The following is a 57,671-nucleotide window of genomic DNA, read 5'->3' on the forward strand; positions in this document are numbered from 1 at the left end:
GTTGATGTTTTACTAGCTACGGCGCTTGACGCGGGTTAATCCACAGCACTTTAAAAACTGGTTTACAAGCTGCTGCTACTGTACTTCATAAACCTGGAATCCGCTGTATAGCGGTGTGAGATGGGCTTTTTGTACTATACATTTTAACCGATAAAAAGGCTCTTGACGCCGATTATAAGTCAATACGGTTCAGTTAAGATCGATCCCCCCTAGCCAAGCCAAGGGCGGGCACGGGGAGTAGGGGTCGCACCGCCCCTACAAGGGGGGGACAAGAAGTTGCTCAAAGTCAACCCCTACTCCCCAACAATCAGGGGGATTTAGGGGGATCTCCGGGGAATTAACAGTGTTAACTGAACCGTATTGGATTATAAGTGGCTCCACCTAATTCAACCGAATTAGCGCAGTTGATAAGCTGTCGGGCATCTAACTTGTATTTTGGGGCGGGCAAGATACGCACAATAATTTCATCAAACGTGAGTATAAAATTTAGATGCGCCTTAGCTTACCAGTTTCAAAAAAATGCAATTATAGAAAATGTCCAAACCCGATAGTCATCAGTCATATAGAAATCCTTGCAGGAGTCGTAAATTTTTACCCCACCCCAACCCTCCCCGATGCCTTGGGGAGGGAGTAAGAAATTCACAAATGATTTAGGATTGCTAGAGCTAATGCTTGAATCTAAAATGTACTTCCAATTATCCAAATTTATGCAATAGTGATGTAAGAACTCGTTCCCCAAAGATTTATCCTGTTGGTGGCGCAAGGCGATTAAATTATTTTTAACGACTTAGGTGTTAAATCAATGCTTTTTGGGAATCTACTTTGAGGCAATTTTTGTTAAAGTCTCAGTGTCATTGTAGCATATTTTAGGGCGATGATATTAGTTTAATACCAATTTAATGTGAAGTTGCACATATCTCGATCCCCCTAAATCCCCCTGATTGTTGGGGAGTAGGGGTTGACTTTGATCGGAATCTTGTCCCCCCCTTAGTAGGGGCGGTGCCAAGAGTGCCCGCCCTCTTGGCTAGGGGGGATCGGATTCTACGAGGCCTCATAAAAAATTGGTATAAACTGATTAAAAATTAGGCTGCAAAAATCCGATGATCCACAAGAAGAACCGCAAAAAGTTACCCTTATTGGCAGCATTCTTAGTCTCGCCATTTATTTCTTGGTTCCTAAGTACGATCGCCCTATTTCTCAGTCTCTGGGTGATCGTACCAGCACCCACGATGTTCCTGTACCCTTTGGCGGTGGGAGCACCAGAAATCAGTCCTTGGTTGGTTGCTATCAATACGATCGCCCTTCTGCTGAACCTGCTCAGACGGCATCAAGGTAAAGTCTACATTATTTTACTGATTTGTAACCTGTTCGCCCTCATCCTGGGCCTGCTTCCCCTGATTCAGTTCCCAGCAGCCAATGCAGCCATAGCTACCCAAATGCAAGCTGTTTTAGGGGAAAACTATTTAGCAGCGATTCCTCAAGCCGATCGCGCGCAGCTACGCCCTCAAGCGTTTATCCTCGCAGATGCGTTCCGAGGAATTCCCATCAGAGAGGTTAGGATCGATCGGGCTATTGGATTTGCCAACCCTGACGGAGTTTCACTGCAACTAAACCTTTATCGGCCGATGCAAATTGGCAAATATCCGGCGATTATCACGCTCTACGGAGGAGCTTGGCAGAGAGGCAATCCCGATTCCAATGAGGAATTCAGCCGCTACATGGCCGCCCAAGGCTATTGTGTGGTTGCAATCGCTTACCGCCACGCTCCCAAGTATCGATTTCCTGCTCAGCTTGAGGACGTACAAGCCGCTCTTTCCTATATCAAAACTCATGCTGCTGATTGGGAAATCGATCTCGATCGAATTGCTCTGATGGGAAGGTCTGCAGGTGCCCATTTAGCAATGCTAACTGCTTATGATTCTAGTGTGCTTCCAGTTCGAGCAGTAGTGAACTATTACGGGCCAAATGACCTGATCCGGGGATACAATGACCCACCTTTTCCTGATGCCATAAATGTTCGAGCCGTCTTACGTGCCTTTTTGGGAGGAACGCCAGATGAACTCAATGAGCTTTACCGTCGGGCTTCTCCCATAAATTATATTAAACCCAATCTTCCCCCTTCTCTACTGGTTTATGCAGGTCGCGACCATATCGTTCAGCCCAAGTTTGGTCGATCGCTCTACCAACGATTGCGAGCCACGGGCGAGCGGGCTATTTTGCTCGAAATTCCTTGGGCTGAACACGCCTTTGATGCAGTTTTTAATGGGCCGAGCAATCAATTAGCTTTGTACTACACAGAACGCTTTTTGGCTCATACTCTGAAGTCTTCCGATTACCAACGAGTTAACTAAAAATTATCAACTTATTCATTTATGCTCAATAAACTGCGGCTATAACAGTTTAATAAGTTCCCAAATCTCGTAAAGATTTCTACGGCAAATTGTCGCACCAACTTTTAGAAGAGTTGCCAGACTTTATTTATTATATAGCGGTTCGATCGCGTGGTGAGGTATGCCCCATGCCCCATGCCCCATGCCCCATGCCCTATGCCCCATGCCCCATGCCCCATGCCCCATGCCCTGTTACACTGAAACCCTGGGGTTGTGTGCGATCGGTGCGATCGACCTTTCTAAAAAAAACATAAAATTCTGTAGCCTGCGATACATTTATTTTGTTAATGATTGTTTAAACTCTCCAAGTGTAGATTGTGTACTCTCCATAATTCTCCAAAACCCCTAAACGAGTGCGTTGTTTGCTGGACTGCGATTTATCGATCGTCGAACCGTTAAAAACCATAAGTAGTTTTGACCTGAATTCATCGGAATTGATTCGCACAAAATTTTTGAGCTGACCAGGGTGAATATTAGTTACTAAATTTGTGCAGTGCAGACATCTATAATGTTGACTCAAGTTTGTACAGGCTCTTGCCATCTATCTTCTTGCTAATAACCGAAATCCAACCGCATCTCACACAGGATTGTCACGCCCGGTGGACGGCGAAGTGATTGCGCCTCGCTCATCCAATCTTGTAGAGCCTGCCAAAAAAGGCATTCTCGCAAAAGTTAGCTTTGACAAAAAATGTTGGGTAAATCTCATATGTTGCACCATTCTCAATTAGCCTTTTATGAACAGGCTGGACGGGCTGTGAAGCGAGAAAATTGATCTCTTGTGGAACGGGCCGAAGAGCCCGTTCTTGAGAATGGTGCAAAATCTTGGGTAAATCCAACATATTCGTCAATCGTTAGACTTTTGCTAACATCTATTTTTTATCAACAACTCGTCCTGCAATCCCAATAAAAATAACCATGAGTGGAAACCAATCGCGCGTTCAAGCAATTTCTCAAATCGTCAACCGCAAACAGATGCCTGCCCAGCCTCCCAAGCGGCTAGAAGATTTGTGGGCAACAGACGTTTTTAGTCTGAGCAAAATGCAAGAAAGTCTGCCCAAAAGTATTTTCAAATCAGTAAAAAACACCGTTCAAACAGGCCAAAAACTCGATGATTCCGTAGCTGATGTAGTTGCAGCAGCAATGAAAGATTGGGCTATTTCCAAAGGAGCCCTCTACTACGCCCACGTATTTTACCCGCTAACCAACAGCACCGCCGAAAAGCACGATGCTTTCATCTCAGTGCAAGGCGATGGCTCCGTCATCTCAGAATTTGCAGGTAAAGTTCTAGTACAAGGCGAACCCGATGGCTCCTCATTCCCCAACGGCGGCATTCGCTCCACTGCCGCCGCTCGCGGATATACAGCCTGGGATGTCACCAGCCCTGCTTATGTCATGGAAACAGACAACGGCATGACATTGTGCATTCCCACTGTTTTCATCTCCTGGACAGGTGAAGCCTTAGACAAGAAAACGCCGCTTTTGCGTTCCATTGCCGCAATGAACAAAGCAGCAATCCGAGTGTTAAAGCTATTAGGAAATACCGAAGTTGCTCCCGTCAATTCCAGTTGCGGGCCCGAACAAGAATACTTCCTGGTAGATGCCAATTTCACCACCAGTCGCCCCGATTTACTGCTAGCAGGTCGCACCCTTTTTGGCAAACCTCCTGCGAAAGGTCAGCAATTTGACGACCACTATTTTGGAGCGATTCCAGAGCGCGTTCAAGTCTTCATGCAAGAAGTAGAAGAAAGAATGTACCGGCTGGGAATTCCTGCCAAAACCCGCCACAACGAAGTAGCTCCCGGTCAGTTTGAAATTGCACCAGTTTTTGAAGCTGCAAACGTCGCCAGCGACCATCAACAATTAACCATGACAATTCTCCGCAACACTGCGAAGAAACACGGTTTTATGTGTTTGCTGCACGAGAAGCCTTTCGCCGGCATTAACGGTTCTGGCAAACACGTCAACTGGTCGGTCGGCAATGCCACCCAAGGAAACTTATTAGACCCAGGCGATACACCGCACTCGAACATACAATTTCTAGTATTCTGCGGCGCTGTGATTCGCGGAGTTCACAAATACGGGCCGCTGTTGCGCGCCGTAGTTGCGACTGCCAGCAACGACCACCGATTGGGTGCAAATGAGGCTCCGCCAGCAATTATCTCTGTCTATTTGGGTTCGCAATTAGAAGATATCTTCGGGCAAATTAGCCGGGGAGAAATTAAGGACTCTCAATGTCGGGGAATTATGAACTTAGGTGTAGAAACACTGCCTACTTTCATGAAGGATGCTGGGGACAGAAACCGGACTTCGCCCTTTGCCTTTACTGGAAACCGATTTGAATTCCGTGCAGTAGGTTCCGGTCAGTCTGTTTCCGGGCCGCTGGTGGCGATGAATACAATCCTTGCAGATTCTTTGGACTGGATTGCTAACAAATTAGAAAGCGATTTGGCTAACGGAACTGAACTGAATGCTGCCATCCAAACTGTTTTGAAAGAAGTGATGGATGAGCACGGCGCGGTTATATTTGGCGGCAATGGCTATTCGGAAGAATGGCACAAAATGGCTGTTGAGGAACGGGGTTTAGCTAACTTGCGGACTACGGCAGATGCTTTGCCCGTATTGAAGGAAGGATACATTGAAGACTTGTTTGAAAAGACAGGTGTTCTGACTCCCGTTGAATTGGAAAGCCGTTACGATGTTTATGCAGAGCAGTATTTGCTGGCAATTGAAGTCGAAGCAAAACTGGTATCAAGCATGGCAAAAACCATTATTTACCCCGCAGCGGTGAGGTATTTAGCTGAACTTTCCGGCACGATTTCTAAATTGAAAGAGATTGGGATTGAGCTGGAAAAGGAAAGTGCCGAAAAAGTAGCGGTGCTGGTTAAGTCAATGATGGATACTGCGAGCAAGTTGAGTGATGCTTTGAGCAAGCACGATTTTGCTTCGACCGAAGACCATATGCAGTATGCTTCGCAAACAATTCGTCCTTTGATGGATGAGGTTCGCCAGTATGCGGATGCTCTGGAAGGTGAAGTGGCTGATGATTTGTGGCCTCTGCCTACTTATCAAGAAATGCTGTTTGTTAAGTAATCGCGAATTCGGTTAATTGCAGGTTAGATTTGTAAGGACACGGCAGTGCCGTGTCCTTACTTGTTTTTGAGGTTAAATGAGTGGTACGCTGAATCGGCCAGAGTCATTAAATGCCAGCTACAGTAAGAGTTGTGAAGATTGTTGAGGTACCATTCAACAAATTTATCGACCTAGAAAAAGTAATATTCCTGCGAAAAGCTATTATGCGAATTCAATCTCTTTTCAAACAAATGACTCTGGCGGCTCTAGCTCTATTTTTGGCGATCAGTTGCAGTCGATCGACTCCGAACGTAAACTCTTCCCCTGAAGCAACTACCTCTAGCAGCTTTAGAGTGGCAATGGTCACCAGAGGCTCCAAAGACAACAACAGTTGGGCTCAAGCTTCTTTTGAAGGATTGAATCTAATCAAAAATAAATTTAATGCTCAGGTAGACTTTACTGGTCTTGACGGTGAAGATAGTGAAGCTGCCATTAGCAAATATGCCCAGTCAGGCTATGACCTGGTAATTGTAGCCAATGGTGGCTATGCCAAAGCTGCCGAAAAGGTCGCTCAAGAATTTCCACGAACGAAATTTGCCCTGGTTACAACGCATCCAGGGAATAACAGAAATTTGGGGGCTGTTGCCTTTCGCTCGGGTGAGGTGGGGTACCTCACAGGCGCTTTGGCTGCCATGAAGACCAAAAGCAATAAAGTTGGCTATATTGTGGGTGCACCTTATCCGGTTTATAAAGAAGAAGAAGCCTTGTTTAGGCGGGGAGTGAAGGCAACGAATCCCTCTGTTCAAGCTTCGACTGCTTTTCTCAACACTTGGAGTGATACGGACAAAGCCACCAAAGTCGCAACGGATATGGTTGCCTCTGGAGTAGATGTTTTGACCTTCAACGCGGATGAGGCAGGATTAGCCGCCCTAAAAGCCGTTACGCAAAAGCCAGGAGTCTTTGTGATTGGTTGGGCAAAGGATCAGTACGAACTGGCTCCCGGCAAAGTCCTAACTAGCGTTCTGCAGGACATTCCCAATCTGGTGCTAAATGCGGCCGTGTTAACCCAGCAAGGTCGCTGGGAAGGAAAACTTTACAAGTTTGGGCTCAAGGAAAATATCTACGACTTTGCCCCTTTCCGTGGTAGTCTCACGTCTCAGGAAGAGGACACTTTCAAGACCATCCGAGAAGCTGTGACGACTGGCAAAATCGATGTTTCTCCTTAGTGCGCCGATTAATTGATTTACCAAAATTGATCCTAAGTCCGATGCAAAATCAACGCAACGATCGCGCTCTGCCGATCGCCAAAAGCTCTCCTTCTCATCCCTGGCCACGCTTCTTATCTATTGCACATCAGCTCCGGTATGGTTTGATATTTTTGGTTCTCCTGAGCTTACTGCCCACTGGTGGGTTGTTGATCTACCTCAGCTTTCAGGCGCAGATCCAGCAATCGCGATCGCTCCAACAAGCGCGTAGTCAGACAGCAGCAGGGCAGATTGATAATTATCTAGATGACTTGAAACGAAAACTGAGCTATTTAGCTAGGGTCAAAGGACTCACCAACTTTCAACCTCAAGCGCAGCAGAGCCTGTTGGAAGGGTTGACTCGTCATAATGATGCTTATGAAGCCGTTGCCATTTTGAACCGGAAGGGACAAGTTGTCGCGTCAGTTTCGCCCTACGAACCGCTCAATTTAGAAAATCCCGCCAATTCGCCACTGTTTATTCGTGCCTTTAAACAACAGGAAGATTATGTCAGTCCTGTAGAAATTAATCCTCAAACCCACGAACCAAAGACCATTCTGGCGGTTCCGATTCGGAATGAGCGAGATGAGGTGGATGGGGTGCTATTAGCAGAGATAAATCTCAACTTTCTCTGGTTTATTGTTTCCCAAACGGAGGTGGGCAAGACGGGTTATGTCTATGTAGTTGATGAGCGTAATTTTCTCATTGCTCAAAAGGGTAGTAAGCCAGAAACATTTCAACTTGAAGATATTTCTAAGCGTCCCTTTTTTCAATTCTTGAAAGCATCCCAAGATACTAAGCGCCTTAACGTTTATCAGGGTCTAAAGCAGGTAGAAGTATTGGGAGCCAGTGCCTTAGTTCGGAGCGTGAATTGGAATGTGGTTGTAGAACTGCCAACGGCTGAGGCGTATGCTCCCGTTTACCAAATGCTCTCAGTTATGGGAGGCTCATTGGCGCTGGTGACGATCGTCGCTGTTGGCATTGGCTTTGTATTTATTCGGCAAATTGTGGTGCCCCTCCAGCGCTTAACCACGGCAGCTACTGAACTCAGTGCGGGGCAATTAGAGACACGGCTCAACATCGACAGCCAAAACGAACTGGGGACATTGGCGATCGCCTTTAACAATATGGCAACCCAGTTAGAGGAACTGATTAAAGCTGTTGAAGTGGAACGCAATTTTGTTTCAGCTATTCTTGAAATTGCAGGTGCCCTGGTAGTTGTGCTCGACCCGCAGGGACAAATCGTTCGCTTTAACCGAGCTTGCGAACAAATGACTCATTACTCGTTTAGTGAAGTGAAAGGGCGCTACATTTGGGACTTGTTCCCCAACTCAGACTTAGCTAGACAAGCCAAAACTACTTTTGAGTCTTTACAATCTGGTAATTTTCCCCAGCAGTATGAAGGCAGTTGGATGACCAAAGATCAACAACTCAGACTGATTGCCTGGTCAGATACTGCTTTACTGGACGATCGGGGAGAAATTGAGTACATCATCAAAACAGGGATTGACATTACTCAACGGAAACAAGTAGAAGAAGAACTCAAAGCCTCGCAGCAGCGGCTATCTTTTCTATTCCGCCAAACTTCACTGGCCGTTTTGGAATGGGATTTAAACTTTAAAGTCACGGCCTGGAATCCAGCGGCAGAGAAGATTTTTGGTTACACGGCGAAAGAGGCGATCGGACACCATGCCGCAGAATTAATTGTGCCTGCGTCTGCCAGAAAGGTAGTCGATCAAGTTCTGAACGAGCTGTTGAGTGAGACCAGAGGACGCTACAACGTCAACGAAAATATTACGAAAGACGGCAAAACCATTATTTGCGAATGGTTCAATACGCCTTTAGTAGGGGAGGCTGGAAAGATTGTTGGAGTTGGCTCCTTCACACTCGATATTACTGAGCGCAAGCAAGCCGAAGCTGCGTTAAGGCAAGCAAAAGAGGAAGCTGAGGTTGCACTCAAAACCTTACAGCAAACTCAGGCACAGCTTATTCAGGCAGAGAAAATGTCAGGTTTGGGGCAACTGGTTGCTGGTGTTGCTCACGAAATTAATAATCCAGTCAACTTTATCTATGGCAACCTGAGCCATACTGCCGACTACACGCAAAATTTACTAAAGTTGATTCAGCTTTACCAGCAAACCTATCCAACTAATGCCCAAATTCAGGAAAAAATTGAAGAGTTCGAGCTGGACTACATTAGTGAAGATTTGCCCAAAATGCTGACTTCAATGAAGGTAGGAGCCGATCGCATTCGTCAAATTGTCCTGTCGCTACGAAACTTCTCGCGGCTGGATGAGGCAGAAATGAAGCCAGTTGATATCCACGAGGGAATTGACAGCACATTGATGATTTTGCAAAATCGGCTGAAGGCAAACCCGGCTCATCCTGCTATTGAAATTGTCAAAGAGTACGGTGACTTACCGCGAGTAGAGTGCTATGCCGGACAGTTGAACCAAGTCTTTATGAATATTCTGGCAAATGCGATCGATGCTTTAGAAAACTACGACAATCAGCGTTCTCGAAAAGACATCCAAACAAATCCCAGTCGCATCACTATTCGGACTAAGCTAGTCACAAACGAAACTCATTCTGGTTATTCAAAAAATGTAGTAATTCAAGTTCAAGACAATGGGCCTGGGATGCCGGAAACTGTTAGACAACAGGTATTCAATCCCTTCTTCACCACAAAACCAACGGGTAAAGGAACTGGATTAGGGCTATCCATCAGCTATCAAATTGTAGTTGATAAGCACGGTGGCTTCATCCAGTGCTTCTCTCAACCCCATCAAGGAGCAGAGTTCCGAATTGAAATTCCTGTTTTGCAAAGCGGTGCTGTAGCAATTGTTGGTAAATAACTGCTTGCACATTCCTCTATATAGCATTTATTAAGTAGGTTGGAAACTGTTATATCGTATCTAAATTATTTGTTTAAATAAAATAAAAGTCGTCAGCTCAAATTCAAGAAAAAAAGGGGATAGACAAGTAGTTAGTGCTAGTAGCGGGCGCTCTGACTCTCCACAGCAGGCTTTAAGAATTCGGGGATTTAACATACGATTAAATTGACCTACTCAAAACTACATAAATGACAGTACCGCGTCTCGAACAATTTAGAGGTTGTCTGATCGGTCAGTGTCTGGGCGACGCTATAGGCTGTAGAGTAGAAGGCTATCCTCCCGAAGTTTGCCAAAACTTTGTCAACTACGAAGTTAGACTCAAAAAAATCAAAGATCGCGATCGCTTCGGCTTGCCTTTTGGTCAATACACCGACGACTCCCAACTCGCCCGCGAACTCCTCCAAAGCTACGTCGCTTGTGGCGAATTCGACCCCAGCGACTACGCCACCCGTATTGCTGACATTTTCGCTCAACAGCGCATTGTCGGGCGGGGTCGATCGACAGAAGAAGCTGCAAACCGCCTGATTCGGGGCGTTGCTTGGCAAGAAGCTGGTACTCGTGCTCCCAATGCTGGTAATGGCAGTGCGATGAGGGCTGGATCGATCGGCTTAATATTCTACGATGACCCGTCCCAGCTTGTACAAGCTGCTTGCGATCAAGGGCGCATCACCCATCAAGATTCGCGGTGTTCTGCTGGGGCTGTGGCGATCGCCGGGGCTGTGGCGATCGCCCTTCAATCTGACATGATGATAGAAACTGAGCCATTTCTCGGTCAACTGAGCGAATGGGTAGGAGAAGTCGATCCTTCCTTTGCTGCTTTGCTCAAAGATTTGATTGATTGGGTGAAATTGCCCCCAGAAGAAGCCGTAGAGTTGATTTCTAGAGCTGGACTCCCGTTAAACTACGAGCACTCTTGGCAAGGAATTTCCCCTTTTGTAGTTGGTAGCGTCTTGTGGAGTTTATATGCGTTTTTGAGAACGCCTCAAGATTACTGGGAAACTCTCTGCACTAGCATCGCCGTCGGTGGCGATGTGGATACCACCGCAGCAATGGCTTGTGCCATCAGCGGGGCATTTCTGGGCGTAGAAGCCATCCCGAATCAACTAGCGGAACTTTTGAACGATCAAGGTACTTGGGGCCTGGGCGAACTGATTAAACTCGCTGACAATTGTTATCAGTTGAAAGTCAAGCTGTAGCCGCTTCTCACAACTTAGGACTTATGATTACGGCTAGATAAATTTGGGCGATCGATTGACCATAATATCCCGGCCGGGGCGGGTTTTTGAGATTGTCAATTATTGGCAAATATGGTTGGTGAACCCGCCCCTACGTGATTTCGGGTAATCGAGGGGACAGGATATTACGGGTAAGACAATTTGGACGATCGATTGACCATAATATCCCGGTCGGGGCGGGTTTTTGAGATTGTCAATTATTGGCAAATATGGTTGGTGAACCCGCCCCTACGTGATTTGGGGGAATCGAGGGGACATGATATTACGGGTAAGACAATTTGGACGATCGACCTTTGTGTCTAAATTAGTCGATCGCCCAGACTCAAATTCCCTCTATCATATCGTTTCCGGTTGGATGGGAATGATTAAACCGCAGAGTACGCAGAGAACGCAGAGTTCGAGAACAGAGAGATGAATAATTCCGATGAAGGGCGGATTTGATATCAAACGATTTTCTCGCTAGAAAGTTCCCCACTAGCAGGAGGCTCTACCGTATCACCAAAGGCAATCCGCAGAAAAGGCGGCGCTAAAAATGTCGTCAGAATCACCATGATAATAATCGAGACTTCTAACGGTTTATCCAAAACCCCACTCGCGGAACCGATGCCGGCAAACACTAACCCGACTTCGCCCCGAGGAATCATCCCCACTCCGATCGCCAATCGATTGATTCCAGGCTGACCAAACACCACCCAACCTGTTACGATCTTGCCCAAAATAGCAACCACAATCAAAAATACGGCAATCAAAAGTCCCGCCCGATTATCCGGCACTGTTGGGTTCAAAACCCCCAAATCCGCCCGTGCTCCCACCGTCACAAAGAAGATGGGCACAAATAAATCGGCGATGGGTTTCACCAGTTCATCCAACTCATTGCGCGCATCGCTTTCATCCAACACCAAGCCCGCAGCAAACGCACCCAAAATCGCTTCGAGATGAATTGCGTTGCCCAGAAAAGCCATGAAGTAGGCAAAAATAAATGCCGGGATGAGAATATTGCCGCGAGTTTTGAGTTGACCCACCACCGCCGAGAAGGTTTTGTCGAAGACACCACCCAACAGAATCGAACCTAGCAGAAAAACAGTTGCACTGACAATCAAATAGATGACATTAACAACATCAATCTCCCCGGTTTTGGCTAAACTGGCGACAACAGCCAGGACAATAATTCCCAACACATCATCAATCACCGCCGCACCGACAATAATTTGACCTTCTTTAGAGTTCAGTTGTCCTAAGTCAGACAACACTTTAGATGTAATTCCAATGCTGGTTGCCGTCAAAGCTGCCCCCGCAAAAATTGCTGGAATTGCCGCCGTGTGGAAAATTATCATCAAGCCCGCAGTACCGGCGGCAAAGGGAACTGCCACACCTACGCAGGCGACAACGGTAGCTTGAATTCCGACTTGCTTGAGTTGTTTGAGATCCGACTCTAAGCCAATTTCAAACAGCAGAATAATTACGCCCAATTCAGCTAGCACTGAAATGACTTCACTCTGCGATTCAAACACACTGGTGAAGGCGGCAGGAGACAGATGATTAATCGATTGCAGAACTGTCATAATCCCTGAGTCTGAGGCTGACAGCTCGCTTCCGGGAAAAACGATCAAGTGTAAAGCAGATATTCCAATAATCACCCCTGCTACAAGTTCACCCAAAACCGGGGGAAAATCAAACTTTAGAGCCACTTCCGCGCCGATTTTACTGGCGATATAAATCACTACCAAACTGAGCAAAACTCCGCTGAGGACGATCGGCGAATTTTCTGCCTCGACTGTTGCTAACAAAGGTATGGGGGCAACTAGGGATGCCATCCCAGAACTTAAAGCTGTAATTGTATGGTTCAAAAACATGGTTACGGTGATGGTAAGAAAGACAATGCTACGTTAATTGATGATTGAATTTATGAAGTGTAGTAGGGACACTCCAAGAGTCCATTAGTGTCAACTTAAGCCGAAAGACCGCCAGGGACTGAAGTCCCTGTCTAATAGCGAAAGTCCTCTGAAGAGGACTGATGAGTTGTTACCCATTTCTTTAGTCCTCTTCAGAGGACTTGTGCTTTGAGACAGGGGTTTCAACCCCTGTCGGACTGCGGGTTTGACGTGGAAAGTTGACACTGCTTGGGCGAAAGCCTTTGTCCCTACGGGGATTGAGCCAGAGGCGGGTGTACTTCATAAATGTGGAATTTGCTGTATCAAGCAAAGCTTGAAGAACCCAAATCTGGCGGTACATCCTGCCACCGCCCTTGCCCGACTGCTTGAATTGCTTCTTTTAGCAAGATATCGCCGGTATAAATTGCCCTACCGACGATCGCACTTTTGACACCAATTGGTTCCAAAGCCAGCAAACTCAACAAATCGGCGATCGAACTAACGCCACCGGAAGCAATCACCGGAATCGAAATAGCGTTAGCAATTTCGCGCAAAGATTCCAAATTCGGCCCTTCCATAGTACCGTCGCGGTGAATGTCGGTGTAAATAATTTCAGCCGCCCCTAACTCGGCCATTTTTTGCGCCAATTCTGTTGCTAAAACTTCCGAAGTTTCTAGCCAGCCTCTAGTAGCAACTTTACCATTTCTGGCGTCGATGCCGACCAGAATTCGATCGGGAAATTCGGCGCACAATTCGCCGACTAATTGCGGTTGTTCGACGGCGACAGTGCCGAGAATGACGCGCCGCACGCCTAAATTGAGGATACCAGCAACGGAGGCGCGATCGCGCATTCCCCCACCTACTTGACAGGGAACGTCTACTGATCGGACGATCGCTTCAATGGCTGCTTGGTTGACTGGATGACCTGCTTTGGCGCCGTCGAGGTCTACTAAATGCAGCATGGTTGCGCCTTCATTTACCCACTCTCTGGCGACTGCGACGGGGTTGTCGTTAAAAGTTTGAGACTTCGCGTAGTCTCCCTGATACAATCTGACGCATTTTCCATCCAATAAGTCGATCGCTGGAATTACATTCATAATATTTGGGAATGGGGAATTGGGCATCGGGCATGGGGCATGGGGCATCGGCCAAACAGGGCATTAGGAATTGGGAAGAGTTTATTTTTGTTCCTTCTTCCTTCTTCACATCGATCCTCTTCCTTCTTATATACATTCGCAGCCGCTATTTAAATGAAACATAACCGCAGAAGAAAGCGTTGACCATAAAGGAGTATTGACATCAGCTTTTTGCAAAGCTTCTGCCGTCCAGTCGTTGCAAGTTCTCAAAATAGAGTAGCTGCCATTTGCTTCATAAAAACTATCACTGTTGTGGTAGCCATAACTAATTTTTATTTTATTACCTCCTGCGTCTAGTTGGAATGAATTTTTAATGAAATTCACAATGTTTAGATAATTAGACCCGCTAAGTTTAACACATTTTGTTTCTTTATTTTGTGGCCAAACCCGATAACCTTGTACTTGCACCGTAGACGGAGTAGGGAGAAATAGCGCCTTGAAAGCTGTAACTGGGTTGATACTTCCTGATGTGGGAGTTTCCAACATAAAAGCTCTATCTCCCCAGCCAAAAGACAAATATTGATAATCAGAAGTGGCATCCCGCCCTATTTCTGTTAGCGGTAAAAATTGATTCCAGTCAAAAGATTCATTTTTAACTGGAACAATGATTTCGGTGTGGATGCCTTGGTTGGAAATGTATAGAGAGATTGTGCAATCTGCTTGCGAGTAATTTCCCCATTTTCGGGGAGTGAGATAGCCAATTGTTAGGAAAGCGCTTAAAAATAAGATGACAATTCCTAAGCGCTGTATGCTTTTTCTCATTTTAAGCGTGGGTTTCAAATGGGAGCATCTCATATTTGTAAAAACACTTCTTCTGGCTCCTTTCTTCTTCCTTCTGACTCTTTTCTCCTGACTCCTGACTCCTAACTCCTAACTCCAATTTTGGGCTTGGCTGCTTTCATTGAGATGCTCCCGTTTCAAATTCGACCTTCGGATGGGGGGCGCTGCATCTTTGTGGGAAAGAATTCTTGCAAGGCATAATTGCGCTGTTCGGGGGTTTCCCTCGCCCAATTCGACAAACTTTCGTAGAAAAAGAACGAGACGCCGGCGAAATCTCTTTTTCGCACTTCTTGCACTTGTTCTTGAATTTGTTTGAGGGGCACGGAATTATTTTTAAGACCAGTCAAAATGCCGATCGCAGTTGGAATGTTAAGTTTAGCCAATTTAACTTCTTCCCGTTCCAGTTCGGCACTAAAACGCTTGATATCGCTGCGATAAACCTGCAACACAATTTCGTCGATGTAGCCGCGTCTTTCCCAGGTAAACCAGTCCTGCAAGTGGGCGGGTAAAGCAAAGTGAAAAGGGTTGGGAGATAAGCTGACAATACATTTTTCTTTGCGGGATTTGATGGCGCGGGAAACTCTGCCCACGAAGTCGTTAATTTTGTCAGCGCGCCAGCGCACCCAGAAGGTTTCGCGGGGGTCGTCGGAGGGAGGACTTTTGATTTGTTCCTGATACATTGACACTGTTAATGGCTCGTAGCCAAATTCTACTGGCAAGCCGAAATGGTCGTCAAATTGAATGCCATCTATATCATAATTATCGACAACTTCTAGGATTAAATCTAAGATAAATTGCTGCACTTGGGGATGAAAGGGATTCAGCCAAACTCGATCGTGTTTGCCTTCTTTCCAAATAGTTGAACCATCGCGCCGCTGCGCCAGCCAGTCGGGGTGAAGTGTGGCTAATTCCGATTCGGCGGGAGCCATGAAACCAAACTCAAACCAGGGGATTACTGCTATACCTTTTTGGCGGGATTGTGCTATAATTTCTTTGAGGATGTCTCGGTCTTTCAATCCGGGCGATGGGTCGATCGCCTGTCCGAATACTCGTTGGGCTGCAGCACTCGGATAAAGCGTATACCCTCCTTGCCAAACCGTGGGATAGATGGTATTGAAATTGAGTTGATCGAGTCGATTTACAGCGTCAATGATGTTGTTGCGGGAGAAAATAACGTCGCTGTCAATGTTCGTCAGCCAGACGCCGCGCAATTCGGTTGTTGGGGTTTGGGGGCGGGTTTGAGCTAATAGACGCGGGGATAATATGGCGGAGGAGGTAAGGGCGATCGTAAAAACAACTATTAAAGCCAGTATCCGCTGCCATTTGTGCAGTTTAATCATCAATTTGTCGCAAATATGATTATTTTTAGACTGATATTTTACCGTATAATTAGCTTGGTAGGGTGCGCCAGCGAGGGTTATTTTATTAAAAGGCGATCGAACATTTCCTGACGCACCTAATAATTTTGATATTATTGGGGGTCAAAGATGGTACCCATAAATAATATTGTTCCTGTAGTATCGTCTTGAATGGCACAAAAGAATGGACGGTTTACATTCATTAGAAAAGGCAAACTTCTGAATAACTCGATGGAAGTCACTGCGGCTGCTTCTGTACCTTCTTCGTTCACTTCGACAAATGTTTTGTGTTTTACTGAAGCTACTGCTACGTTGTCATCAGTCATCGGAGAAAAGTCGGCTTTTGAGATTTCAAAAATTCCTGCCATTCCCAAAGCTATGAGTGTGCTTTTGAGTTCAACTTTATACTCCATTGTGAAGCGGGGTATTTCAATTATACAATTTATTTCTCTAAATTCTTGCATCCATTTATTCCAGTTTTCGGCTGTTAATTGCTGCAAAAAAGTTTCCAAGTTGCTATTGAGCCTGGGCATAAAAATATACATACTCAGAGAACCTTCTTTGCTGTAAGGTAAACTAACTGCTTCAAATTTGTCTGTTTCGTAGTACCCATAAATGCCTGTCTGAGACATCATCGGATGCTGTTTTGAACTGCCGTCGCTTAAAGAAAAAGTTTTGTTGGCAGTTTGAGATTTATCAAAGGGCGTTTGCCAGTTGCCTTTGAAATAAATTGCGTTAATCAAAAACAAGACTTGAGCAGGGCTAATTTCCTCGACTATTTGATCAATTTTTCCTTGAGTTTTTTGGCTCACCCAGTTGTTAATGATGCTGGGAGCTTGCGGATTCGTAAAATCTAGTTCGGTAAGATTAGCTTTGTAGTATTCTTGATTTGTTTGCTGAAATTCGGGTTTTAATGAGAAGCCTTGTTTCGCCCAAAGCGAGTTGGCTATTGATACTTGGACATTGGGGTCAACTTTCTGCAAACTATTTTGCAAAGCTTGATTTGCTGCGTTGATTTCTTGGGGAGTCATTCCCGTTAATTCGAGAGCTTTTGTCATTTCTTGTTTGGTTTCTCCGCTGACTCCGTTGTATGCCATTGACAGTGCGAGGGCGACAGAAGTAGGGGAAATAAAGATATTTTGATTCGGCTGTTGTTTGGTGAGGGTGTTGAACAAGTTAAAACCAAATTTGGTATTAGCTGCAACAAGTCTGGCGTCTACATTTATCTGGTTGTTAGGGGGTGTCATGGCTAGAAGTTCTGAGTGATTGGGATGTGGGAGGTGGATGGCGTTAATTTTTAGTGGCGGCGCTAATTATGTGATTCAACCGGACATGATATCATATTCTATTGGTTAATTTTTTAAGAATAACCTTGCAGTTTCATAACTTGGCGGTAGTGCGCTTCAATCTCGCTCACCGTTTGCGATTGACGCTTGCTCGTCCACTCGCTGCGATCGAATAATTCCCGCATCAAAGCATCAACATCGATCGTTTTCACCTTACCTTCGGCGACAATTTGTTTGCCGTTTACCCAAACGCTGTCTACCGCATTAGTCGGGCGCCCTAAAATCAGCAAGCCGATCGGATCGGTGCGCGGCAGCAATGATAAACTGGTTAAATCATACAGCACAAAATCTGCTTTTTTCCCGACTGTCAGCGAACCCATTTCATCGGCGAGATTCAAGCCTTGCGATCCTCCCAGGGATGCCATTTCTACAGACTGGCGCGGTGTAATCCATTGGCGGTAATCCAAATCCGTGATATTGTGCAAAATAGAACCAATTTTAATCGCTTCCAGCAAATCTTGAGAGTCATTGCTAGCAGCGCCGTCGCAGCCAAAAGATACGTTAACTCCCGCTTGACGGTATTTCAAAATCGGTGCAATCCCGCTTCCCAGGCGCAAGTTGCTGAGGGGATTGTGTACGACTGTCGCTCCACTTTCGGCCATAATCGCAATGTCGGAATCGTCCAGCCAAACGCAGTGCGCTAAGGAAGTTCGGGGACTCAAATAACCAATTTTTTGCAGGTGCTCGACAGCGCTACAGCCGTATTTTTCGTGAGCTAACTGTTTTTGAGCGGGGGTTTCCAAGAGGTGGGCGTGCCGACAAAGATTGTAGCGATCGCTCAATTCGATGCAGCCTTCAAACAAAGCATCAGAACACAGTTGAATTCCCGTCGGCGCCAATAACATATTAACACCTTTTTCGGGATGTTGAAACTGTTTTATGGCTGTTTCCATTAATTCCAAAGTAGCTTTAGTCGAGCGAATGTAAGCCGCGTGTTCCATGCCGCTATCGCCCGCAGGCATCCCCGCTGTCAGGGATTCATCTTGAATTAACGGCCCGATAAAAGCGCGGATGCCGATTTCTTGATAAGCGCGAACTGCGGCGGCGATTGTCTCTAATTCTTGCCCCGGAATCAAAACTAAATGATCGACTACGCTTGTTCCGCCCGACAGTAATGTTTCTACCGCAGTTCCCAAGGCGCTCAAGTAAACTTGTTCGGGATCGAGAGGTGTAAAATCGTATAATTCGGCAATCCACAACTCCAGCGGCAGAGGGGGAATAATGCCCCGCTGCCACATTTCTGAAGAGTGAGTGTGCGTGTTGACAAAACCGGGTAGCAGCAGCTTATTTTTGCCGTGAATAACTGTTCCCGCAGGTTTTAACTTGGGGGCGATCGCACTTATGCAATTCTCCACCACTTGCACATCTGCGGTTTCATAACCGCTATCAACCGGAATTAAAGCATTTTGAATTGTAAAGCTCATAGATTTACCCTTTTTGTAAATTTACCTTAATTTTTATTTGATGATTCCCCGGCGTTAACATTTGCGATCGCCTGTAATAAAGTTAATAAATCCTAAAGATTATCAAAAAGTTGCCACGGATACTTAATTATTATAACAAAGATTTAAGATATGACAAGTTAGTAACAATCAAATAGTTATAAGATTGAAATTGTTTTTGAGCCAAAATCCATATGAATCCTGATTCTCTCCGCACCTTGGGTGTACCGCCGAATGCTTGGAAAGTTGATGCCAAAATTGCTGATATCACCCGATCGCCGATCGCGCCTCAACCTGTTACCCTGGAAACAGAAACTAAAACCCTGCGTTTGGACTTAGCAAAAGCAGCAATGTTGGTGATAGATATGCAAAACGATTTCTGTCATCCCGACGGTTGGCTAGCACATATTGGCGTAGATGTAACGCCCGCCCGAACTCCAATTAATCCTTTAACAAATTTGCTGCCAGAATTGCGATCGCACGCAGTACCAATTATTTGGATTAACTGGGGGAACCGCCCCGATTTGCTCAATATTAGTGCAGCTTCCCGTCACGTTTACAATCCCACAGGATCCGGCGTAGGTTTGGGAGATCCGCTGCCAAAAAACAACGCACCTGTACTGATGGCAGGGAGTTGGGCGGCGCAGGTTGTCGATGAATTAAAACCCAAACCGGAGGATATTTGCGTTGATAAATATCGGATGAGTGGCTTTTGGGATACTCCTTTAGATAGTATCTTGCGGAACCTCGGCCGAACTACACTTTTCTTTGGAGGAGTAAACGCCGATCAGTGCGTCATGGCTACCCTGCAAGATGCTAATTTCCTCGGTTATGACTGTATTTTAGTCAAAGATTGTACAGCTACGACATCTCCCGATTATTGCTGGCAAGCTACTCTTTATAACGTTAAACAATGTTTTGGCTTTTTGTCGGATTCTCAGGCTATGTTAGAAGCAATTAAATAGTAGTCAGCAATGATTCCTAGAATGAGTGTAGGGGCAATCCCTCCGTGGTTGCCCCTCTTGATTAAGAAACTGAGTAGGCGGGTACGGGGCTGGGCGGGCACGGGGCTGGGCGGGCACGGGGGCACCGCCCCTACGATAATTAACAATTAAACAAAAAAAATGACAAACCACTGCATGATTCCTGTTATAAAGTCTCCGAAAGACTACCAAGCATTTCGGATCAGTCCGGGCGATACTAATAGATTAGCTATCGTCTTCGATCCGGTAATAGCTAATGTTTCATTAACAGTTTGCGTGGAGATTTTCGATGTGGGCGGCAAAACCCCTCCCAACCGCCATCAATTTGCAGTAGAAATGTTTTTTGTACTCAAAGGAACAGGGCAAGCAACCTGCGACGGCAAAACAGTTAGTATTCAACCGGGAGATAGTTTGTTAGTGCCTCCAACAGGCACTCACGTAATTGAGAATACGGGCAGTGAACGTTTGTACGCTTTGTGCATCATGGTGCCGAATGAGGATTTTGTGGAACTAATTCGCAGCGGTACACCAGTCGAGCTCGATGAGGAAGATATGAGAGTTCTTGGGCGATCGGATGTACTCGTATCGTGTTAGGTTTTTAGTAAGGACTTTAATCCTTTAATCTCGTCCTAGGTAGAGCCTTGGAACATATATCTAGATGCTCTGCCTAGCTTCTTTTTTGCAGGTAAAATAATTTATGAGCGTTATATTTCACATTGCTAAAAGCCAACAGTGGGAAGAAGCAAAACACCTTCAATCCTATCGCGGCGATACCCTAGACTCGGAAGGATTTATCCACTGTTCGACACTCCCGCAAGTTGTTAGAACTTCCAACAAATTTTTTGCTGGACAAACAGGATTGCTGTTGTTGTGGATTGACTCGGAAAAAGTGGAAGCAGAAGTTAAGTATGAACCTGCTGCTGGAGATTTTTATCCACACATTTACGGGCCGCTGAATGTTGATGCTGTGTTGAAAGTTATTGAGTTTGAAGCAGGTGCCGATGGCAAGTTTGAATTGCCGGAAGAATTAAGAGATGTTGTTTAATACTCTGATTTTTGACCAGTATCAACTAACTTTTCATGGCGGGCTATAAGCACACCCCACGGGAAAGTTGAATGTTGTGGAACGGGCATCTTGCCCGTTCAACTTTTGAGGGGAAAGTTGAATTTTTGAGGGAAAAGTTGAATTTTTGAGAAGAAAGTTGAATTTTTGAGGGCGGGCTAGAAGCCCAACCCCTACTCCCCACAATACAATTAAGTGTCTTGTGGAACGGGCATCTTGCCCGTTATGATTGCTGCAATATATCAATTTAAATTGACTGATTAACCAACTCTGCCGCCAATTTCAGCGCATCTTCGCGAGTCGCAATTCTCCCCTCCACCCGCGCTAATTGAATCTCCATTAAAAATTGACCGATGCGTGGACTTCTGGGCAATTTCAAATATTCCATTAAATCATTGCCGCTAACTAATTGTGTGGGATGAGCAATAATATCATCAGCATCCAGATAGCGATTAATTAACAGTGAAATATCCTCAACCGCAACTCCCGCCGCCACCGCCAAAACCGCTAAAACAGGAAATACTATTCCCACATCCCGAAACAAAAAATACTGTTCTCTCAAAGACATTTGGGCGATAGGTTTTGCTTGCAACTTCGGCAAGTATTTCAAAAGCCCGATCGCACTTTTAATCTCCGCATTGCTGTACTTCAACCGCAGCAACTGCGTTTCAGCAATTGTCGGGTCGGAATCGGCCAAAACAGCCAACTTCGCAACCGCCAACAACGGCGTTTTAATCGTATCTCGAATCGATCGCGAAAATTCTCTCCCCAAATCTGGATAAATTGCCGCTAACTTGGCAGCAGACGCATCAATTTTTGTCAAAATATCAAAACGGTCGATCGCACTTTCAAACCAAATCGAAAACAAACCATCTTCCCAACCGCGACAAATCCAAGGAACACCGTTAGGATTGCTCAACAAATAACCTAATTCCGTCCGCACCCGTTCCACCGCTACCCGACTCAACAGCGGCGCCAATTCCCGAATCGCAGATTGAGTTTCAGGTTCGATCGCAAAACCCAACTGCGCCGCTTGACGGTAAGCTCTTAATAACCTTAGCGGATCGTCCTCCAAATTTGACCGCGAAACCATCCGCAGCAAACCCAACCGCAAATCAGTTTGACCATCCAAAGGATCGATGATTTCTCCTGTAAAAGGATTGCAGGCGATCGCATTTATCCGAAAATCTCGGCGCAGCAAATCCCCCTCCAGACTCCCCCCTTCCGCTTGCGCCAAATCCACCGTACCGCCCGCAAACACCACCCGCGCAATTTGGCGTTCCGCATCCAACAAGACAAATCCACCTTTCGTGCGATCGGCAATTTTTCGAGCAGTCTTCACCGCCCGTGTTAGCATGACAAAATCCAAATCAAAATAGTGCGATCGCCTCCCCAGCAGCGCATCCCGCACCGCACCGCCCACCAGATAAGCAGGCGGTGTCAGCAGTTCCAAATCAAACGGCCAAGTATCAGAAGACAATGCAGAGGGCAAACTAATCGGCATCGCAACAAAAATAAACAAACTTACAAACAATTAAGCTCTTGCTACGCTAGATTAACAGAAAGCTCGAAATTCACCAATCTTTTTGAAATGCACAGAGGATATCAAGAATGTGTATTTGTATTAACTGCCACTATGTAGACCGCTGCTTCACCTACCACGCCGTAGAAGAACAGCACGAACAGATTCACCTCACCGAAACACCCGATTTCGACCCCGTAGAACCCACCATCAACGTCAACATCCGTCCCCGCCAAGACGAAATTGAAATGGAATGGGATGTAGTCGGGTGTCAGAGTTTCAAGCAAGAGACCGGCAAATGGGCCGCATTGCGGCCAGGCGAACTCGTCCCCACTTAAGTCATTAGTCATTAGTCATTAGTCATTAGTCATTAGTCAGTAGTCAGTAGTCAGTAGTCAGTAGTCAGTAGTCATTAGTCAGTAGTCATTAGTTATTTGTTGGTTGTTGGTTGCTATTTGTTGTTTTTTATAGGTTTTTTGTGAGTTGTTGGCGATAACAACCAATAACCAATTCCCAATTCCCGATGCCCAATGCCCGATGCCCGATGCCCAATGCCCGATGCCCCATTCCCCATTCCCCATTCCCCATTCCCCATTCCCCATTCCCAATTACAAATCTAAAATCTAAAATCTAAAATCTAAAATCCAATGTGCTATTGCTTAAACCCAACTTGTCAGAATCCGCAAAACCCAGGGGATGCAGAATTGTGCCAAAGTTGCGGCTCCAATTTGTTGTTAACTCTTGACGCAGAAACGCCATCAGCATCTCGCTACCGAACCATAAAGCCGATCGGGCAAGGAGGCTTTGGCCGAACATTTCTAGCAGTTGATGAAACCAAACCCCTGATTTTTTCGCAGTGCGTAATCAAGCAATTTTTGCAGCAAAATACCGCAGCCGAAAAAGCCGCTCAACTATTTCACCAAGAAGCAGCCCAGCTAGAAACCTTGGGAAAACATCCCCAGATTCCCGAATTAATCGCGCATTTTGAACAAGACGGGAGACAGTATTTAGTACAAGAATTTATAGACGGCAAAAACCTAGCCAGAGAATTAGAACAAAAAGGAGCATTCACCGAAACTCAAACTCGGCAAATCCTCAACGATTTATTGCCAGTGCTCCACTTCGTCCACAAATCCAAAGTCATTCACCGCGATATCAAACCCGAAAATATCATTCGCCGCCGGCTAACTCCAGCCCCTTTACCCGCCTTAGAAAATTCCTATCAACCCTCTCCTTTCCAAAAAGATATTGTTTTAGTAGACTTTGGTGCAGCTAAGAAAGTAACAGCAACCGGGTTGCCGCAAACAGGTACAATCATCGGCAGTGCTGCTTATACAGCCCCAGAACAATTGATGGGAAAAGCCGTTTTTGCCAGCGATATCTACAGTTTGGGCGTTACCTGCATTCACTTGCTGACTGAAATTCCTCCCTTCGATTTGTTCGACAGTACAGAGGATTCTTGGGCTTGGCGAAATTATTTGAAGACTGCTGTTAGCGATGATTTCGGCCGCATCCTCGACACCATGCTTCAAAGCGCCACTAATCGGCGCTACAGTTCAGCATCAGCAGTCATCCGGCAATTGAACCCCAAACCGGTGTATTTAGACGCACAACCGGTGCTAGACGCGCCGGAAACGCCCGCAGAACGGGTGCTTACACCTGCGCCCGGTGTGTCGCTTTTCACTCGCCAACAGCAAGCCGAAATTCAGCAAGCTTTGCAAGAGGATCTCGCCCCGTACAATGTTACAATCCAAGTCAGTCAAGCCAAGCAACAGCTCAATATCGTCATCAACAGAACCGAAGACAACCCCGTTTACTATCCGCACTTATCTCAAATAATTGCCACCAGACTCACCGATTTGCAGTTAAATAAAGTCGCAGCCGTGAAGCTGTTGGGAAGACTCAACAATTCTCGTCGCCCGGAGTGGAAGCAAATATTGCAAATCGATCCCAAGATTAAATTGAGAAACAAACTCGTGCGGCTGCAACACAATCAATTACTCAAGAAAGCGGCCTCTGTTACTACCCAAGAATTTTGGCTGCCGAAGTTGAAAACTCAGGATTTTTGGATAGATGCGCTAATGTTTGCCTTAGTTTGGTTTATCTTTGGCTCTCAAATAGTAATTTTTAATTCTTGGTTTGCGCTAATAGTTACGTCGGGTTTTATGACGGTGAAGCATCAAGTTTCGCAACACAAAGAATTTGCCAATAAAAATTTATTTGCAAGTTTAGTAGTTCTGTTTTTGGTGACGGGAGGAATGGGTAATTCCAGGATTTTAAATACGGGAATATTTGGCATTCTTTTGGGTTGCTTAGTTGTGGCTTTGCCCCTGTTTTTTGTTAAGGAAAATTATCAGTAATCGTGAATAGCAATCCCCAAGACGGAACATCTGTTAAAAAATACGGCTTAGCCCTGCACACAGCTAGTCGCGAACTCGGTTTAGCCATCAGCAATTTTGCCGGGGATTCTCGCTGCCAAACTTGGAATTTGGATCGCGATTTAGCAACTCATTTGCATCAGTATTTAGTCGAGTTTATTGGGCCGCAAACTTGGGCGAATTTGGCTTTTATTGCAGTGGCGAAGGGGCCCGGAGGCTTCACGGGGACTCGGATGGGTATGGTGACGGCGCGGACTTTGGCTCAACAGTTGGATATTCCGGTTTTTGCGGTTTCCACTTTGGCGGCTGTCGCTTGGGCGGAACCCCCCCAACCCCCCCTTAGCAAGGGGGGGCTTTTGAGTGCAGAACCTCCCCTTGCTAAGGGGGGGCTTTTGAATACGGAACCCCCCCGCGATTTTGTAGGGGCGGTGCCCCCGTGCCCGCCCCCACCCACAGATGATTTCCTGGGCATTTCAGGCATCGGGGCTCTTCACGAGGGTTTGCCCCTACAAGAAAATGAAACCGCCGTGCCCCAACCAGGGCGGGCACGGGGGCACCGCCCCTACAAGGGGGGGCTTTTGAGAGATGATATCGCGCTGCAAATGCCTGCACAGCGGGGACAATTGTTTGGGGCGGTTTATTCAGTTAACAAAGATTCTGGTTTAACTGAGTTGTTTCCTGAGACGGTGATGACTCCTGAATCTTGGCAAGAAAAGTTGGATGATTGGGGGAATTCTTATCAGTTAATTGAAGTTGGTAGCGAGTTGGGTTCGTCGGTTTCTAGTGTGTTGGAATTGGCTTATTTGGAGTGGCAAATGGGAAGTCGTCCTGATTGGTCGGATGCTTTGCCTTTTTACGGTCAACATCCGGTTAAGGGACACTGAATATTGGGAATAGGGAATTGGTAATTGGTAATTGGTAAATTGTTTATTTAAGGGCGATACAAACTTCCAGGCAAAAAGTTAATGTTAGGGGGTCTGGGCTTTCGGTTCGCAATCGATCGATCTCAGCTCGATCGCAGCCGCGAGATTCCATAAAATCAAGCATCCAGTTCGTTATGGTAGCAAGATCGATGTATTTTGCTCCGAGACAAACAGGGCAAATTTCTGGGCTGAGGGTACCGGTGCCGCCGCATTCGGGGCAATCCCAATGGCTGGTTAGGGGATCGGGGGTAGTTAGGATGTTGTTCATGCTGGGAAAAAGTACGCGCGGCGTAGCGATCCTGCAGGGAATCGCACCTACTCGTTAACTCTAGCAAAAATGCCGATCGCCCTTACTTCTTCCTGCCTTTACACTAAGCGAGCTAGTGAGTAAGATTGAAGCAAATACAAAAGGGGTGGTTATGTTCGATCGCACTCAATGGGTTTTGGCCGGTATGTCGATCGCACTTTCGATTCAGTTAAGTCAGCCAGTGGCAGCAGCCGTGCCCGTTGGTAAAGTCGTACAAACAGCACAAACTAACAGTAACGAGGCTGCCCAAAAAGCTTTCAAAGAAGGAGTACAACTCTACAATCAAGGAACGGCCCAAGCAAAAAGAAGTGCGATCGCTAAATTTGAACAAGCATTAAAGCTGTTTGGGGCAGTAGGCGATCGCCGTGGGGAAGCTGCCACCCTCACCAACCTCGGGACTGTCTACGCAGGATTGGGAGAAAAACAGAAAGCGCTAGAGTATTACAGTCAGTCGCTTCCACTGTTTCGGGCAGTGGGTGATCGCCGTGGGGAAGCAGTCACCCTCACCAGCATCGGCAGTGTCTACTCAGATTTGGGAGAAAAACAGAAAGCGCTAGAGTATTACAGCCAGTCCCTTCCCCTGATACGGGCCCTCGGCGATCGCGCCAAAGAAGCTACCACCCTCAGCAATATCGCCAGAGTCTACTCAGAATTGGGAGAAAACCAGAAAGCGCTAGAGTATTACAACCAGTCGCTTCCCTTGACACGTGCCGTGGGCGATCGCCAGCAAGAAGCTACCACCCTCGGCAACATCGGCATTGTCTACTCAGCATTGGGAGAAAAACAGAAAGCACTAGAGTATTACAGCCAGTCCCTTCCCCTGTTTCGGGCCCTGGGGGATCGCGGTGGGGAAGCTACCACCCTCAATAACATCGGCAGTGTCTACTCAGATTTGGGAGAGAAACAGAAAGCAAGAGAGTATTACAGCCAGTCCCTTCCCCTATTTCGGGCAGTGGGCGATCGCCAGCAAGAAGCTACCACCCTCGGCAACATCGGCAGTGTCTACTCAGATTTGGGAGAAAACCAGAAAGCGCTAGAGTATTACAACCAGTCGCTTCCCTTGAGACGGGCAGTGGGCGATCGCTTTGGGGAAGCTAGCATCCTCAACAACATGGGCTTAGTCTCCTCACAATTGGAAGAAAAACAGAAAGCACTAGAGTATTACAGCCAGTCGCTTGCGCTCCGACGGGCAGTAGGCGATCGCAGTGGGGAAGCTACCACCCTCGGCAATATCGGCAATGTCTACTCAGAATTGGGAGAACAACAGAAAGCGCTAGAGTATTACAACCAGTCCCTTCGCTTGAGTCGGGCAATCGGCGATCGTTATCGGGAAGGTGGCACCCTCAACAACATCGGCAAAGTCTACTCAGAATTGGGAGAACAACAGAAAGCACTAGAGTATTACAGCCAGTCGCTTCCCCTATTTCGGGCAGTAGGCGATCACCGTGGGGAAGCTACCACCCTCGGCAATATCGGGACTGTCTACTTAGAATTGGGAGAAAAACAGAAAGCGCTAGAGTATTACAGCCAGTCCCTTCCCCTGAGTCGGGCAATCGGCGATCGTCGTGGGGAAGCTGGCACTCTCAACAACATCGGTTTAGTTTACTCACAATTGGGAGAACAACAGAAAGCACTAGAGTATTACAGCCAGTCGCTTCCCCTGTTTCGAGCAGTAGGCAATCGCGGTGGGGAAGCTACCACCCTTCACAACATCGGCCAAGTCTACTCAGATTTGGGAGAACAACAGAAAGCGTTAGAGTATTACAGGCAGTCACTTCCCCTGAGACGGGCAGTAGGCGATGGCAGCGGCGAAGCTATCACCCTTTACAACATGGCTTATACCAAACGCGACCAAAACAATCTTACCGAAGCCCTCAATGACATTGAATCCTCTCTCAAAATCATCGAAAACCTCCGCACCAAAATAGCCAGCCCAGAACTCCGCACCTCATACTTTGCCACAGTACAAAACCGCTACGAATTTTACATAGACCTGTTAATGCAACTGCATAAAACTAATCCTAAATCCGGTTATGATACAAAAGCCTTAGAAGCCAGCGAACGTTCTCGCGCCCGCAGCCTCCTCGAACTTCTCCAAGAAAGTAACACCAACATTCGCGAAGGCATTTCCCCCGATTTACTGCAACAAGAAAAGAGCCTGCAACAGCAACTCAATGCTATTGAAAAGCAGCGCATCGAAGCAATCAGCAGCCCCAACCCCAATCCAACTAAAATCGCTGAAATCGACAAACAGCGCCTCGCACTTTTGCAAGAATATCAGCAAATTCAAACCGGGATTCGTAGCGCTAGCCCCCGCTACGCAGCCCTCACCCAACCCCAACCTTTAACGCTGCCAGAAATTCAGAAACAGATTCTCGATGAAAACACGATTTTATTGCAGTATTCCCTCGGCAAAGACCGTAGTTATTTGTGGGTTGTGACATCAACCGGACTCACGAGCTATGAATTGCCAAAACGCGCTGACATTGAAACAGCAGCAGTGGCTTTCCGCACCGCAGTAACTAGCCCAACCCAAAGAGATATTCCCCAAAAAGTTGCCGAAGCGAGTGCAAATCTAAGTCAATTAATTTTACAGCCCGCAGCAGTCCAATTAGGAAATAAACGCTTATTAATTGTCCCCGACGGCGTGCTGCACTATACTCCTTTTCCAGCTTTAACTCTTCCCCAAACCGCCGGAAAAAATACCAACGTTCCCTTAATTGTCGAACATGAAGTTATCACTCTGCCTTCCGCCTCAAGTCTCGCCATTCTCAGGCAAAATTACGGAGATAGAAAACCGCCCAGCCAAACTTTAGCAATTTTAGCAGATCCTGTTTTCAGTCCAGATGATGAAAGAATTAAAGGCAAAATCACCCAAGCAACGACAGAAAAATTAGAAGCAAACAACATCGGTTTAAATCGCTCGCTTCGCGCTTCTAATCGGGAATGGCCGCCAAAACGCTTACCATTTACCCGCCAAGAAGCCCAAACAATATCCAGCTTATTCCCCTCAGCTTCTAGCCGCCAAATATTTGATCTGGATGCCAGTCGCACTACCGCCACCGATGGAAACTTAGCCAATTATCAAATCGTTCACTTCGCCACCCACGGCCTTGCCAACAGCAAAAATCCCGAACTCTCAGGAATTGTGATGTCGATGGTAGATGACAAGGGCAATCTTGTCAATGGTTTTTTGCGCCTTACGGATATTTTCAACTTGAAACTGTCAGCCAATTTAGTGGTTTTAAGTGCTTGTCAATCGGGCATGGGACAGAATGTTAGAGGCGAAGGAATGGTGGGATTAACAAGGGGTTTTATGTATGCGGGGGCGCAGCGGGTAGCGGTGAGTTTGTGGAGTGTGGATGATGAAGGAACTGCTGTGTTAATGCAAAAGTTTTATCAGAAAATGCTGCAACAAAAGTTAGCGCCGGCGGCAGCTTTGAGGGCGGCACAGATCGAAATGATGCAGCAGGAAAAATGGAAATCTCCCTATTATTGGGCGGCTTTTACTCTTCAGGGCGAGTGGAAATGATATACAGCACTTTGGCTGGTAAGTAAGTACATAGCCCTTGTAGGGACACCGCAATGCCGATTGGTGTCAACAAACACGTTAAACCGATAGTCCGACAATCCGATAGTCCGATAGTCCGATAGTCCGATAGTCCGATAGTCCGACAATCCGACAGTCCGACAATCCGACAATCCGACAGTCCGACAGTCCGACAGTCCGACAGTCCGACAGTCCGACAGTCCGACAGTCCGACAGGGAATGAATTCCCTGTCTAATAGCTAAAGTCCTCCTAAGAAACTCAATCCAAGTGTGGAGTTTTAGCAACTAGCTCAAACCCGAAAGACTGAGCTGTTTTCTCCAGCTTAGAAACGATACGTTGTCGATATTTCTGTTCGTAATAGTCGGCACCTGAATCAGCATAAGCGGTTTTGGTACTCCACAGATGATAGAAGATGCGGGCTAGCTTGTGAGCAGCAGCGGTATTGGCTCCAGCAGCACCCAATCGAGCACGCAGCCGACGATAAAAAGCCCCCAAAGCTGATTGAGAGCGAGATAAAGATTGAGCAGCTAAACGGAAGGCATTGGCAGCCCGATCAACTACTCGACGGGTGTGAGAACTTTTGACCTTACCGCCAGTAATTTTTGTAGAAGGACACAACCCTAACGGCTCTCCTGAGTTTATGGTGTAAAATGTACCTACTAATACATTTACCGTTATGAGCTTCCATCTAGACTATCTATTAGCCTTGCCTGGAGTCAGGGTTGAAACTTGTACTCAAGTTGACGGAAAAATTTTCTTGGGACAGAGTATTCTATCTGAAAGAATTGTTTGTCATCATTGTAAACAATCTACCGAAAAACTGCATCAAAATCGACCAGTTTTAGTAAGAGATTTGTCGGTTTTTGGTCGTCCTGTGTATTTAAAAATCCCACGGCGGCAGTTTTACTGTCCTAGTTGCCAACGGTATCCCACAGAAATAATAGATTTTTTTGACGTTAAAAGACGGCATACTCAACGATACGAACAAAATATTTATGAGCCTGTAAAAAAAAATCGAGTATGGAGCAAATTGGACGAGAAGAAGGACTCAGTTATGACGAAATAAAAGGAATATTTGAGCAGGTAAATAAGAGCAAATAAAAAATTAATTGGAAACTCACTAAACGAATTTCTATCGACGAGATAAGTATGCGAAAAGGTCAAGGGAATTTCGGGACTGTTGTTGGTAACATTTGTGAGGGTAATTTAATTGAGATGATTGATTCTCATCGCTCGGAAGAAATCATTGAGGTCAGAAGTGAAACAGCCGATTGAGGTTCGGAAACAAGTTGAGGAAGTGAGTGTTGATATGTGGGGAGGATTCCCTAAAGTTATCAAAAAAGTATTCCCAAATGCCCTAGTTGTTATCGATCGTTTTCATGTAATGAAAGTAGTTAATAAAGGCTTAAATAAGTTACGTAGAGCAGCAGGAATCACAGATAGGCAAAGTAAATATTTATTATTAAGTAATCGAGCAAATTTAAATCAAGAGCAGATTGATCGATTAGAATTGACACTAGAAAAATCGGAATCTTTGCGAATTGCGTATGAGATGAAAGAAACATTGAGAGAAATATATGAGACTAATTTGACAGTCAAAAAATGGCAGAACAAAATCAAAGAATGGCTAAATCATGCACAAGTATTTTTTAAAGAATCTGCATCAACAATTGAGAATCATTTTGAGGGTATTTGCAACTACTTTCTTCATCGCACCACAAGTGGAGTCATGTCAGGAATTAACAATCGGATTAAGTTGATAATGCGACAAGGGTATGGTTTTTCTAATTTTAATAATTTTAGGAATCGCGTATTAGCTTGCTTTTCTGATTAGATAAACTTATAACCCTAAGTTCAGGAGATCCTTTAAACCAAGTCTTTTTGTGGCTCATGAAATATCGGATAAGTAGGTTTGACCTGATTAAATTTGTTTATTATTTTTAGAACAATTATATAATGGGCGCTTACTTCCTGCTGTTAAAAAAGGTTGAATTAAGAATAAAAGATTGGCTCGCTGTCCCTGAAATTAGCCACAAAATTAAGCTATATTATAGCAGATTTCAGGAAAGTGAGATTTGCTATGGCTGACTCTATTGCTCGTCGCTTGGAACAATACACGGTAAAACGATCGCACGAAGTTTTAATCGTCAAGGCCGAAATTGACGGCGAATTCGATGAAATTGCTATTTTTAAAGGCTTTTCTAGCTCTTTGACGCGATCGACCGCTTTCGATCCAGAGGTTCCTGTTTTGCCGGAGGAAGCAAAAATAGTCAGTGTCGATCGCGTGGAGAGTCCCTACAATCCAAATAACCCCCGCTATCTTCAGCAGGGGTTATCTTGGGAAACAATGCAATCTCTATTGTCCGAGGCCGGAGTTTAGCTCTCGCATTAGGGACACAACGCGAGAAAAACAGCAGGGACACAACATTGTTGCGTCCCTACTACAAAAGCACTATGTCCTTACCCTGAGAGCTAGAGCGTGCCGCCGGCAGCTTGGAAACGAGCTCTCGCGCGTTTGATTGCTTGCTTAGCTTGAATTTGCTCTTGCAAAGTGCCGGTAGTAGCCTTTTGCAAACGAGCTTCTGCTTCGGTGTAAGCAGTACGAGCAGCTTCTTTATCAATGGTTTCGCCTTTTTCAGCGCCGTTGACAAGAATAGTAACTTTGTTTTCTTGGATTTCTGCAAAGCCGCCCATCAGAGCAATAGACACCCATTCCTTACCGGGACGGACGCGCATCACTCCAGTATCCAAAGCTGTCAACATTGGAGCGTGACCGCTCAAGATACCCAGTTGGCCTGTGGTGCTCGGCAGAATTACTTCTTCAGCATTAGAATCCCAAACAGTTTTGTCTGGGGCCACTACGCGCACAGTTAATGTCATAAATTGTCAGTTGTCAGTTGTCGGTTGTCAGTTGTCAGTTGTCAGTTGTCAGTTGTCAGTTGTCAGTTGTCAGTTGTCAGTTATCAGTTGTCAGTTGTTACCAATAACCAATAACTAATAACCAATAACTAATAACTACTGACTAATGACTACTGACTACTGACTACTGACTAAAATTACTTGGCGTCAGCTTTCATTTTTTCAGCTTTGGCGATCGCCTCGTTGATATCGCCCACCAAATAGAAAGCTTGTTCCGGTAATTCGTCAAGTTCGCCCGCCAAAATCATCTGGAAGCCCTTAATGGTGTCTGCCAACTTGACGTACTTGCCGGGGGAACCCGTGAACACTTCAGCCACAAAGAAGGGTTGGGACAAGAACCGTTCAATTTTGCGAGCGCGAGAAACGGTCAAGCGGTCATCTTCGGACAGCTCATCCAAGCCCAAAATTGCAATAATGTCTTGCAATTCCTTATAGCGTTGCAGAGTAGACTGCACCTGACGAGCAACACCATAGTGCTCTTCGCCGACAACGCTAACTTGCAACATCGTAGACGTAGAATCCAGCGGGTCAACAGCCGGATAAATCCCCTTCGCAGCCAAACCGCGAGACAACACAGTTGTAGCGTCCAAGTGAGCAAAAGTCGTAGCCGGTGCGGGGTCAGTCAAGTCATCCGCAGGTACGTACACAGCTTGAACCGAAGTAATCGAACCTTCGGTAGTCGAAGTAATCCGTTCTTGCAAGTCGCCCATGTCTGTACCGAGAGTCGGCTGATATCCCACAGCCGAAGGCATCCGACCCAACAGAGCCGATACCTCAGAGCCCGCTTGCACGAACCGGAAGATATTGTCAATGAACAGCAGCACGTCTTGCTTGCTGACATCACGGAAGTATTCGGCCATCGCCAGAGCCGACAGGCCCACGCGCATCCGAGCACCAGGCGGCTCGTTCATTTGACCGTAAACCAGAGCAATTTTTGATTTGCTGCGGTCTTCTTCGTTAATAACCCCCGACTCGATCATTTCTTTGTAGAGGTCATTACCTTCGCGGGTGCGCTCGCCCACACCACCGAACACGGACACGCCGCCGTGAGCCTTGGCGATGTTGTTCACGAGTTCCATCATAATCACGGTTTTGCCGACGCCTGCGCCGCCAAACAAACCGATTTTGCCGCCGCGACGGTAGGGGGCCAGCAGGTCAATCACCTTGATCCCAGTTTCAAACACCGAAGGCTTGGTTTCCAGTTCGGTGAAAGCCGGCGGGTTGCGGTGGATGGGCATACTTTCGGAAGTATTGACCGGGCCGAGGTTGTCTACGGGTTGACCGATGACGTTAAAAATCCGGCCGAGAGTTGGGATGCCGACGGGAACTTGGATTGCTTCCCCGGTATCTACTACTTCCATGCCGCGCACCAAGCCGTCGGTGGTACTCATGGAAACGGCGCGCACTTGGCTGTCTCCGAGCAGTTGTTGAACTTCGCAGGTAACGGCAACGTCTTGACCTGCTTCGTTTTTGCCGGAAATCGTGAGAGCGTTATAGATTTGGGGCAGTTTGCCGCCTGGGAATTTTACGTCTACAACCGGCCCAATGATTTGGGTGATGTAGCCTACGTTCGTTTTTGTTGCGGTGGATACCATGAATAGTGCCTTTGTTAGGATGCTATTTTTCCCGTTATGGAAAAAGTCTTAACATTTAGAAATGCTATTTCTCAGAGTACCACTGAACAGACGCACTATTTAGATTTGTATGGGGCTGGTTAAGAGTCATTTTTCTTGTTGCTGCCCTCGCTTTTTTTTCCTGCGAGCTGCTGCCAAAGCCCCGACCCCCAGCATTGTGCCGAATACTGTGACTGGTTCGGGGACTAACTCAGCCGACAGGCTAAAGTTTTGAAAGTCAACGTCATTTCCTTTGCTGCCATCGTCAAAGGAAATCTTTGTACCCTTAGCGAGTTGTTCTGTTGTCGCAGATTGAAACTGCTCTGGGCCCTTGCCATCGTTGACGGTGCTAAATGGATTGCTGGATTTGTAGTTGAGATCAAAGTCGCCAAACACGGCTTGCTGGCATCCAGTTGTCAGACATTCAATTCTGCTGAATTTGGTGTCGGCGGCGAACCAGAGGCTGCTGTTCATAAAGGTGCTGCTGGAGACGTATTGCTCGAAGGGCTTGCCAGTGCCGGTGTCGCTCCAAAGCAGGAGGGCGTAAATTTGATCTTTGAGAAAGGTGAAGCTTTGGGTAATTTTGCCGTCTGGGGATGTGACAGCGTTGCCGAAGGTTCCTTCTCCCTTGTTGGCGGAGCCGTTATCTGAGGGTTTAATTTCGTTAAACAGACTGGATATGTTGGTGTAGCCATTGTTTTGTGGCTCAGCTTGGGCCACCCACAAGCTGGATTGGTATAGTCCCTGAGATTTGTCGAATGTAAAATTGATGCTGGTGTCTCGATCGAACTGGATGCCGCTCGTGCCAAACATGAAAGCTCGGACGGGCGTGCAGATGCTGAGCAACATTGTGGTTGCCAAGCTGGCGACTGTAAAAGATGTTTTTTTGACTAGCGTTAAGGTAGTCATAACCCTGATTCCTCCAGTATTGTTAGGTAGTAAGGCCCAAAATGCCCTAAATGCCATGTTGCCGTGACGCGAATAGACGATCGCGAGCCTGCGATATTTAGGACGATCGTCAAACCTAAAGAAGAGGCTCCACACCAGTAAATCTACATACAGATATTACTTAAGGGTGTTTTGGAGTAAATGAGTGCTTCTTCTAAGAGTTTTCACTGACACCAGATTGACACAGTTTAATCTGTAAGAGCAAGATTTTCATCCTGCCTAGACTTCCAACCTACTACATTTACTTGGTTTCGGTAACGGTCTAAAGTTGAGTGCAAGACTTGCAAATATTGGCTTTCCTCAAAAATACATAAAAATTTTAATCGAGCTTTATAAAGTTTTGGTAAAGATCCTCCAAAAAATATAAAGTTTTTGAGAGAAATTCGGCTGTTGGGTTCGTTGCTCCTCAAAGCGCGCTGCCAACTGCTCGCCGTATGCAGAAAGAAGTGGCGGCGACCGCGAGTAGGGAGGTGAGCGAGTTTTTTGCCACTCTAAGCAAGCTGTATAACAGGCGATCGGTACTTACGTAGTTTTGACTAAAATTCAGAGTTTTTTAAACCCCTAACCCTCGCATTCCGCGCCATATTTTCACCAACAGTCCCGGACGCTTTAATCGGTTTTTTTAAGGTATTTGGGTCAGGGAAGCAGTGAAAGTAAAAAAAAGAAACCAAGTTTCATTTCCCGCGCCTGATTCCTAGTAAAAAAACTGTTTTTACGTAAATCGTAATAATTAAAAACATACATTTCCTTGTCCCTCCTAATTATTCGGTCACTAAAAATAGGCGGCTCCTATTGACATGAGGAATTTTTAGGAGTAAATATAGGATAGATAAATACGATCGCACTTTAAGCACCATCTTTAAACACAATGACAGCCAACAAACTACATTTGCTCGGATGGTTATTCATTGTTAGCTGGCTGAGTGCAGCGGCGGGTTCGGCAAACGCGCAACCTATCGCCCCCGCACCAGACGGCACTAACACAGTTGTTACTCCCAGCGGCAACCGCTACGATATTTCCGGGGGGGCTTTCAGCGGAGATAAGGCTAATCTTTTTCACAGTTTTACTCAGTTTGGCCTCAGCGAAGGTCAAACGGCTAACTTTCTGACAAATCCGAATATTCAAAATATTTTGGGAAGGATTACTGGGGGTAATCCTTCTTTAATAAATGGCTTAATTCAAGTTACGGGCGGCAATTCCAATTTATTCTTAATGAATCCTGCCGGCATGATTTTCGGGCCGAATGCCAGTCTGAACGTGCCTGGATCTTTTAATGCTACTACGGCGACAGGGATTGGTTTTGGGAACAATCAGTGGTTTAGTGCGATCGGCAATAACAATTGGGCAACTTTAATTGGGACACCGAATAGTTTTGCGTTTACAAATTTGCAAGGGGGAAGCATTGTTAATGCCGGCAATTTGACGGTGGCATCAGGTCAAAGTTTAAGTTTGATTGGCGGTACGGTTGTCAATACGGGTCAGGTAACTGCGCCTAGCGGCAATATTCTCATCAGCGCCGTACCGGGTAACAATTTGGTGCGAATTAGTCAAGCTGGAAATTTATTGAGCTTGGATATTCAGCCGACTGCAAATCAAAGTTCGCTGCCCAACAATTGGACGCAGCCAGTGTTATCTTTGCCGGAGTTACTGACTGGAAAAGGTGTGGCACAGGCGACGGGTTTGACGGTAAATCCCAATGGGGAAGTTGTGTTGACGGGGAATGTTGCAGTGCCTGTAACTCCGGGAACGGCGATCGCATCCGGCAGTCTCAATGTCTCTGGCAACACTGGTGGTACTGTAAATATTTTAGGCGACAAAGTAGGAGTTATTGCGGGCAAGATCGATGCTTCTGGGATTAACGGCGGCGGTAATGTACTGATTGGCGGAGATTATCAGGGTTTGGGGACAGTGCCCAATGCTTCACGGACTTTTGTCAGCAGCGACTCGACGATTAATGCTGACGCGGTGAGTAATGGGAATGGCGGGCGAGTTATAGTTTGGGCTGATGAAACTACTCGCTTTAATGGCAATATTACGGCCAGAGGTGGCTTGTTTTCTGGGAATGGCGGCTTTGTGGAAGTTTCGGGAAAGCAATCGCTGGATTTTCAAGGATTAGTTGATTTGCGATCGACCTTTGGCATAGCTGGAACCTTATTGTTAGACCCTACTGATATCACTATTAGCGCAGGTGCGGATGTACCTGGCAGCTTAGTGCCAGTATTTACGGCTTCCGATCCTACTTCTACGATTACTAATGGGACGGTGCAAGCACAGCTAGGTCGGGGAAATCTTACTATTTCTACTGGACCGAATTCGGCGAATCAAGGCAATATTACAGTCAGCGCTCCGATATCTTGGGCTAATAGTAATTCCCTAACTCTGAATGCTAATAATGATATTAATGTTGAGTCCGGGGCAAATATCACAACTCAGGGAGGCAATGTCACTCTGAATGCTGATAGTGATAATTCAAACGGTGGTAGTCTCACGATTTCCGATTCGCAAATAAATACAAACGGGGGCAATTTTCGGGGAATTGGTCGAGGGAATGGTTCCAATGGAAATGGAATTTTACTTGGGGGGGTAATTAATGCCGGGGGTGGGGACATTAACCTGGAGGGGATCGGAGGAAACACGACGGGAAAAAACCCCGGTATTGCTATCGGCGGCATAGTAGAAACTACTGGAAGCGGGAATATTATTTTCAATGGAACTGGCGGGAATGGTATAAATAACAATATAGGGATATTTGTCGCTCGCTCCAGCCAAGTCTTATCGGTAACAGGCAGTATTACCATGACTGGAACTGGCGGGAACGGTATAGATAAAAATATAGGGATACTTGTCCAGGCGGGCACAGTTGCATCGCTCAATGGCAATATCAACTTGACTGGCACAAGTAACGGAACAGGAAGTGGGAACAGTGGGATAGCGCTTTCTACCTCTTCTAACGTGAAGTCGGCGATCGGAAATATCACTCTGACTGGCACAGGTGCGGGGACAGGAACCGACAACTACGGCGTTTCTCTGGACGGTGGTGCTGCACTAGAAGCGACGGCAGGAAATGTTGATTTAACTGGTACGGGGGGGAATTCGGATGCAATTTATATTAACAATAGTGCAATTAACCTGACTGCAAATAGCGGTAAGAATGTCACTTTGACGGGTGATGAAATTACACTGTTCGGGGCGGAAGTCAATGGTACAGGTACTATTGTGTTGCAGCCTCTGACGCCGAGTTTAAATATCAGTGTTGGCGACAGTGCCACTAACATTAATACTTTGGATCTCAGCAATGCTGAACTCAATGATCCTATCTTAAATGGGTTTTTGCAAATGGCGATCGGACGGGCGGATGGGACGGGGACGATTACGATTGTCCCCGCTGGTGTTACGTTCAAATACCCGATTATACTTAAATCTCCAACGGGTACGGGTTTGATCGCAGTTAACGGGCAAATTACAGCCAATGGTGGTATTACATTTAACGGAGCTACTTCTCTAAATGCAGACGTTACTGCAAGCGATAAAAACATCACTTTTAATGATTCTGTTACCCTCATAAAGAATGTCTTGGTTGACACGGGTACAGCAGGTGCAGGCGACCTTATTTTCCAAAAAACCGTCAACGGCACAAATCCTAACACTCAAGATTTGACTGTAACAGCAGGTACTGGCAATATTACATTTGGTGGAGATGTCGGCAGCATTAGTCCTCTAGGCAAGCTCACAATTAATAGCGCTGGCAACGTACAAACAAAGGCAATTACAGCCGCCAGTATTACTCAACAAGTTGCTGCTACGGGTGCAGTTACTATCTCAGGTGATTTGACCGCCACTGATGGTGACATAAGTTTTAAAAATCCTGTTACTCTCAATAATAATGTTTCTCTCACCGCTAATAAACCTGGTACAACAGGTCTGGAAATCGGCAGGATTACTTTAAATAATGGATTTGTAGCGGGTAGCAACAGCCTCACCATTACCTCAGATCAAATTGATATAACCGGCCCCTCGTCGGGTACGGGCGATCTGGTACTTCAACCCTTTAGACCAGACTTAAAGATCGCACTTGGGGACACATCCGATCAACCTGACTCCTTGGATATGACTGGGCTATTCAATGGCCTGGCCGATGGCTTTAAATCGATCGCAATTGGACGAACAGACGGCACCGGCGCAATTACCATCGAGTCGCCTCTGACATTCCGAGATCCCGTGACAATTCGCTCTCCACAGGGGGCTGGATCGATCGCAATTTTGCCTGGTGGGAGTCTCACTGGAGTTGATAACGCTTCGATTGCACTGACAGCGAATCAAAACATCACCGCCGGCAATATAACTACGTTGGATTCGGGAGATATCACCCTCACTAGCAACATCGGTACGATCGCACTCAATGGGCCGATTACCACAAGCGATCAAAACATCACTTTCAACGGGCCTGTTACGCTTCAAAATAATGTTTTGGTTGACACAGGTGCAGTCGGTGCCGGCAATATTCTTTTCAGCAGCACCCTCAACGGTACAACTCCTTATAATCAAAATCTCACTCTCACATCAGGCACTGGCAATATTACCTTTAAGGGAGATGTCGGCAATCCTGCTATCGGCAATCTCCAGATAAATAGTGCTAGCGACGTACAAACAGCGGCAATTACAGCTAATAGTATTACTCAGAGTGCAGGTAAGGGTACTACTGCATTCAAGGGCCCTGTGACAACCAATGCTGCGGGCGGCCTTAACTTGACAGGGACAAATTTTGCGATCGAGAACCCAGTCACAACGCTAAATAATGGAACTTTTCAAGTTAATAATAGTGGCGACTTGAATATTGCTACTGGGGCCAATATACTGCTGGATGGAGAATTGACTCAAAGCGGTACAGGCCAGGTTAATCTAGGCTCCAACATTACCACTACTAACGATAATATTAGTTTCCAAAGTCCCGTTACTCTGACAAATAATGTTTCTTTGGACACAGGTTTAGGTGCGGGCGATATTATTTTTAACAATACAGTTGAGGGCACAACTGCTAACAGTCAAAACCTTACTTTAACAGCGGGTACGGGTAATATTACATTCACAACAGGTGCGATCATCGGCAACAGCACAACTCCATTGGGTGCGATAACTGCCCAGAGTAGTGGCACGACTAGCTTCGCGAGCACTGTCAATGCCCAAAGTGTAACAACTGACGCAGGTGGTACAACCGAACTTAAGAGCGATGTCACTACAACTGGCAGTCAAACTTATGGAGATGCAGTTACAATTGCCAACAATCCCATTCTCGTAGCCAGCGAAATTACTTTCAATAATACTGTAGACGGCAGCAGCGATTTGACGGCGAATGCGGTTAGCGGTAATCTTACATTCAATGGTGCAGTTGGGAATCCAACAAATGTGCTGGGCAATTTAAAAGCTAACTCTACAGGCACAACTGCATTTAATCAAACAGTCAATGCCGCGAGTTTGACTACAGATGCTAACGGCACAACTCAAGTGAAGGGAAATGTCACTACAACCGGCAGTCAAACTTATGGAAATGCAGTGACAATTGCCAACAATCCCATTCTCTCCGGCAGCGACATTACTTTTAACAATACTGTAGATGGCACCAGCGATTTAACTGTGAATGGCGGTACTGGTAATGTTACATTCAATGGTGCAGTTGGTGTTGTAACTCCGATCGGCAATTTAACAGCTAACTCTACAGGAATAACCGCGTTTAATCAAACAGTCAATGCCGCGAGTTTGACTACAGATGCTGAGGGCACAACTCAACTCAATGGCAATGTGACTACAATCGGAAGTCAAACTTATGGAGATGCAGTTACAATTGCCAATACAATTGCCAATAAGGCGATTCTCTCCGGCAGCGAAGTTACTTTCAACGATACTGTTAACGGCAGCAGTGATTTGACGGCGAATGCCGTTACGGGTAATGTTACATTCAATGGTGCAGTTGGGAATCCAACAAATGCGATCGGCAATTTAAAAGCTAACTCTGCAGGCACAACCGCATTTAATCAAACAGTCAATGCCGCGAGTTTGACTACAGATGCTGAGGGCACAACTCAACTCAATGGCAATGTGACTACAATCGGAAGTCAAACTTATGGAGATGCAGTTACAATTGCCAATAATCCGATTCTCTCTGGCAGCGAAGTTACTTTCAAGAATACAGTTGACGTAGCTGGCAATCTGGGTATTGCGGCTGATAATGTTAATCTCAAAGGAACTCTAACAACCACCAATGACGGCACGCTCACAATTACCAATAAGGTAAATCTCAATATTGATAAAGACCTGAACTTAAAGGGTGCATTTATTCAAAATGGCGGGGGGAATGTTGCGGTTAGCGGAAATATCACCACAACTAATGATAACATTACTTTTAGTAGCCCAGTGACATTAAAAGCTCCTGTAATTTTTACGCTGGGAGATGCAACTATTGCTTTTGGTTCTACTATATCGGCAGGTAGTAACCCGCTGAATTTAACAGCCGGTGAAATTGATTTTTTTGGGAACGTTTCTGGTACGGGCGCGTTAACGCTACAACCCGCAACAGCCGGACAAAATATTGTTGTTGGCGGAACTGATAACAATACTAGCGCTTTAGATTTGACTGCATCGGAAATTAGTTTAATTCAAAATGGATTTAGCTCGATCGCGCTCGGGCGATCGGATAGCAGTGCCAATATTAGTATTCCCTATAATCTCACATTTTTAGATCCAGTAAATATTCAAACGGCAACCGGTACGATCGCACTTGATGGAACTATTACCGGGCTTGACAACAGCAGTGTTGCTCTCCAAGGTTCAACAATTAATTTGAACTATGGCATCAATACAACTAACAATATAGATTTGACGGGCAAAGTTCAACTGGGAAACCAGGTTAATCTCAAAAGCAGCGTTGGTAGTATTAATATAGAAGGGGCGATCGACGGCAATCATCTGTTGGGCTTAGATGCCGCGAATGGCAATGTGCTGCTGCAAGGAAATATCGGAGAAACAACGCCATTATCTGTTTTGAACGTTACTGCATCGAAGGCGGAATTTATCGGAAATGTTAAAAGCACTTCTGGTTTTAACATTACGGCTTTAAATACTAAATTAGGCGGTAATATTACGACTAATAACGGCAACATTAATATTAGCAATGCTGTGGTTTTGACAAAGGATGCGGTATTTAGTACGGCCGGGGGAAATATTGCTTTGGGTGCGATCGACAGTGACAGCATTAATGCCCGCAACTTAACTCTAGCCTCCGGTAGCGGCAGCATCACTTTCAACGGTTCAGTGGGTGCCAGCAGCAAATTAGGAAATCTTGCGATCGACAATGCTGGCAATGTGACAGGAAACTCGACAATTAACGCGCAACAATTGACAGCAGCAAACACGGAAAAAGTCAATTTATCGGGAGATGTCACCGTCGGCAAAATCGATATTACTGCCAAGGGCGATATAAGTGTTAAAAATATTACTGCTAATGGCGGAGAAATTCTCTTTACAAGCGGTAACAATTTCACCGCAGGCAATTTGAATACATCGGGAGACAGTGGCGGAAACATAACTGTTAAAGCGATAACTTCCATTACCACCGGACAAATTAACTCTAGCGCTATAGTGGGAAATGCCGGCAATGTGTTCTTAGATCCGATCGGCGATATTCAAGTAGAGTTTATTAATGCCCAAGGCGGTACAGGCGGCATCGGTGGCGAGGTGACAGCAATAACAGGCAATTTTTTCCGCGCTACGGGTACTTTTTCAACCCCACTTTCCCCGACGGGATTGGCTAGCATTTCTACTGCTGGCGGCGCCGGTGGTGGCAAAATTACAATTGTGCACGCTGGGGGAGATGGAGGGACGCCGATTCAACCGTTTGTGGTGGGGGATGCTGCTAGCAACGGTACGGCGGGTGCAATTACAACGGGACAATCTAGCATTACATCGCAGTCGTTTCCGCGTTCTAGTAGTGTTGGTAATATTGTGTTTTCGACTGACGACGCGATCGACCCGCCGCCAACGCCAACTCCAACTCCGGTAGTAACTCCGACTCCCACTCCGAGTGTCACTCCAACTCCGGTAGTAACTCCGACTCCCACTCCGAGTGTCACTCCACCTTCGGTAGTAACTCCGACTCCCACTCCGAGTATCACTCCACCTTCGGTAGTAACTCCGACTCCCACTCCGGTGGTAACTCCACCTTCGGTAGTAACTCCGACTCCCACTCCGAGTATCACTCCACCTCCGGTAGTAACTCCCACTCCCACTCCGAGTGTCACTCCACCTTCGGTAGTAACTCCCACTCCCACTCCGAGTGTCACTCCACCTCCGGTAGTAACTCCCACTCCCACTCCGGTGGTAACTCCACCTCCGGTAGTAACTCCCACTCCCACTCCGAGTGTCACTCCACCTCCGGTAGTAACTCCCACTCCCACTCCGAGTGTCACTCCACCTCCGGTAGTAACTCCCACTCCGATCGATTCTACGGAAAGACAAGAGCCCGCACCGCAACCCTTAACCCCTGATTCAGAAGACTTTCAACGCCGCAAAATTCCACCGCTAGACAATCCCGGTGTAGCAGCCGATCGAGTTTTAACCATCGATCAAAGTATCACCAGTCAGTTGCCTCCGGACTTAGTACCACCCTCACCACCATCACCAGAACCGCCAACAGTCAACCCTACTTCTAATTTAGTTCTGGGATACGCCCCGTCTCCCGATCGACTTTTTGAAGGTAACGATATCCAGAAAACAATCTGGGGAATCGAAGAAATGAGGAATCAAGAATTTGGAGAATACTTGGGGGTAAAAGCCAACCTCCCAGAGGAAAAAACCTTGATTTCGACCTTCCAACAAACTTTACAAGATATCGCAGAGCAACCGGGCAAGCGGTCTGCTATTATCTACATGGTCTCGCGAGAAGATCGACTAGAACTAATTTTAGTTCCTCCCGTGGGGCAGCCGATTCACTACAGCGTCCCCGAAGCCAACAGAGCAGCTCTTTTCCCCACTGTCCAGGAGTTGCGCGCTGAAATCACCAATCCCGCAAAACGCGCTACTACGACTTATCTAGCCTCCGCCCAGCAACTATATAAATGGGCGATCGCACCCCTAGAAAAAGACTTAGAAAACTTAGGAATTCAGACTTTGTTACTGTCAGTCGATCCCGGATTGCGAAGCCTGCCCTTTGCCGCTTTGCACGACGGTAAAGGCTTCTTGATTGAAAAATACAGTTTTAGCCTAATTCCGAGTTTTAGTTCGACTAATACCGATTATAAAGCTGTTAGAGACGCCACAGTGCTAGCAATGGGAAGGTCAGAATTTGTTGACCAACAGCCCTTGCCCAGTGTGCCGATCGAATTGCAGGCGATTTCGGCTCAGTGGCAGAGCCCATCTTTCCTCAATTCTGCTTTCACTTTAGATAATCTCACGTCGGAACACACCAAGGGAGGATTTCGGATCGTTCACCTAGCAACTCACGCTGAATTCAAACCGGGAAAAGCGAGCAATTCCTACATTCAAATGTGGAATTCCAAATTGCAGCTCGATCGCATGGAGAGTTTGAATTGGCGGAATCCGCAGGTAGACTTGTTAGTATTAAGTGCTTGTAGAACTGCTATGGGCGATCGGGAAGCAGAGTTAGGTTTTGGAGGATTAGCAGTAAAATCCGGCGCGAAATCTGCTTTAGGAAGTTTGTGGTATGTTGACGATGGAGGCACTTTGGGGCTGATGAGCGAATTTTACCACCAGTTGCGAGGAACCACAACTAAGGCAGAAGCTTTGCAACTGACTCAACAAGCAATAATGTCCGGTAAAGTTCGGATGGAAAACGGACAGCTAGTAACAACAGGCGGCAAGTTAAATTTACCTGCTAATTTACAACAACCAAACCAAAACTTTTCTCATCCTTACTACTGGAGTAGTTTCACCATGATCGGAAGCCCTTGGTAATCTGCCATCTTGATTTCTTGAGTCCGCGAAGGCGGACTTTTGTTGTGTAGTAGCGGTTTCAACCGCCCAACTCGCGATAAAAAAGTTCTATTTCTGTTTCATCACCACCAAAGTAATATCATCAAAAACCTTCTGAGTGCCAATATACTGCCGCACATCATCAATTACAGCTTCCCGAATTTCTTGGGCACAGCGCTGACGATTTTCAACCACAACTTGCCACAACCTTTCTAATCCGTACTGCGCTTTATTAATATCGAAAGCTTCAGGAATTCCATCAGTATAAAGCACCACCACATCCCCAGGATTTAACTGCACTTCTGAAGAAGCAATAAACTCGCCAATCTCTTCTACTAAGCCAATGGGAAAGCCTAAATCCATCGTGTCTATGCGCTCCAATTTTCCATCAGCGCGCACCACAATCATTTCCTCATGTTGTCCGCTTAATTTCAGAACACCTCCGGCATAGTCTAAGATAGCTAGAGACATATTTCTAGAGGAGTCCATGCGCTGGAGATTATCATAAAGAGTCTGGTTGAGGACATCCAAAAACTTCACTGGATCTGTTTCCTTCATTTTCTGAAGCGTCCTGACAGCCGTTTGTGCCATAATCATCAACACGCCGCTTTCTAAACCATGTCCCGTGACATCGCCAATGCTAATCTTGACTTGACCATCCTGTTGCAATACATCGTAGTAATCACCGCCAACTTCGTCAGCAGGTTCCATAAAACCAGCTATTTCTAAGCCTTCAATTGCCTCTAATTCTGACGGTTTTGGCAACACCATTTGTTGCAGTTGTTTGACAATATCGAGTTCTGCACTCATGCGAACATTTTCCGCTTTTAATTTCTGATTGAGGGTGCTAATTTCTTGATTCGCTTCAGCTAGTTGAGCCGTGCGTTCTTGAACTTTATCTTCTAAGTTTTGATAGAGGCGAGCATTTTCGATCGAAATAGCTGCTTGGGAGGATAAGATTTTTAAGACTTCCAATCTATCTGGGGTAAACGCCCCGGTAGTCAGATTATTTTCCAGATACAGAATGCCGATCAGTTTACCTTGATTAATAATAGGAGCGCATAAGACTGACTTAGGCTGATTTTTTATAATATAGGGTTCGCTAGTAAAAATACCCTCTTTTGTAGCCTCTGATAGCACTACATCTTCCTGAGTTCTCGCTACATATTTTATCATGCCTACAGGAAGATTATCGCTGCTTTCAATCGGAATACTTTGCCAAACTTCTACTTGTTCTTTGTCAACTTCCCCTCTAGCTTCAATGGTTAACTTCTCCTTATTTGATAAGACAAGAAAGCCTTTTTGTGCTCCGCCATTTTTCATTAAAATTGTCATTAACTTTTCTAACAATTTGTTGCTCGCAATTTCACCAGCCAGAACTTGGGAAGCTTTGATAACTGTGGACAAGTCTATATTTGAACTTGCTCCACTTGTTGAAGATGCTGTGCCCATAGCAGTAGTCTGCACATCAATTTGTTTCTGGGCAGATACTTTGGGGATTAACTGCGGATATTTCTGCTCCAAATCCTCTACTTTACGCTTAGCACCCCAAAGTTGGTAGCCATAGTGAGCTTTTCTCATGTAAAGTTTGGCAATTTCCTCTTTGCCTTTCCCTAACCAGAATTTGGCGACTAATTCATTGCCTAAAGCTTCATTCTGAATATACTCATTTTCATGAGCTGAAGCAATGGCGCGATCGTATAAATCTATTGCTTCCATTCCTTGACCAGAAATACGCGCAATTTCTGCCTCCACCAACAGGTATTTGTGCAGAAAGTTTTCAGGACAGTTATCTGCCCATATTTTCATCTGTTCTTGCTGCGATTCTAACTGCTCCCAATAGTGTTTTTGTTCGGACTCGGAAGCATCAAGATACAGCGACACCAGGATTAGTGAAGTGTAAAAATTATGTTCAGAAATTTGGAACTGCCCTAACGAAAAAATCATAAATTCTTTGGCTTTCAATGCACAGTTTAGCGCTTCATTTAGCTGATCATACAGATATAAAACCTGAGATTTAAAAATATAAAAAGTGCAAATCAACGCCAAACTTTTATGTGCTTTACAGCTTTCTAAAAATTCTTCATCGCTAATTTCGTTGTTACAAAATACGAATTTATTAGGAGTTCTACTGCTTAAATTAAAGAGAGTTATTTGAAAACCCAGCATTCCATCAATTGCCCATTGGTTTTTGATTTTTTGGTTAAACTGTAAAAATTTTTCCACCTCTATCACCAGAGGTTCTAAATTTTTACCCTGATAAAATAGGTATCGCAATTTGTGTTCGATAGCGTAGCCAGAGTGCAGTAATTCTCCAGATTCTAAGCCAGCTTGATAGGACTCATTCAAAATAGCCTCAGCCAATTTAATATGCTTTACCCAGTTATTCAAATGACCGCCAAAAACTAAACAAGCACTGCATCTCTGACTGGAACTATTAAATTTTTTACTCACCTCTACAGCTAGCTTACCAAATTCATAGCCAGATTGATAGTCACCTAAAATAGAGCCAAGAATCATTCCGTAAGTTACAAATCCTTTTGACGATACGGCAATATTGCCGTATTGCAAAGAAATATTAGCCATTTTTAAAACAATAACTGCATACATTTCTTGGTTAAAAAAATAGGCAGGTGGATCAGTATTTGTTAACAATTTTAGTACCAGTCTTTTTTGGGGGTCTGTGATTTCTGGTTCATCGATCAGGTCAGCAATTTTTCTCGACCCCAAATTCTTCTTTGCACGGGCAACTTCCAGGTCTAGCGCCTCCTTAAAATTAGCGTCAGGCAAGTCTACACCTAACAAGAAAAGAGCCTTTTTACCTGTTTGTATTGACTCTTCATATTTAGCACTCATGGTGTACTGCACGAGCAACAGGTTGTAAATTTCTGCCTTCTCTATGTCGGATTTTACATTTTTCAAAATTAGGTCAATTAATGCTTCTGAATCCTCAAAACATCCATTTAAGTATTCAACCTCTGCCCGTTCTTTGTGCAAGGCTAAAGTTAATTCATAATACTCCGTCCAAAAATCTCCGATTAAACACTTTAATCCCGCTCTTAAATATTGCAGTGCCGCTCCATAAGCCGTTGCATCTTTGGCTTTTTTGCCCGCTTCTAAATTCAAGCGTGCTAATTCAATTTTTGCTGAATCATCTGCAATTAAATCTCTGCCAAAATTCAGATGATCGACTATTTCAAAGATTCTGATTTCCCGTTTATTTTTCGGGAGATTCTGCAACAACAATAGCCCAATTTTGAGATGGAAGCTACGTTTAGATTCGCCATAAATCATGGCATAAGCAGCCTGTTGTACTCGGTCATGCAGGAATTTATAATCTTGAATTAAGAGGTCAGCATCTAACTCTGATGTGGGTAAAATTAAGCCTGACTGAATTGCCAGTGCTAGGTCAGTAGAGGTTTCTCTAGGTGATTTTTCGCTAATGAGAGAAAGGGTATGCAAGTTGAAATTAGCGCCCACACAAGCCGCTAAACGTAACATCTGCTGTGTAGATTCTGGCAGTTTATTTACTTTATCAATCATTAACTCTACTACATTGTCTGTAATCCCCTTTGCTTGAATTTGGTGTACATCCCATTGCCAAGAAAGAGAAGATAAATCAAACTGGATTAAATTTTTTGAGTACAGGGTTTTCAAGAATTCATTAACAAAGAACGGATTCCCTCCAGTTTTTTCAATCACCAATTCTGCCAAGGATTTTACTGATTCATAATTGCTAGATAATGTATCGCCAATAAGTTGACTAATATTTTCTATTCCTAAAGGTGCTAAGGTAATATAATTAATAATTGCTCCCTCCTTGAGCAACCCATCAAGAGTCATCATTAAGGGGTGTGTCGGGCTAACTTCATTATCACGATAAGCTCCAATTAAAAACAGATATTGCATTTCTGTATCTGTCATCATCAGTATAATTAATTTAAGCGTAGCAGCGTCAGCCCATTGCAAATCGTCCAAAAAGATGACTAAGGGATGCTCTTTGGTGCAAAATGCTCGGATGAAGTTTTGAAAAAGAATATTAAAGCGATTTTGTGATTCCGTTGCCCCTAATTCTGGTACTTCTGGCTGTTTACCGACAATCAGTTCTACTTCAGGAATTACATCAATAATTACTTGACCATTCATCCCAAAAGCGCTTTTCAATTTTTCTCGCCATTGTGCTAGTTGTTCTTCACTTTCTGTTAAAAGTTGTTGCACTAATCCTTTAAAGGCATTAACCACAGCCGAGTAAGGAACATTCTTTTGAAATTGGTCAAATTTGCCTGCTGTAAAATAGCCCCTTAGCTTTGTATTTGGTTTATGAATTTCTGCTACTAGGGATGATTTTCCAATGCCAGAATAACCCGCTACTAACATCATTTCTACCCCCCCTTGTCCCCCCTTATTAAGGGGGGTGAAAGGATTGTCTGCGACTCGCTCAAATGCTGTGAGTAAGGCTTCTACTTCGGCTTCGCGTCCATAGAGTTTTTGCGGAATGTGGAACTGCCCAGAAATATCTTGAGATCCCAAGGGAAATTCTGAGATATTTCCTTGGGTTTGTAACTGATGCAAACATTCTGCTAAATCATTTTTGAGTCCGAAACCACTTTGGTATCGCTCCTCAGCGGTTTTTGCCATCAGTTTCATTACAATATCTGACAGGGCATGGGGAATTTCTGGATTAACTTGATGAGGAGAAATTGGCACTTTAGCAATATGACAATGCACTAACTCCAGGGCATCATTTGTTTCAAAAGGAAGTTGTCGTGTCAGCAACTCATAAAAAGTAGCACCGAGAGAGTAAAAGTCGGTGCGGTAATCTAGAGAACGATTCATTCTTCCTGTTTGTTCAGGTGAAATATAAGCTAAAGTACCTTCTAAGACGTTAGGATTTTTTACGGTAGGATTTTCGCGGGTGAATTTAGTAGAAATACCAAAATCTATAATTTTGAGTTGCCCGGTTTCGGGGTTGAAAATAATATTGGCAGGGTTAATATCTTTATGGACAATATTTTCAGCATGAATACTGCCTAAAATCTCAGCCGTTTTAATAGCAATGTTAAGAAATTCCAGTAGGGGCAATGCCTGCGTGCCTGCTTCCCTACGCTCATTCATCAACAGTTTTAAAGATGACGCGCCAAAATCCTCAAGGATAATGACTAAAGTCCGCTGATAGGGTTTTAATTCATAAGCTTTAATTACTCCATCTAGATTCAGATTTCGGGTAATTTCATATTCTTGTTTATAGCGAACCAGTTCCGAATGTGTAGGATAGTCTTCTTTGAGGAATTTGAGGATAACGGGTTGGTTATCGTGTTGTCGCAAAGCCCGATAAACCGTGGAGTTGATACTGTCGTAAATTTGAGTGAGAATCTGGTAGCCGTTAATCTCGATCATTTTCAGGTTTCAATGATAGAAGAAAATGTTATTAAAGATAGTCAGCAATCATTATGGGCGAGCGCACTGATCTATTATAGTAGCTGAGGATGCTTTGATACCCATCCTAAAGATGAAATCTTCACATTAATATACTGTTGCACATCATCTATCACAGATTACCTCATCGCAAAAGCAGGCAACTTTCATTACCTGCTTTTGCGATGAGAAAAACAAGATTTTTCTGATCTTTATTGCTGGAGTATTTTCACGGTGAGAGTTTTTTTGTAAGTCCCATATTTTAAGTAGCAAATCTGTTCGTTAAACAATCATCTCTAACCCCCAGATGCTCTATCTAGGGTTGATTTGTCTCGGATTTGGTGCGGCAGTTCCGTAATTTACTCGACAGCCGATATTGAACAAACTCGAACTGCACTCAAGAGGGACAATCTGCTGATCGAGGAGGGCGCTGCAACTGACATACTCGTCGTTATTAGTATCTCTTACCATACATTCGATCGGCTGAGCACCCGATCGCGCCGCCCAACTCTTCATACCTACGACTGCAATGTTATGCTGCCAGTAGAATGCAAATAGCGACACTGCAAACAGTACAGCAACGGCTAATCCTGCTTTCAACTTCCAACTATTTAGGACGTTTCCCAAACTATTTTTCACGTTTTCCACCCCAGAAATTGAGCTTTCGGTAGTTATTTCTGGAGTTGTCAAGTTTGTTTGTGTTTGTTCTGCTGGAATTTCCGACATAATGTATCTCCTGTGATTGCTGGGACTTGGCTAATCTGGCAGTTGCGATCGCTATTGCAAACTTTATCAAATTTTAGCAAAACTAGCCTGTACCGACAACCGATTCGGGCAGCACCGCCGAGGAAGTATGTACATTCACCAAGGGGGGTCGCGATTTCTATGCCTTTTGAGGTATTGCCCAAGTCGCGTTAGCAGAGCCCTCGAAGAGGATCGGCTATTTTGCACCTAGGGCAATAGAATTGTTGGCGATGTTCTTGGAAAACGGCTGATACCAATTTAATGTGAAGTTGTAAATATCTCGATCCCCCTAAATGCCCCTTATTAAGGGGAGTAGGGGTTGACTTTGAGAAGAATCTTGTCCCCCCCTTATTAAGGGGGGTTAGGGGGGATCGGATTCTACGGGGCCTCATAAAAAATTGGTATGAAGTGAATCAGCTTTTTTTTGAACCGCAGAGGGCGCAGAGGGCGCAGAGAAAGAGCAAAGAGAGAGATATTGACTGTCACCAATCATTTATGGTTTCGAGAGCAGTTCTAATAACTCTGATTCCGAAAGTAGTTCGATTCCCAAAGATTGAGCCTTTTCCAACTTAGATCCCGCATCTTCTCCCACAACCACATAATCAGTTTTAGCACTCACAGAACTTGTGACTTTACCTCCTGCTTTTTGAATCAAATCTTTAGCTTCATCTCGTTTCAAAGTGGGCAAAGTTCCGGTAAGCACAAAGCTTTTGCCTGCAAGTTGTAAATTTGTGCTGGCTAAATTGGGATTTTTTACTTCTGACTGCAATTGCAAGCCCGCAGTTTTCAACCGTGCAATTAAACTTTGATTAGCCGGCACTCGAAACCACTGATAAACAGCTTGAGCAATTTCCGGCCCGATGCCGTAAACGCCCTCAATCGATGCCGCCGATACCCCTGCTAACTCTTCTACATTTGCAAACCTTTCTGTCAGCAATTGAGCATTCACGCTGCCGACGTGGCGGATGCCCAAGCCGTAAAGTACGCGCGAATAAGGTTGATTTTTCGATTGGGCGATCGCACTTACCAACTTTTCTGCTAACTTCTTACCCATGCGTTCCAAACTCATCAATCTTTCCGCTGTCAAATCGTACAAATCCGCCGCAGAATGCACCAGATTGCTATCAACCATTTGCTGCACCAACTTTTCGCCAACACCGTTAATATCCAGAGCATCCCGGCTGCAAAAATGAATCAGCGAACCCCTCAAAATTGCCGGACAAGATGTATTGATGCAGCGAGTAACGGCCTCCCCCTTTTCCCGAACCACAGGCTGTTCGCATTCGGGACAGCAACTAGGCATTTGAAAAAGTTGAGCATTTTGGGGGCGAAGTTCCGGCAAAACTCGCACAACTTCTGGTATAATTTCCCCAGCTTTTCTGACAATTACAGTATCGCCAATATGGAGATTTAGGTCGGAAAGTCGATCGCTATTATGGAGAGAAGCCCGCGAAACCGTCGTCCCCGCCAACTGCACCGGTTTCAGTTCCGCTACAGGAGTTAGAGCCCCGGTTCTGCCTACTTGCACGGTGACAGCTTCTACTATTGTAGGGACTTCGGCCGCGGGATACTTCAGGGCGATCGCCCAACGCGGAAACCTCTGAGTAAAACCCAATTGTTTTTGCAGCAAAACCGAATTAATCTTAACAACAACCCCATCCGTCATGTAAGGCAAATTCCGCCGCTCAGTATCCCAATATTCGTAATACTCCCGAACCTCATCCAAAGAATAGCAAATTTTGCGATTGGGATTCACCTTAAACCCCATTCGTCGCAACAATTCCAACGATTCCCACTGCGTGTTACCCTCGTTACCTTGATCTAAATGCAGAGTATAAGCAAAGAAATCTAATTTGCGCTTATCCACAATTTTAGAATCCAACTGCCGCAGCGTACCCGCCGCAGCATTGCGAGGATTAGCAAACAATTGTTCCCCTGCTTTTTCCCGTTCCCGATTAATTTCCTCAAACACAGCTAAAGACAAAAAAGCCTCTCCCCGCACTTCCACAACAGGCGGCGGATTATCTAAATTGATCTTCAGAGGAATCGAGCGAATAGTTTTAACATTTTGAGTAATTTCCTCTCCGGCGATGCCGTCTCCCCGCGTCGCACCGCGAACTAAAACTCCATTTTCATAGGTTAACGCTAAAGCAGAACCGTCAATTTTTAACTCGCAAACATAGGAAACCCCCCCCAACCCCCCCTTGCTAAGGGGGGGAGTAATTTCCCTATTTTCCTTATTGCTAATGGAAGATGTTATTCCCTCTTGTCCCCCCCCTTGATAAGGGGGGGTTAGGGGGGGTGCATTTCCTTCTTGACCGGGGGTTAGGGAAGGTGCTACCCTTTGCCAGCGTTCCTGCCATTTAGCAAATTCCTCAAAATTAAAAGCATTTTCCAAACTGTAGAGAGGAATATTGTGTTTGACGCTAAAAAATTGAGTAGCAGGCTGTTCTCCCACGCGCTGAGTCGGACTTTCCGCAATAATTAATTCAGGATAATCTGATTCTAATTCTTGCAACTGGCGATAAAGTCGATCGTACACCTCATCTGGCATAATCGGCGCATCGAGAACATAATAAGCATAGCTAGCTTCCTGTAGCTGCTGCCTCAACTGTTGAATTTGCTGCTGGATTTCGGGTTGCATATTAATTTGAAAATGTATATTTTTTAACCGCAGATGTATAGGATAAACACAGATCGTATAGTCATCGACGCACCAAATATTTGTCGGGTGCTTATGGCGGATATTACCTTACTTATAGCGGATTTTACCACGCTCTGGGTCACTCTGCGGTTGTAGTTTGGAGATTTAAGATGCGATTAACGATCCCAATCTTCAACTTCATAAAGGAAACGACTTCCACCCATCAGCTTGCGATTAGCCGAGGTACTTTGCACAAAAACCGCATACTTTTCTAGATTGCTCGGTTTGATGCGGACAGTCTCGCCCATTGGCAAACCCAACATTTCTCGCGCCGCTTCTCCTTCAAACAAATCCCCTGTAGAACGTTCCATCAGTACAATTTCTTTCTTACCTTGGATAGTTTCTGTTTTAGTAAACTCATAAAATCCGCGCCCCGTTTTAAAAGCCAAACCATTCTCTAAAACAAAAGCTTTAATTGAAATCTCGCTGTCTACTTCAAGAATCTGAAATCTCCCCGGTTTTACGGCTCGCACTTCTGCTGATTCGTAAACAGCCACGTCTTCCCGCTTTAGCATGGTATCAAACATCTTGTTTAATCCGCGACTCATGCGACCTTGACTGACAACTTCTTGTTCGTAAGCTTGTAGTTGTTCGTTAGATGACTGTTGGTAACAAACTGCTAAAAATAAATCTGTAATGTAAGAAAATTGGTCAAGATTGAGGTGAAAACCGCCAGATTTTTCGGCTAGTTCTTTGTAGAATAAACTGGCGTGTGGACAGTTGAGAGCTTGGATGCCGTAAACGGTAATTCCCATCTGTGCTAACTTATCTAATTCATGACGCCAGTTAAGTTTTTGAGGAGTTTGAGCGGGTGCGTGCGGGATGTCGTCGCCAATTAGTACCAAGGTTTTGGAATTAGTTGGAGTCCAAGAAAGTGACTGAGCTTCGTGCAAGACTAATTCATAACATTCTGGAGCATCGCCGCCGCCAGTTGGCTCTACATTTTGAACAAAATTGCAAATTGTGCCGACATCGCCTGACAAATCGAGGTGTTTAGTTACGTATGTGCTGTCAGCATCGCAATAGTCTCCGTGGGCAATAATGCCAATCCGAATGCCAGGAATTTCATCGAGCAATCTCGTTACCGTCTCTTTGATTTTCCGACGAACTTGTGTCAAACAAGGGTACATACTGCCAGTTGTATCAAAGCTAAAAACGACTTCAATATTTTTGGTTTCCATGACCGCACTCTTCCTAATAAACAACTAATTTTTAGCTCTACTATAGCTGACAGAAAAGGAAGCCCCACTAAAACATTCATCTTTTTTTAATTATGAATCGTCTTTATAGCTGCCTAATTCAGCGCGTAAATTATCTATCACAAATTTAAGTCGGGAAAATCCCCAAATGGCTTGTTTTCTCCGGGCAACACGGAAGGTTGAATATAATCACCATCTTTTTCGCCGTTTAATTTGCGATTGGCGGGGAATTTGGTGAATTCTTGAGCGTTATGCTTGAAAGCGAGCGGTTCAGCGTGTTCTACCTGAAATACGTTGGCGTAGAGGTTGGCAATAATTTGTTTGCCTCCCTGGGTCAATTCCAAGTAGTTCAAAGCTGCAGGAATGTAGGGAAAAACTCCATTCCAATAAAACTTGGCGTAATTTTGCCGCAAATCTCCCGGAGACTTGTAGCCCAAGATTTTATTAGTGCCGACTTCCTCAAATTCGTAGAACAGGGCACTTATTTTTCGCAGGTAATTTGGATCGCTCAACTGACCGATCAAATCAGCGGCCCTAGCGAGTCCAGAATAATTATTTCGGTCTTGATGAGTTTCGCTAGCCGGAACTGGGAAGCGCGTCAATTCAATATTGCGCTTGATTTGTTCGGCATCAATTAATGTGTGGCCCCCGAAGCGTTCGTCAATTACGAGTTTTCCTCGATCGACATGATAAGGAGTTAAACTGGCAGAAGTTGCGCCGATCGGCACAGAAACCATGCCCCCGTCAATACCCGTAGCATATAGTCCCACAGCTTCTTGGTCTTGGCGGCAAACACCTTTGACGTAGCCGATATCGTGACACAGCAGCGAGATCAGGTAGTGCAGCCAATCTTCCGGCGACACTCCCCCTTCGCGAATATGTTTGCCGCGGAGAATCTCTTGTCCCACCAAAGCCACGAGCATTGTGTGTTCCACATTGTGGTAAAGAGCATCGCAGTTAGCGATATTTTCCAGAGCCATAGTCCCTGCCCAGGCGATAATTTCAGGGTAGTCAGGCTTGTACTTGCCGTAGGTGCGACGGTAGCCGGCCTGCAACTCTTGCACAAAAGCGTCAATCAGGATAGCAGTTGCATTGAACATCATAAATTCTCCCACTCAGGCTGTAGTTACAAACTCGATCGAAAATATCTTGCATAGCTGAAAAAATAATCAATGGGCATTCCAGTAGGTTTGACCCCTGGGTGTTGAATTTTAAATTTCAGCTAGTCTTGTCAGGTCAGAAAATTGCTTTTTTGGCTATGCTTCCCAAGATAACCTAATTTCCGAAGCATCCCAAGCAACAGATCGATTTTTTGGCATTAAATGTTGGCGAAACAATTTACATCATTTCACCGACTAATTATTAGAAGTCCTAGGTGTGAAAGTTATGAACAGTCTGTTTTCGAGCCTCTCCACTGCTGCCCTTCGCACTCGGCGGTCGATCGCCCCAAAATACCTAGGATTGTGTGCATTCACGGCTGTTTGCACCGCCGCACCGGCAATGGGTGCCGAGCGAATTTACGTAACTTACGGGCCACTAGAAGAATCAGTTCCCATCGAATCCCTGGCACTGTTCGCCAAAGAAGGCAAAATAGACTCAAACTTGGACGGCTTCGCTCAGTACGCCAAAGAATCTCAGCTAGCTGAGATTCGCAGCGCCCTGCAAGCGAAAGCTGAAATCAGCCCCGTGACGATCGCCCAATTTCTCTACACGCCTCAAGGAGAAGTGCTGCTGAAACGGTTGGGCCGAGTAATTCAAACCAAAGCTCGGCAGCCTGGATTTTATGCCATCCGAGCCGCCCTGATTTTAGCAGCCTCAGATCCCGAAGGCCTGACAATTCTCAACGTGCTGCGGAAATTCCCCACCTATGGCATCAGGATTGACATCGCCCGTGGCTTAGGTATCGCCAACGAGCTCACATCGCTGATCAACCGTTCCAATCAGACGATCGCTGGAGTCGCTCAATTGTCCGAAGCACAAGCAGCCTCTGAACCCGCCATACCGCCCGCCGCCATGCTGCAGCCCCAGCTACCGGGCCCCTATACTTGGAAAAAATCATCGGTAACTTTGACGAGTCCAAATCGCGTTAGCGAAGCCCTCGAAGAGGAGCGCACGTTTGATATGGACATTTACCTGCCGCAGCGGAGCCCGCAACCGGCCCCAGTAGTAGTAATTTCCCACGGTTTAGGTTCCGATCGCCTTTCCTTTCAATATTTAGCCAAACACCTAGCCTCCTACGGCTTTGCCGTCGCCGTCCCCGAACACCCCGGCAGCAACGCCCAACAAATCCAAGACTTAGTAACAGGCAGAGCCAATCAAGTAGCAGAACCAGCAGAATTTGTCAACCGCCCCCTCGACATCAAAGACCTGCTCGATTATTTAACCAAACTTTCTACAACCGATCCGACCTACCAAGGGCAGCTCGACTTGCAGCGAGTCGGCGTCATCGGCCAGTCTTTCGGTGGCTATACGGCTTTAGCATTAGCCGGGGCAGGGATTAATTTTGCACAGCTAGACAAAGATTGCGGACTCGAAAACGATACTTGGAACCTCTCCCTACTGTTGCAGTGCCGCGCCCGCGGCCTAGAGCGCAACCAGTACAATTTCGACGACCCGCGCATCAAAGCTGTGATCGCCGTCAACCCGATCGTCAGC

35 protein-coding genes (1 of these 35 running past the window's edge) are annotated in these 57,671 nt (G+C 45.6%); 17 read left to right on the forward strand and 18 right to left on the reverse strand.

Annotated features, from left to right (window positions below):
- Window positions 1-1,100 precede the first annotated feature (1,100 nt).
- The 5 genes from QT990_RS21765 (at window position 1,101) to QT990_RS21785 (ending at window position 10,793) form a co-directional block, all read left to right on the forward strand.
- Window positions 1,101-2,351: an alpha/beta hydrolase gene (locus QT990_RS21765; RefSeq protein WP_333143840.1), complete on the forward strand. Its 1,251-nt coding sequence runs from the start codon at window positions 1,101-1,103 to the stop codon at window positions 2,349-2,351.
- Window positions 2,352-3,305: 954 nt separating this feature from the next.
- A complete protein-coding gene (locus tag QT990_RS21770; RefSeq protein ID WP_333143841.1) occupies window positions 3,306-5,480 on the forward strand; it encodes a glutamine synthetase III in 2,175 nt (724 codons plus the stop codon).
- A 110-nt stretch (window positions 5,481-5,590) separates the two neighbouring features.
- On the forward strand, window positions 5,591-6,685 hold the full coding sequence (locus tag QT990_RS21775; RefSeq protein ID WP_333143842.1) for a BMP family protein: 1,095 nt from the start codon (window positions 5,591-5,593) through the stop codon (window positions 6,683-6,685).
- A gap of 41 nt (window positions 6,686-6,726) precedes the next feature.
- Entirely contained in the window at window positions 6,727-9,558 is a 2,832-nt protein-coding gene (locus tag QT990_RS21780; protein ID WP_333465739.1) for a PAS domain S-box protein, read from the forward strand.
- Between the two features lie 227 nt (window positions 9,559-9,785).
- Window positions 9,786-10,793 (forward strand): ADP-ribosylglycohydrolase family protein, encoded by a 1,008-nt coding sequence (locus QT990_RS21785; protein ID WP_333465740.1) that lies wholly within the window; start codon window positions 9,786-9,788, stop codon window positions 10,791-10,793.
- Between the two features lie 482 nt (window positions 10,794-11,275).
- Here QT990_RS21785 and QT990_RS21790 read toward each other — a convergent pair whose 3' ends face one another.
- The 6 genes from QT990_RS21790 to QT990_RS21815 form a co-directional block, all read right to left on the reverse strand.
- Window positions 11,276-12,685 carry a cation:proton antiporter gene (locus QT990_RS21790; RefSeq protein ID WP_333143845.1) on the reverse strand — a complete coding sequence of 470 codons (1,410 nt, stop codon included), beginning with the start codon at window positions 12,683-12,685 and terminating at the stop codon, window positions 11,276-11,278.
- 341 nt (window positions 12,686-13,026) lie between these two features.
- The gene (gene hisA, locus QT990_RS21795; RefSeq protein WP_333465741.1) at window positions 13,027-13,800 is read right to left on the reverse strand and encodes a 1-(5-phosphoribosyl)-5-[(5-phosphoribosylamino)methylideneamino]imidazole-4-carboxamide isomerase; all 774 of its coding nucleotides are present in this window, start codon (window positions 13,798-13,800) and stop codon (window positions 13,027-13,029) included.
- 126 nt (window positions 13,801-13,926) lie between these two features.
- Window positions 13,927-14,601: a TIGR02117 family protein gene (locus QT990_RS21800; RefSeq protein ID WP_333465742.1), complete on the reverse strand. Its 675-nt coding sequence runs from the start codon at window positions 14,599-14,601 to the stop codon at window positions 13,927-13,929.
- Between the two features lie 155 nt (window positions 14,602-14,756).
- Complete coding sequence (locus QT990_RS21805; protein ID WP_333465743.1) at window positions 14,757-15,959, reverse strand: glycoside hydrolase family 10 protein; 1,203 nt, start codon at window positions 15,957-15,959, stop codon at window positions 14,757-14,759.
- Window positions 15,960-16,090: 131 nt separating this feature from the next.
- A complete protein-coding gene (locus QT990_RS21810; RefSeq protein ID WP_333465744.1) occupies window positions 16,091-17,224 on the reverse strand; it encodes a serpin family protein in 1,134 nt (377 codons plus the stop codon).
- 113 nt (window positions 17,225-17,337) lie between these two features.
- Window positions 17,338-18,747 carry an amidohydrolase gene (locus tag QT990_RS21815; protein ID WP_333465745.1) on the reverse strand — a complete coding sequence of 470 codons (1,410 nt, stop codon included), beginning with the start codon at window positions 18,745-18,747 and terminating at the stop codon, window positions 17,338-17,340.
- Between the two features lie 212 nt (window positions 18,748-18,959).
- Here QT990_RS21815 and QT990_RS21820 point away from each other — a divergent pair, with 212 nt between their 5' ends.
- The 3 genes from QT990_RS21820 (at window position 18,960) to QT990_RS21830 (ending at window position 20,793) form a co-directional block, all read left to right on the forward strand.
- Window positions 18,960-19,730 (forward strand): cysteine hydrolase family protein, encoded by a 771-nt coding sequence (locus QT990_RS21820; RefSeq protein ID WP_333143851.1) that lies wholly within the window; start codon window positions 18,960-18,962, stop codon window positions 19,728-19,730.
- Between the two features lie 174 nt (window positions 19,731-19,904).
- On the forward strand, window positions 19,905-20,342 hold the full coding sequence (locus QT990_RS21825) for a cupin domain-containing protein (RefSeq protein ID WP_333300749.1): 438 nt from the start codon (window positions 19,905-19,907) through the stop codon (window positions 20,340-20,342).
- A gap of 103 nt (window positions 20,343-20,445) precedes the next feature.
- Window positions 20,446-20,793, forward strand: coding sequence for a DUF952 domain-containing protein (locus QT990_RS21830; protein ID WP_333102344.1), 348 nt, complete (start codon window positions 20,446-20,448; stop codon window positions 20,791-20,793).
- Window positions 20,794-21,058: 265 nt separating this feature from the next.
- Here the strand turns inward: QT990_RS21830 and QT990_RS21835 are convergent, their stop codons facing one another.
- Window positions 21,059-22,315 carry a CCA tRNA nucleotidyltransferase gene (locus tag QT990_RS21835; protein ID WP_333143872.1) on the reverse strand — a complete coding sequence of 419 codons (1,257 nt, stop codon included), beginning with the start codon at window positions 22,313-22,315 and terminating at the stop codon, window positions 21,059-21,061.
- 107 nt (window positions 22,316-22,422) lie between these two features.
- Here QT990_RS21835 and QT990_RS21840 point away from each other — a divergent pair, with 107 nt between their 5' ends.
- A complete protein-coding gene (locus QT990_RS21840; RefSeq protein ID WP_333143853.1) occupies window positions 22,423-22,671 on the forward strand; it encodes a Ycf34 family protein in 249 nt (82 codons plus the stop codon).
- A gap of 78 nt (window positions 22,672-22,749) precedes the next feature.
- Here QT990_RS21840 and QT990_RS21845 read toward each other — a convergent pair whose 3' ends face one another.
- Complete coding sequence (locus tag QT990_RS21845) at window positions 22,750-22,935, reverse strand: hypothetical protein (protein WP_333143854.1); 186 nt, start codon at window positions 22,933-22,935, stop codon at window positions 22,750-22,752.
- Between the two features lie 45 nt (window positions 22,936-22,980).
- On the opposite strand from QT990_RS21845, the gene QT990_RS21850 reads away from it, so the two are divergent.
- The gene (locus QT990_RS21850) at window positions 22,981-24,693 is read left to right on the forward strand and encodes a serine/threonine-protein kinase (RefSeq protein WP_333465746.1); all 1,713 of its coding nucleotides are present in this window, start codon (window positions 22,981-22,983) and stop codon (window positions 24,691-24,693) included.
- 2 nt (window positions 24,694-24,695) lie between these two features.
- A complete protein-coding gene (gene tsaB, locus QT990_RS21855; RefSeq protein WP_333465747.1) occupies window positions 24,696-25,595 on the forward strand; it encodes a tRNA (adenosine(37)-N6)-threonylcarbamoyltransferase complex dimerization subunit type 1 TsaB in 900 nt (299 codons plus the stop codon).
- 43 nt (window positions 25,596-25,638) lie between these two features.
- On the opposite strand, the gene QT990_RS21860 is transcribed toward tsaB, so the two are convergent.
- Window positions 25,639-25,902, reverse strand: a complete 264-nt coding sequence (locus QT990_RS21860; protein ID WP_006632632.1) for a hypothetical protein — start codon at window positions 25,900-25,902, stop codon at window positions 25,639-25,641.
- A gap of 151 nt (window positions 25,903-26,053) precedes the next feature.
- On the opposite strand from QT990_RS21860, the gene QT990_RS21865 reads away from it, so the two are divergent.
- Window positions 26,054-29,473 carry a CHAT domain-containing protein gene (locus QT990_RS21865; RefSeq protein ID WP_445305446.1) on the forward strand — a complete coding sequence of 1,140 codons (3,420 nt, stop codon included), beginning with the start codon at window positions 26,054-26,056 and terminating at the stop codon, window positions 29,471-29,473.
- A 277-nt stretch (window positions 29,474-29,750) separates the two neighbouring features.
- Here QT990_RS21865 and QT990_RS21870 read toward each other — a convergent pair whose 3' ends face one another.
- A complete protein-coding gene (locus QT990_RS21870) occupies window positions 29,751-30,110 on the reverse strand; it encodes a hypothetical protein (protein WP_333143858.1) in 360 nt (119 codons plus the stop codon).
- Window positions 30,111-30,168: 58 nt separating this feature from the next.
- Between QT990_RS21870 and QT990_RS21875 the strand changes: the two genes are divergently transcribed.
- The 3 genes from QT990_RS21875 (at window position 30,169) to QT990_RS21885 (ending at window position 31,872) form a co-directional block, all read left to right on the forward strand.
- Window positions 30,169-30,558 (forward strand): transposase family protein, encoded by a 390-nt coding sequence (locus tag QT990_RS21875; protein ID WP_333143859.1) that lies wholly within the window; start codon window positions 30,169-30,171, stop codon window positions 30,556-30,558.
- 192 nt (window positions 30,559-30,750) lie between these two features.
- Window positions 30,751-31,326: a transposase gene (locus QT990_RS21880; protein ID WP_333143860.1), complete on the forward strand. Its 576-nt coding sequence runs from the start codon at window positions 30,751-30,753 to the stop codon at window positions 31,324-31,326.
- 246 nt (window positions 31,327-31,572) lie between these two features.
- Window positions 31,573-31,872 carry a DUF7734 family protein gene (locus tag QT990_RS21885; protein ID WP_190743481.1) on the forward strand — a complete coding sequence of 100 codons (300 nt, stop codon included), beginning with the start codon at window positions 31,573-31,575 and terminating at the stop codon, window positions 31,870-31,872.
- 92 nt (window positions 31,873-31,964) lie between these two features.
- Here QT990_RS21885 and atpC read toward each other — a convergent pair whose 3' ends face one another.
- The 3 genes from atpC to QT990_RS21900 form a co-directional block, all read right to left on the reverse strand.
- Window positions 31,965-32,372 (reverse strand): ATP synthase F1 subunit epsilon, encoded by a 408-nt coding sequence (gene atpC / locus QT990_RS21890; protein WP_333058306.1) that lies wholly within the window; start codon window positions 32,370-32,372, stop codon window positions 31,965-31,967.
- 176 nt (window positions 32,373-32,548) lie between these two features.
- Window positions 32,549-34,006 carry a F0F1 ATP synthase subunit beta gene (gene atpD, locus QT990_RS21895; RefSeq protein ID WP_333203196.1) on the reverse strand — a complete coding sequence of 486 codons (1,458 nt, stop codon included), beginning with the start codon at window positions 34,004-34,006 and terminating at the stop codon, window positions 32,549-32,551.
- Between the two features lie 126 nt (window positions 34,007-34,132).
- Window positions 34,133-34,933 (reverse strand): PEP-CTERM sorting domain-containing protein, encoded by an 801-nt coding sequence (locus tag QT990_RS21900; RefSeq protein ID WP_333411896.1) that lies wholly within the window; start codon window positions 34,931-34,933, stop codon window positions 34,133-34,135.
- A gap of 907 nt (window positions 34,934-35,840) precedes the next feature.
- On the opposite strand from QT990_RS21900, the gene QT990_RS21905 reads away from it, so the two are divergent.
- Window positions 35,841-44,936 carry a CHAT domain-containing protein gene (locus QT990_RS21905; RefSeq protein WP_333465749.1) on the forward strand — a complete coding sequence of 3,032 codons (9,096 nt, stop codon included), beginning with the start codon at window positions 35,841-35,843 and terminating at the stop codon, window positions 44,934-44,936.
- Between the two features lie 87 nt (window positions 44,937-45,023).
- Here QT990_RS21905 and QT990_RS21910 read toward each other — a convergent pair whose 3' ends face one another.
- The 5 genes from QT990_RS21910 to QT990_RS21930 all read right to left on the reverse strand — a co-directional run bounded on the left by QT990_RS21910 (window position 45,024) and on the right by QT990_RS21930 (window position 56,116).
- The gene (locus tag QT990_RS21910; RefSeq protein WP_333308859.1) at window positions 45,024-50,351 is read right to left on the reverse strand and encodes a SpoIIE family protein phosphatase; all 5,328 of its coding nucleotides are present in this window, start codon (window positions 50,349-50,351) and stop codon (window positions 45,024-45,026) included.
- Between the two features lie 330 nt (window positions 50,352-50,681).
- The gene (locus QT990_RS21915) at window positions 50,682-51,095 is read right to left on the reverse strand and encodes a hypothetical protein (protein ID WP_333143866.1); all 414 of its coding nucleotides are present in this window, start codon (window positions 51,093-51,095) and stop codon (window positions 50,682-50,684) included.
- A 511-nt stretch (window positions 51,096-51,606) separates the two neighbouring features.
- The gene (ligA, locus tag QT990_RS21920) at window positions 51,607-53,757 is read right to left on the reverse strand and encodes an NAD-dependent DNA ligase LigA (RefSeq protein WP_333310777.1); all 2,151 of its coding nucleotides are present in this window, start codon (window positions 53,755-53,757) and stop codon (window positions 51,607-51,609) included.
- A gap of 176 nt (window positions 53,758-53,933) precedes the next feature.
- Window positions 53,934-54,998 carry a vWA domain-containing protein gene (locus tag QT990_RS21925; RefSeq protein ID WP_333143868.1) on the reverse strand — a complete coding sequence of 355 codons (1,065 nt, stop codon included), beginning with the start codon at window positions 54,996-54,998 and terminating at the stop codon, window positions 53,934-53,936.
- A gap of 137 nt (window positions 54,999-55,135) precedes the next feature.
- The gene (locus QT990_RS21930) at window positions 55,136-56,116 is read right to left on the reverse strand and encodes an Npun_R2479 family HD domain-containing metalloprotein (protein ID WP_333143869.1); all 981 of its coding nucleotides are present in this window, start codon (window positions 56,114-56,116) and stop codon (window positions 55,136-55,138) included.
- 286 nt (window positions 56,117-56,402) lie between these two features.
- Between QT990_RS21930 and QT990_RS21935 the strand changes: the two genes are divergently transcribed.
- Window positions 56,403-57,671: the 5' portion of an alpha/beta hydrolase gene (locus tag QT990_RS21935; protein ID WP_333143870.1), read on the forward strand. 471 nt of this gene lie beyond the right edge of the window; 1,269 of the gene's 1,740 nt are visible here — the first part of the coding sequence; its start codon is at window positions 56,403-56,405; its stop codon lies off the right edge, out of view.

The organism is Microcoleus sp. T3_B1 (assembly GCF_036700445.1).
GTDB lineage: Bacteria > Cyanobacteriota > Cyanobacteriia > Cyanobacteriales > Microcoleaceae > Microcoleus.

What these genes read in the sequence shown, in the direction of transcription:
- QT990_RS21860 (WP_006632632.1), bottom strand. Translation starts at nt 25,902, where the DNA reads ATGAACAACATCCTAACTACCCCCGATCCCCTAACCAGCCATTGGGAT.
- QT990_RS21910 (WP_333308859.1), bottom strand. Translation starts at nt 50,351, where the DNA reads ATGATCGAGATTAACGGCTACCAGATTCTCACTCAAATTTACGACAGT.
- QT990_RS21850 (WP_333465746.1), top strand. Translation starts at nt 22,981, where the DNA reads ATGTGCTATTGCTTAAACCCAACTTGTCAGAATCCGCAAAACCCAGGG.
- QT990_RS21815 (WP_333465745.1), bottom strand. Translation starts at nt 18,747, where the DNA reads ATGAGCTTTACAATTCAAAATGCTTTAATTCCGGTTGATAGCGGTTAT.
- QT990_RS21840 (WP_333143853.1), top strand. Translation starts at nt 22,423, where the DNA reads ATGTGTATTTGTATTAACTGCCACTATGTAGACCGCTGCTTCACCTAC.
- QT990_RS21900 (WP_333411896.1), bottom strand. Translation starts at nt 34,933, where the DNA reads ATGACTACCTTAACGCTAGTCAAAAAAACATCTTTTACAGTCGCCAGC.
- QT990_RS21885 (WP_190743481.1), top strand. Translation starts at nt 31,573, where the DNA reads ATGGCTGACTCTATTGCTCGTCGCTTGGAACAATACACGGTAAAACGA.
- QT990_RS21770 (WP_333143841.1), top strand. Translation starts at nt 3,306, where the DNA reads ATGAGTGGAAACCAATCGCGCGTTCAAGCAATTTCTCAAATCGTCAAC.
- QT990_RS21915 (WP_333143866.1), bottom strand. Translation starts at nt 51,095, where the DNA reads ATGTCGGAAATTCCAGCAGAACAAACACAAACAAACTTGACAACTCCA.
- QT990_RS21835 (WP_333143872.1), bottom strand. Translation starts at nt 22,315, where the DNA reads ATGCCGATTAGTTTGCCCTCTGCATTGTCTTCTGATACTTGGCCGTTT.
- QT990_RS21785 (WP_333465740.1), top strand. Translation starts at nt 9,786, where the DNA reads ATGACAGTACCGCGTCTCGAACAATTTAGAGGTTGTCTGATCGGTCAG.
- hisA (WP_333465741.1), bottom strand. Translation starts at nt 13,800, where the DNA reads ATGAATGTAATTCCAGCGATCGACTTATTGGATGGAAAATGCGTCAGA.
- QT990_RS21905 (WP_333465749.1), top strand. Translation starts at nt 35,841, where the DNA reads ATGACAGCCAACAAACTACATTTGCTCGGATGGTTATTCATTGTTAGC.
- ligA (WP_333310777.1), bottom strand. Translation starts at nt 53,757, where the DNA reads ATGCAACCCGAAATCCAGCAGCAAATTCAACAGTTGAGGCAGCAGCTA.
- QT990_RS21810 (WP_333465744.1), bottom strand. Translation starts at nt 17,224, where the DNA reads ATGACACCCCCTAACAACCAGATAAATGTAGACGCCAGACTTGTTGCA.
- QT990_RS21845 (WP_333143854.1), bottom strand. Translation starts at nt 22,935, where the DNA reads ATGGGGAATGGGGAATGGGGAATGGGGAATGGGGAATGGGGCATCGGG.
- QT990_RS21765 (WP_333143840.1), top strand. Translation starts at nt 1,101, where the DNA reads ATGATCCACAAGAAGAACCGCAAAAAGTTACCCTTATTGGCAGCATTC.
- QT990_RS21800 (WP_333465742.1), bottom strand. Translation starts at nt 14,601, where the DNA reads ATGAGAAAAAGCATACAGCGCTTAGGAATTGTCATCTTATTTTTAAGC.
- atpC (WP_333058306.1), bottom strand. Translation starts at nt 32,372, where the DNA reads ATGACATTAACTGTGCGCGTAGTGGCCCCAGACAAAACTGTTTGGGAT.
- QT990_RS21820 (WP_333143851.1), top strand. Translation starts at nt 18,960, where the DNA reads ATGAATCCTGATTCTCTCCGCACCTTGGGTGTACCGCCGAATGCTTGG.
- atpD (WP_333203196.1), bottom strand. Translation starts at nt 34,006, where the DNA reads ATGGTATCCACCGCAACAAAAACGAACGTAGGCTACATCACCCAAATC.
- QT990_RS21790 (WP_333143845.1), bottom strand. Translation starts at nt 12,685, where the DNA reads ATGTTTTTGAACCATACAATTACAGCTTTAAGTTCTGGGATGGCATCC.
- QT990_RS21780 (WP_333465739.1), top strand. Translation starts at nt 6,727, where the DNA reads ATGCAAAATCAACGCAACGATCGCGCTCTGCCGATCGCCAAAAGCTCT.
- QT990_RS21805 (WP_333465743.1), bottom strand. Translation starts at nt 15,959, where the DNA reads ATGATTAAACTGCACAAATGGCAGCGGATACTGGCTTTAATAGTTGTT.
- QT990_RS21825 (WP_333300749.1), top strand. Translation starts at nt 19,905, where the DNA reads ATGATTCCTGTTATAAAGTCTCCGAAAGACTACCAAGCATTTCGGATC.
- QT990_RS21865 (WP_445305446.1), top strand. Translation starts at nt 26,054, where the DNA reads ATGTTCGATCGCACTCAATGGGTTTTGGCCGGTATGTCGATCGCACTT.
- QT990_RS21875 (WP_333143859.1), top strand. Translation starts at nt 30,169, where the DNA reads ATGAGCTTCCATCTAGACTATCTATTAGCCTTGCCTGGAGTCAGGGTT.
- QT990_RS21930 (WP_333143869.1), bottom strand. Translation starts at nt 56,116, where the DNA reads ATGTTCAATGCAACTGCTATCCTGATTGACGCTTTTGTGCAAGAGTTG.
- QT990_RS21925 (WP_333143868.1), bottom strand. Translation starts at nt 54,998, where the DNA reads ATGGAAACCAAAAATATTGAAGTCGTTTTTAGCTTTGATACAACTGGC.
- QT990_RS21830 (WP_333102344.1), top strand. Translation starts at nt 20,446, where the DNA reads ATGAGCGTTATATTTCACATTGCTAAAAGCCAACAGTGGGAAGAAGCA.
- QT990_RS21775 (WP_333143842.1), top strand. Translation starts at nt 5,591, where the DNA reads ATGCCAGCTACAGTAAGAGTTGTGAAGATTGTTGAGGTACCATTCAAC.